The organism is Kitasatospora sp. NPDC127121 (assembly GCF_042677305.1).
GTDB lineage: Bacteria > Actinomycetota > Actinomycetes > Streptomycetales > Streptomycetaceae > Kitasatospora.
Genome location: NZ_JBHXTQ010000008.1, coordinates 60,428 through 118,098, shown reverse-complemented (window position 1 = coordinate 118,098; position 57,671 = coordinate 60,428). Strand labels below are relative to the sequence as shown.

The 57,671-nt window shown below is 72.4% G+C and carries 44 protein-coding genes and 1 pseudogene (1 of these 45 cut by a window edge); 15 read left to right on the top strand and 30 right to left on the bottom strand.

Features of this window, described 5'->3' with window-relative positions; translation table 11 throughout:
• From ACFVHI_RS07430 to ACFVHI_RS07410, 5 genes are all read right to left on the bottom strand, one after another.
• Positions 1-1,457, bottom strand: the 5' portion of a protein-coding gene (locus tag ACFVHI_RS07430) for a DEAD/DEAH box helicase (RefSeq protein ID WP_380336625.1). The gene continues 4,111 nt to the left of window position 1, outside the view; the window shows 1,457 of its 5,568 coding nt (coding positions 1-1,457); its start codon is at positions 1,455-1,457; the stop codon falls past the left edge of the window.
• Positions 1,458-2,035: 578 nt separating this feature from the next.
• Complete coding sequence (locus tag ACFVHI_RS07425) at positions 2,036-4,765, bottom strand: pPIWI_RE module domain-containing protein (RefSeq protein WP_380336622.1); 2,730 nt, start codon at positions 4,763-4,765, stop codon at positions 2,036-2,038.
• Positions 4,753-8,322 carry a hypothetical protein gene (locus tag ACFVHI_RS07420; protein ID WP_380336619.1) on the bottom strand — a complete coding sequence of 1,190 codons (3,570 nt, stop codon included), beginning with the start codon at positions 8,320-8,322 and terminating at the stop codon, positions 4,753-4,755. Before ACFVHI_RS07420 ends, ACFVHI_RS07425 begins: the two co-directional genes overlap by 13 nt.
• Positions 8,315-9,370 (bottom strand): hypothetical protein, encoded by a 1,056-nt coding sequence (locus ACFVHI_RS07415; RefSeq protein WP_380336617.1) that lies wholly within the window; start codon positions 9,368-9,370, stop codon positions 8,315-8,317. Before ACFVHI_RS07415 ends, ACFVHI_RS07420 begins: the two co-directional genes overlap by 8 nt.
• Complete coding sequence (locus ACFVHI_RS07410; RefSeq protein ID WP_380336615.1) at positions 9,367-10,953, bottom strand: PD-(D/E)XK nuclease family protein; 1,587 nt, start codon at positions 10,951-10,953, stop codon at positions 9,367-9,369. Before ACFVHI_RS07410 ends, ACFVHI_RS07415 begins: the two co-directional genes overlap by 4 nt.
• A 92-nt stretch (positions 10,954-11,045) precedes the next feature.
• Between ACFVHI_RS07410 and ACFVHI_RS07405 the strand changes: the two genes are divergently transcribed.
• Positions 11,046-11,933, top strand: coding sequence for a serine/threonine protein kinase (locus ACFVHI_RS07405; RefSeq protein ID WP_380336660.1), 888 nt, complete (start codon positions 11,046-11,048; stop codon positions 11,931-11,933).
• A 30-nt stretch (positions 11,934-11,963) separates the two neighbouring features.
• On the opposite strand, the gene ACFVHI_RS07400 is transcribed toward ACFVHI_RS07405, so the two are convergent.
• Positions 11,964-14,594, bottom strand: coding sequence for an ATP-binding protein (locus ACFVHI_RS07400; protein ID WP_380336613.1), 2,631 nt, complete (start codon positions 14,592-14,594; stop codon positions 11,964-11,966).
• Between the two features lie 341 nt (positions 14,595-14,935).
• On the opposite strand from ACFVHI_RS07400, the gene ACFVHI_RS07395 reads away from it, so the two are divergent.
• Positions 14,936-15,163 (top strand): hypothetical protein, encoded by a 228-nt coding sequence (locus tag ACFVHI_RS07395; protein WP_380336610.1) that lies wholly within the window; start codon positions 14,936-14,938, stop codon positions 15,161-15,163.
• 541 nt (positions 15,164-15,704) lie between these two features.
• Here the strand turns inward: ACFVHI_RS07395 and ACFVHI_RS07390 are convergent.
• Complete coding sequence (locus ACFVHI_RS07390) at positions 15,705-18,050, bottom strand: ABC transporter permease (protein ID WP_380336607.1); 2,346 nt, start codon at positions 18,048-18,050, stop codon at positions 15,705-15,707.
• Positions 18,051-18,109: 59 nt separating this feature from the next.
• A complete protein-coding gene (locus tag ACFVHI_RS07385) occupies positions 18,110-18,823 on the bottom strand; it encodes an ABC transporter ATP-binding protein (protein ID WP_380336604.1) in 714 nt (237 codons plus the stop codon).
• A gap of 157 nt (positions 18,824-18,980) precedes the next feature.
• Here ACFVHI_RS07385 and ACFVHI_RS07380 point away from each other — a divergent pair, with 157 nt between their 5' ends.
• Positions 18,981-20,180: a sensor histidine kinase gene (locus tag ACFVHI_RS07380; protein WP_380336601.1), complete on the top strand. Its 1,200-nt coding sequence runs from the start codon at positions 18,981-18,983 to the stop codon at positions 20,178-20,180.
• Entirely contained in the window at positions 20,177-20,884 is a 708-nt protein-coding gene (locus ACFVHI_RS07375; protein WP_380336598.1) for a response regulator, read from the top strand. The genes ACFVHI_RS07380 and ACFVHI_RS07375 overlap by 4 nt, the downstream gene beginning before the upstream one ends.
• Positions 20,885-21,098: 214 nt before the next feature.
• Here ACFVHI_RS07375 and glnA read toward each other — a convergent pair whose 3' ends face one another.
• A complete protein-coding gene (glnA, locus tag ACFVHI_RS07370; RefSeq protein ID WP_063347323.1) occupies positions 21,099-22,511 on the bottom strand; it encodes a type I glutamate--ammonia ligase in 1,413 nt (470 codons plus the stop codon).
• 263 nt (positions 22,512-22,774) lie between these two features.
• Between glnA and ACFVHI_RS07365 the strand changes: the two genes are divergently transcribed.
• Positions 22,775-23,242 carry an RDD family protein gene (locus tag ACFVHI_RS07365; protein WP_063347322.1) on the top strand — a complete coding sequence of 156 codons (468 nt, stop codon included), beginning with the start codon at positions 22,775-22,777 and terminating at the stop codon, positions 23,240-23,242.
• A 137-nt stretch (positions 23,243-23,379) separates the two neighbouring features.
• Here the strand turns inward: ACFVHI_RS07365 and ACFVHI_RS07360 are convergent, their stop codons facing one another.
• The 7 genes from ACFVHI_RS07360 to ACFVHI_RS07330 all read right to left on the bottom strand — a co-directional run bounded on the left by ACFVHI_RS07360 (position 23,380) and on the right by ACFVHI_RS07330 (position 31,057).
• Positions 23,380-24,069, bottom strand: coding sequence for a DUF4191 domain-containing protein (locus tag ACFVHI_RS07360; RefSeq protein ID WP_063347321.1), 690 nt, complete (start codon positions 24,067-24,069; stop codon positions 23,380-23,382).
• A 210-nt stretch (positions 24,070-24,279) separates the two neighbouring features.
• Complete coding sequence (locus ACFVHI_RS07355; RefSeq protein ID WP_063351061.1) at positions 24,280-24,459, bottom strand: hypothetical protein; 180 nt, start codon at positions 24,457-24,459, stop codon at positions 24,280-24,282.
• A 242-nt stretch (positions 24,460-24,701) separates the two neighbouring features.
• Positions 24,702-25,655, bottom strand: a complete 954-nt coding sequence (gene lipA / locus ACFVHI_RS07350) for a lipoyl synthase (protein WP_063347320.1) — start codon at positions 25,653-25,655, stop codon at positions 24,702-24,704.
• Between the two features lie 174 nt (positions 25,656-25,829).
• A complete protein-coding gene (gene lipB, locus ACFVHI_RS07345; RefSeq protein ID WP_063347319.1) occupies positions 25,830-26,600 on the bottom strand; it encodes a lipoyl(octanoyl) transferase LipB in 771 nt (256 codons plus the stop codon).
• Positions 26,601-26,775: 175 nt separating this feature from the next.
• A complete protein-coding gene (locus ACFVHI_RS07340) occupies positions 26,776-28,683 on the bottom strand; it encodes a helix-turn-helix domain-containing protein (RefSeq protein WP_380336592.1) in 1,908 nt (635 codons plus the stop codon).
• Positions 28,684-28,742: 59 nt separating this feature from the next.
• Positions 28,743-30,110: an MFS transporter gene (locus ACFVHI_RS07335; protein WP_380336589.1), complete on the bottom strand. Its 1,368-nt coding sequence runs from the start codon at positions 30,108-30,110 to the stop codon at positions 28,743-28,745.
• A gap of 185 nt (positions 30,111-30,295) precedes the next feature.
• On the bottom strand, positions 30,296-31,057 hold the full coding sequence (locus ACFVHI_RS07330) for a 3-hydroxybutyrate dehydrogenase (protein WP_380336586.1): 762 nt from the start codon (positions 31,055-31,057) through the stop codon (positions 30,296-30,298).
• A 310-nt stretch (positions 31,058-31,367) separates the two neighbouring features.
• Here ACFVHI_RS07330 and ACFVHI_RS07325 point away from each other — a divergent pair, with 310 nt between their 5' ends.
• A complete protein-coding gene (locus ACFVHI_RS07325) occupies positions 31,368-33,245 on the top strand; it encodes a regulator (RefSeq protein ID WP_380336583.1) in 1,878 nt (625 codons plus the stop codon).
• A 139-nt stretch (positions 33,246-33,384) separates the two neighbouring features.
• On the opposite strand, the gene ACFVHI_RS07320 is transcribed toward ACFVHI_RS07325, so the two are convergent.
• From ACFVHI_RS07320 to ACFVHI_RS07310, 3 genes are all read right to left on the bottom strand, one after another.
• Positions 33,385-34,608 carry a cation:proton antiporter gene (locus ACFVHI_RS07320; protein WP_063347315.1) on the bottom strand — a complete coding sequence of 408 codons (1,224 nt, stop codon included), beginning with the start codon at positions 34,606-34,608 and terminating at the stop codon, positions 33,385-33,387.
• A 171-nt stretch (positions 34,609-34,779) separates the two neighbouring features.
• Complete coding sequence (locus ACFVHI_RS07315; protein ID WP_380336580.1) at positions 34,780-36,111, bottom strand: NAD(P)/FAD-dependent oxidoreductase; 1,332 nt, start codon at positions 36,109-36,111, stop codon at positions 34,780-34,782.
• Between the two features lie 449 nt (positions 36,112-36,560).
• On the bottom strand, positions 36,561-37,466 hold the full coding sequence (locus ACFVHI_RS07310) for a TIGR01777 family oxidoreductase (RefSeq protein WP_363372099.1): 906 nt from the start codon (positions 37,464-37,466) through the stop codon (positions 36,561-36,563).
• A gap of 55 nt (positions 37,467-37,521) precedes the next feature.
• On the opposite strand from ACFVHI_RS07310, the gene ACFVHI_RS07305 reads away from it, so the two are divergent.
• Together ACFVHI_RS07305 and ACFVHI_RS07300 are read left to right on the top strand one after the other, a co-directional pair.
• Positions 37,522-38,028 (top strand): GNAT family N-acetyltransferase, encoded by a 507-nt coding sequence (locus ACFVHI_RS07305; protein ID WP_380336577.1) that lies wholly within the window; start codon positions 37,522-37,524, stop codon positions 38,026-38,028.
• Between the two features lie 118 nt (positions 38,029-38,146).
• Positions 38,147-39,220, top strand: coding sequence for a DUF2510 domain-containing protein (locus ACFVHI_RS07300; RefSeq protein WP_380336574.1), 1,074 nt, complete (start codon positions 38,147-38,149; stop codon positions 39,218-39,220).
• Positions 39,221-39,263: 43 nt separating this feature from the next.
• Here the strand turns inward: ACFVHI_RS07300 and ACFVHI_RS07295 are convergent, their stop codons facing one another.
• From ACFVHI_RS07295 to cobU, 7 genes and pseudogenes are all read right to left on the bottom strand, one after another.
• The gene (locus ACFVHI_RS07295) at positions 39,264-39,779 is read right to left on the bottom strand and encodes a DUF4240 domain-containing protein (RefSeq protein WP_350885237.1); all 516 of its coding nucleotides are present in this window, start codon (positions 39,777-39,779) and stop codon (positions 39,264-39,266) included.
• A gap of 215 nt (positions 39,780-39,994) precedes the next feature.
• Positions 39,995-41,779, bottom strand: a complete 1,785-nt coding sequence (sucB, locus tag ACFVHI_RS07290; protein ID WP_380336571.1) for a 2-oxoglutarate dehydrogenase, E2 component, dihydrolipoamide succinyltransferase — start codon at positions 41,777-41,779, stop codon at positions 39,995-39,997.
• Positions 41,780-41,835: 56 nt separating this feature from the next.
• A complete protein-coding gene (gene lpdA / locus ACFVHI_RS07285; protein ID WP_063347308.1) occupies positions 41,836-43,224 on the bottom strand; it encodes a dihydrolipoyl dehydrogenase in 1,389 nt (462 codons plus the stop codon).
• A gap of 467 nt (positions 43,225-43,691) precedes the next feature.
• Positions 43,692-45,197, bottom strand: a complete 1,506-nt coding sequence (locus ACFVHI_RS07280; protein ID WP_380336568.1) for a leucyl aminopeptidase — start codon at positions 45,195-45,197, stop codon at positions 43,692-43,694.
• Between the two features lie 260 nt (positions 45,198-45,457).
• On the bottom strand, positions 45,458-46,237 hold the full coding sequence (locus ACFVHI_RS07275) for an adenosylcobinamide-GDP ribazoletransferase (RefSeq protein WP_380336565.1): 780 nt from the start codon (positions 46,235-46,237) through the stop codon (positions 45,458-45,460).
• Between the two features lie 86 nt (positions 46,238-46,323).
• Positions 46,324-47,439 (bottom strand): nicotinate-nucleotide--dimethylbenzimidazole phosphoribosyltransferase, encoded by a 1,116-nt coding sequence (locus tag ACFVHI_RS07270; protein ID WP_380336562.1) that lies wholly within the window; start codon positions 47,437-47,439, stop codon positions 46,324-46,326.
• Positions 47,440-47,467: 28 nt separating this feature from the next.
• A pseudogene (gene cobU, locus ACFVHI_RS07265) lies at positions 47,468-48,070 on the bottom strand (bifunctional adenosylcobinamide kinase/adenosylcobinamide-phosphate guanylyltransferase); the annotation flags it as partial.
• 87 nt (positions 48,071-48,157) lie between these two features.
• On the opposite strand from cobU, the gene ACFVHI_RS07260 reads away from it, so the two are divergent.
• Positions 48,158-48,358, top strand: a complete 201-nt coding sequence (locus ACFVHI_RS07260; RefSeq protein WP_063347303.1) for a hypothetical protein — start codon at positions 48,158-48,160, stop codon at positions 48,356-48,358.
• A 17-nt stretch (positions 48,359-48,375) separates the two neighbouring features.
• Here the strand turns inward: ACFVHI_RS07260 and ACFVHI_RS07255 are convergent, their stop codons facing one another.
• Together ACFVHI_RS07255 and ACFVHI_RS07250 are read right to left on the bottom strand one after the other, a co-directional pair.
• Positions 48,376-49,116: a class I SAM-dependent methyltransferase gene (locus tag ACFVHI_RS07255; protein WP_107453016.1), complete on the bottom strand. Its 741-nt coding sequence runs from the start codon at positions 49,114-49,116 to the stop codon at positions 48,376-48,378.
• 158 nt (positions 49,117-49,274) lie between these two features.
• Complete coding sequence (locus ACFVHI_RS07250) at positions 49,275-49,865, bottom strand: DUF3043 domain-containing protein (protein WP_063347302.1); 591 nt, start codon at positions 49,863-49,865, stop codon at positions 49,275-49,277.
• A 299-nt stretch (positions 49,866-50,164) separates the two neighbouring features.
• Between ACFVHI_RS07250 and ACFVHI_RS07245 the strand changes: the two genes are divergently transcribed.
• Entirely contained in the window at positions 50,165-50,968 is an 804-nt protein-coding gene (locus ACFVHI_RS07245) for a PspA/IM30 family protein (protein ID WP_079135541.1), read from the top strand.
• Positions 50,969-51,005: 37 nt separating this feature from the next.
• A complete protein-coding gene (locus ACFVHI_RS07240) occupies positions 51,006-51,299 on the top strand; it encodes a hypothetical protein (protein ID WP_063347300.1) in 294 nt (97 codons plus the stop codon).
• 99 nt (positions 51,300-51,398) lie between these two features.
• Here ACFVHI_RS07240 and nadA read toward each other — a convergent pair whose 3' ends face one another.
• Positions 51,399-52,583 carry a quinolinate synthase NadA gene (nadA, locus tag ACFVHI_RS07235; RefSeq protein ID WP_363372072.1) on the bottom strand — a complete coding sequence of 395 codons (1,185 nt, stop codon included), beginning with the start codon at positions 52,581-52,583 and terminating at the stop codon, positions 51,399-51,401.
• A gap of 220 nt (positions 52,584-52,803) precedes the next feature.
• Here nadA and ACFVHI_RS07230 point away from each other — a divergent pair, with 220 nt between their 5' ends.
• The 3 genes from ACFVHI_RS07230 (at position 52,804) to ACFVHI_RS07220 (ending at position 55,946) form a co-directional block, all read left to right on the top strand.
• Positions 52,804-53,727 carry an NADP-dependent oxidoreductase gene (locus ACFVHI_RS07230; protein ID WP_363372070.1) on the top strand — a complete coding sequence of 308 codons (924 nt, stop codon included), beginning with the start codon at positions 52,804-52,806 and terminating at the stop codon, positions 53,725-53,727.
• A gap of 181 nt (positions 53,728-53,908) precedes the next feature.
• Positions 53,909-54,373 carry an Lrp/AsnC family transcriptional regulator gene (locus tag ACFVHI_RS07225; protein ID WP_063347298.1) on the top strand — a complete coding sequence of 155 codons (465 nt, stop codon included), beginning with the start codon at positions 53,909-53,911 and terminating at the stop codon, positions 54,371-54,373.
• 205 nt (positions 54,374-54,578) lie between these two features.
• Entirely contained in the window at positions 54,579-55,946 is a 1,368-nt protein-coding gene (locus tag ACFVHI_RS07220) for a pyridoxal-dependent decarboxylase (RefSeq protein WP_244293334.1), read from the top strand.
• A 100-nt stretch (positions 55,947-56,046) separates the two neighbouring features.
• Here ACFVHI_RS07220 and ACFVHI_RS07215 read toward each other — a convergent pair whose 3' ends face one another.
• On the bottom strand, positions 56,047-56,907 hold the full coding sequence (locus ACFVHI_RS07215) for a GNAT family N-acetyltransferase (RefSeq protein ID WP_063347296.1): 861 nt from the start codon (positions 56,905-56,907) through the stop codon (positions 56,047-56,049).
• Between the two features lie 246 nt (positions 56,908-57,153).
• Here ACFVHI_RS07215 and erpA point away from each other — a divergent pair, with 246 nt between their 5' ends.
• Positions 57,154-57,507 carry an iron-sulfur cluster insertion protein ErpA gene (erpA, locus tag ACFVHI_RS07210; RefSeq protein WP_030391519.1) on the top strand — a complete coding sequence of 118 codons (354 nt, stop codon included), beginning with the start codon at positions 57,154-57,156 and terminating at the stop codon, positions 57,505-57,507.
• Positions 57,508-57,671 lie beyond the last annotated feature (164 nt).

Below are 57,671 nucleotides of genomic sequence, written 5' to 3'. Positions count from 1 at the left end.
ACCAGCAGGGTGTCGTGGCCGAGGGACTGGAGGTCGTCGAGATGGGAGAGGGCCAGCGCGTGGTTCGCCAGGAGCAGCCGGTGGCCGGTCATCGCCTCGCGCACGGTGTCGGTGTGGGCGGCGATCGGGGTCCGCTCGTTCGGCGCGTAGTCACCGTCGCGCTGGGACAGCGATTCGAGCCACGGCCCGAGGGCGCGGTCGGTGTACTCGGAGAGGAACGCGGGCAGATCCACCGGGTCCACCGACCTGGCTGTCCAGGAGAGCGGGGGCTCGGCGGCGGCGCGCAGCCGCAGCAGGAGGTAGACGGCCAGCTCTCGGAACCGGCGGTGCTCCACCGGGCGGGCCCGGCCGCGAGACTCGAACCTGCCCTGGGTGGCCTGGGCCAGTGTGGCCGTCAGGGCGGCCAGTGAGAGCCGGTTGGAGCGGCCCTTCACGAGGTCGCTGAGCTGTAGGAGGCCGGGCAGCGCTGCTTCGAGGTCCGTGAGGTCGTGGGCCAGCTGGCTCTGCAACTGCTTGGTGAAGGTGGCGATGACCGCCCTTCGCCCCGGAGCGCCCGCGAGCCAGTCGAGCGCGGCGGCCAGGATCGCGTAGCTCTTGCCCGTTCCGGTGGGGGCTTCGAGCAGGCCGGAGGTGCCGGAACGGGCCCAGTCGTGCAGGGTGGTTGCCATCTGCTGCTGGGCCGGCCGCGGTGTCGCCCTGGTCCGGTGGACGACTGCGGCGAGTGCGGTCGGGTCCACTCGGCCGTCCTCGCCGAGAAGGTCCGTGGGGAGCTGCACGGGGCGCCGCCCCCGGCGCAGTTCCTGGGCGTCCCGTCGGGGGCGGTGGTCGGCGAGCTCGGCGCTCACCAGTCGGGTCACCCGCTGCTGGTCCCATGGGGCGACGTCGGTGTCGGGGCGGATCGGAGCGTCCGCGAGTTCGAACAGTATTCGCCACGCGGGGGAGTCCGGGCAGGCGGTCCGGACCAGGTCGCGAAGCTCCTCACCCCAACCCCGGACCTCGGCGGCCGCGCGGGTCAGCAGGCGGACGAGGAGTTCGGCGTCGTGCGGGGCCGTGTGCGGGCGCAGGCCCGATGCGGGGACGTCCTGTTCGGCGGCCAGCGCGTGCAGCCGGTGCAGGGGGGCGACGGGCCAGATCGCGTGGGCGAGGTAGAGCGCGTCCGCCGTCCGCAGGCCGGCCAACGGATCTTCGCAGTCCGCGCGCCGAGCGGACTCCCGGACGAGGGGAAAGTCCAGGCCGGTCCCGTTGTACGCCACCACGACGTCCGCCCCGGCGAGGAAGGCGGCCAGTTCCTGCCACGCCAGGTCGGCCGGGACTCCGTCGGCCTGCACCTGTCTGCGGGTTGCCGGATTGCGGATCTCGCCGGTGTCGCAGGTGAGTTGGAGGTAGCGCTGCCAACCGGGAGCGGACTCGATCCAGTCCTGGTCGGTGCCGAACCGCACCGCTGCCGCCTGGTACACGTGGCGTTCGAGATAGGGATCGGCGGGAACGGCTGTGACGACGCTCTCCAGGTCGATCGCGACGGCGCGGAGCCCGCTTCGTCCGGCAGTCCGGACTTCCGGTTTGCCATGGACTGGTGAACCTGTTTGCGGCACATCATTGATGACGAACAGTCCGTCGACCCTGGTGAGGAGCCCGGCGGTGACAGCCTGATCGGCGAGTTTGAGCACCCGGGGCCGCGGGAGGCCCGGGTGGCGGTCACGCGCGAGGGCTGCCAGTGCGTCGGGCGTCGCTCCGTCCGGGAACTCCCCGGCCAGCGCCGCGATTTGTCGGACCGCGGCGGATGCGCGCGAATCGCCACCCAATAGTGCGCTCCCTTGGGGCGTGATTCCTTGACCCATCCATGCCCACGGATGGCGTCCAATTTGCTGAACTCGCCTGATGCAGAGGGTTTTTCGAGTTGGAATCATCCTAGTCGGAGAATCCGGTGAGGTGACGGGGCGACCCATAAGTCATACAAATTTCCCGCCCGGCGTGGTGCGAGGTCAGGGCGGTGGAGGCCCCGCAGGTCGGGGCCGGGGCCTCCACCCGCGCACCGCTACTCGGGGGTCTGCTCAGTGGTCCGCTCGGCCGCGGGAAGCGGCGCGAGCGGCAGGACGTACTCCTCGGCCAGCTTCGCCAGGTGGAGCGGGAGCGGCCGGGCGAGCGGGTGGTACTCGTCGTGGAAGCGCAGCTGGTGGGCGGCGGCCGCGACCACGGCCGGCCGGTCCGCAGCGGTGTCGGTGCGCTCGGCCGCCGCGAGGGCAACCGGGGAGAGGCAGCCCAGTACCGTGAGCTCCAGCGCCTGCGGGTTCCAGGCGGTGGCCGCGGGCCCGTTCGGCCACTTCTGGTCCGGGACCAACTTGCGGAGGTCGCGTCGTACGGTGCCCGCGGTGGGTGGCTTGCCGACGGTGCTGAGGAACACCCGGTGATCGGGGTCCGCGTCCCGGGGTGCCCACAGGCCGGCGGAGAAGCCCGGCGGCTCCTTCTCGGTCGCGGCGGGCGCGTACCACTGGGGGGTCTCGCCCCGGTTGTTCGTGTCGCGCAGCAGGACGATCCGCAGGTCAGCGCCGTGCAGGGCGACGCGCACCGGCGACTGGCCGTGGAAGGCCAGCATGTCCTTCTCCAACTGCCCGTTGTTCAAGCCAGGCCAGGTCTCGCGCAGGTTGCCGCTGTTCGCCAGCAGCAAGGTCGGCCGGTCGCGCACCTGGAAGAGCAGCGACCTGATCCGACGCTCGACCTCGTCGCGCCGCTCGTCGGTGGTCGGGGCGCTCCGGCCCGACCGGGCGGGGTCCACCTCGGCACTGTCCGCCGTGAGACTGATCAGGAAGTCTGCGTACGGTACCCACGCCTTGATGGTGTCGTCCCAGCCGCGCACCGGGTGCACCGGGTCGCGCGGGCGGATGCGCAGGGCGACCAGGTGCCGGCTGGCCCTGCGGGTCGGCCCGTCGGCCTGCCGCCGGACCTGCCAGAGCGCCAGGTACTGGAGGTCGTCCGCCAGCTCCTCGTCCAGCCGCTGGTCCGGCGGAACCACGGCACCGAGCTGGCGCATCCCGTCGGCCAGTGCGGATCGGGCGCGCAGGGCGACGGCGGCCTCCGAGTCCTCCGGGACGACGATGAACTGGCTGACCCGTCGGGCGGCGGCGCAGCCGTGACGCAACGCCGACTTGGGATCGGAGTCGGAAGTGGGGAACCGTTCCGGGCCGAGTGTCTCCACCAGCGCCAGCCCGACCGGATCGATCCCGGAGCCGAGGAAGTCCGCCGTGCGGGCCGCGCGCTCCCGGATGGCGGCGGACAGTACCTGGGAGCGGGACCGGCCGGGCCCGTCGTCGAGCTCCAGCCCGGCCCCCAGGCTCCCGAGTGGGCGGGCCCGCAGCACGACGTTCAGGTCGCCGACCTGCCACTCCTGACCGTCGTCCACCGGGCCGGAGCCTGCCGGGAGCCCGAGCCACTCGCGGAGCGCGGCGACGAGCTCGTCCCGGGTCTCCTCCGTCTGCCACAGGACGTCCACCAGCAGCGGACGGCCGTCGAGTGCCGAGTGCACCGCGCCACGCCGGGCCCGGAAGCGCTGCTGCGCACGCTCGTCCCGCACCTGCGCGTCCTTCGCCGGTGTGCTGGGCAGGAGTACGGGCGTGGGCTTGCGGTGCGCGCGCTCCAGACCGGCCGCTCGGCGGAACACCGGTGCGAGGCCCTCCTCGACCCACTGGTCGACGAGCGACCGTTCGAGCGGCATGAGCCCGGTGCCGACGCCGTGCTTGCCCATCGCGGTGCTGTGCACGACGCCGGCGGCCACCCCGTCCCGGCCTTCGAGCCAGTCCGCCGGGTCGGCGATCAGCTCGGCCGGCTTCGGGTAGGCGCGCAGCACGTCGAGTTCGGGCAGCAGCTCGACGAGGCTGTGCCGGCGCCAGGCGGGCATGCCGAGGCGGCGGTTGAAGGCCAGCTTGTTGGCGGTGAGGCGCTGGCGCGGGCCGTGGTCGCCGGGCCAGGGCAGCGGGGTGTCGAGCAGGACGGTGGCGCCGCGGCCGGGGGGCAGCCAGACCTGTGATCCGCTCGCCCAGCGGCGGATCCCGTAGTCGACGTGCACGCGGAAGCGCGAGGCGAACGGCACCGTCTGCACGGTGACGGTCACCAGCGCCGAGTAGTGCCAGATGCGCTTCCCGCGGGTGTACTGGCGCGGCGGCCAGCTCACCAGCTCGACGCCCTGCTCCCGGGTGACCAGCCGGAAGGACAGGTCGACGCCGCCCAGACGCAGCGGGCGGGCGGCGAGCCTGGCCCCGATCTGCTCGGGCAGCAGGTGGTAGAGCCTGCGGTCGGGCTGGGCGGTGCCACCGTCGGTGAGCCGGGCGGCGGTGAGGTCCACGGACTCGTGCCGCCACTGCGGGCTGTGCTCGTCGATCAGCGCCAGAGCCCGGTCCAGGGCCGCCCGGTGGTCGGTCGCGCGTTCGGCGTCGGTGTCGTCGAGCGGCGGCAGGGTCATCACCCAGGAGGCCAGCAGGGGGCCGACCAGCTTGGCGGGCATGTCCTGGGAGGCGTAGAACCAGGGCACCTCGGCGCTGCCGCCGGCTCCCCGGCCGGTGGCGATCAGCCCCGGGGCCGTGGCGCGCAGCAGCTCGTTGAGCTTGCGGACCGGAAGGCCGACGGGCTGCTCCCGCCGACGCCAGCGTCGACGGTAGAGCCCGAGGAACTCCTCCCGCCACTCGTCGGGGAATCCGATCATCCGGTAGGGCTCGATCCAGGGGCCGGTGTGCGGGTCCGGCTCGTACGCGGTCGTGCTGATCAGCTGGTACATGCGGTGTTCCTCTCGTTGTCGAGGGTGCTCAGGCAGCGGTCGAGAGCCGTCCACAGCGGCCGGTAGAGCGCCTGGACGATGTGGCGGTCGGCCTCGGGGACGGCGGCGCCCGGGCTGAAGTAGGGCTTGAGGACGGCGTGGATGCTGTGCAGGAGGCTGGTCCGCGGGGTGTCCGGTTCGTCGGCCGGTCGGCCGGCCGCCAGGTTGGGCGCGAAGGCGGCGTCGACGAAGGCCACCCGGGTCGGGACCGCGCCCCGGACGGAACGGCCGATCACTTGCCAGATGAGCACCAGGAGGTCCCAGGTGACCTGGTGACGGTCGTCGTCGCCCAGGCGGCTCCAGGCCAGGCTCCGGGCGAGGACGGCGTACCACCGGGAGCGGGCCTGGTCCCGGACCTTGCGGGCGCCGCGGCCCGGAGTGGACTCGCTCCGCACCCAGCCGTCGAACTCCCCGTTCCCGACGGCCCGGACGATCCAGTCGTTGATCGCGTGTACGGCCAGGGCGAGGTCGTCGGGGCGCGGATTGGGCCGGGCGAGGAAGTAGACGGACCCGATGGCCGCGTGCTGCTTGTCGACATCGAGGATGTTGTGCCCCCGCTCGACCGCCAGCAGGGGGGCCACCAGGATCTCGGCCTTGGTCCTGGAGAGCGTCTCGACGTCGCCCCTGCGCAGGACGGGCGCGTGGTTCTCGTCGTCCTCCGCCCAGGTGCCGGCGCCCGGATCGTCGTCGGCGGCGAGGCGCCACACCCGGCCCTTCCAGCGTTTGTTGAGGGCGTGCAGGGTGTCCGCCACCACCGCGGCCTCCTCGTAGCTCCCGACCAGGAGGAGGATGTGTCGGCGGCTCTCCGGGAGGAGCTTCAGTTCCTCCTGGAGTCGACTCGATCCGTGGTCGTTCCTGCCGAGGACGGTGACCATCCGGCGCAGCACGTCCGCCCGCTGGTCGAGCGGCTCGCCGGAGAGCCGCTGCGCCTCGTTGGCGAACTCGCATCGGCAGCGGGACCGGCACCCGCAATCCTCGCGGATGAACTCGAAACGGAACTCACTCTGTTCGGCGATCCGGTCCAGCTCCCGGGGATCCGGCTCGATGATGGCGCCGATCGGCACCTGGATGTGGTAGCGGCTGGAGCGGCCGGCCCAGCTGCTGCCCGACATCAGTAACACGTTGGTGCCGGGGCGGCCGTCCACCGTCGGCAGGTCGGGCATCACCCGGAGCAGTTCCCGGCCGACCCCGCTGCACCGGAAGAAGCGGAGCTCCCCGCTGCGGACCCCGCCCGGGTCGGGGCCGTCCATCAGGAACTGGAAGCCGATGACGTTGCCCATCGGGGCCTCGGGCACCATCGGCCCGTAGTCCAGCGGCCGGCGGTACATCTCGTTGAACCCCAGGTTGAGGGCCGCCGCGACGCGCGGCCACATCGCGTTGACCAGGGCGAGCCGGGGCTCCAGCGCGCTCAGCAGGAGTGTGAATTCGAATCGGTTCAACATCAGTTCGAGCCAGTCCTGCGGGTTCGGCGGCAGCCGGTCCTTCCGCCTGCGCCTGGTCGCCGCCCGGCCGCGGCCGGTGTTCTCCTCGGCTTCGTCCGGCTCGCCGCTCGCCCGCCTGCACAGCCGCTCGTAGCGCTCGCGGCCGGCCGCCGTGGGCTCCAACAGGGGATCGAGGTCGAAAACTTGGCAGAGCACCTCCTTCAGTCGGGTCCGGGTGTTCGTGCGGTAGGTGGTGTGCAGGAGCTCGCCGAGCAGGCTGGTGAGCTGCGCGCCCTCCGGGGTGGGCGGCCGCCGGTCGCCGAAGGGGTTGTCCCGGAATGCGTCCAGGACCTCGGTGAGCTTCCGCCGGGGCTCCCTGTGCGGGTGCTCCGCCACTGGCTCCGCGGTGTCGGCGGGCGTGTCGTCACGGTCCTCCGGGAGCGGGTACCGCTCCTCCAACAGGCGGAGTTGGAGGGTCCACGCGCTGAAGTACCCGATCCTGACCCAGGTGCGCAGGCCGTGGTTGCTGACCAGCATGGCGACCAGTCGGTCGGCGGCGGTCTGGGTGGTGTTGACGGCGGCGGACCAGTTCTCCACATCACGGTTGGACAGCTGGATCTGGCCGGCGCCCGCCAGTTCCCGGAGCCGGTGCTGGTTGACGTCGTAGAGGAAGGACCGGCTGTCGGGCCTGTCGGCGATCAGGGGGATGGCCGGGGCGAACATCCTGTCGAGCTGCATCTGCACCCGGTCCGCCTCGTCGACGATCACCAGGTCGCTGCGACGGCACGCGAGTTCGAGGTAGCGGATCCGTTCGTGGTTCTGCGGGTGCGGCACCGCCGAGTCGATCAGGCTGGCGATGGTGGCGACCCAGACGGTCGCGCCGACGAGTTCCCGGGCGCCGTGGTGGCGGGGGCAGCCGGACCAGAACGGGCAGGCCAGTGGTTGTCGGCTCCACGAATCGTCGCGGGCGTCGCGCCGGCGGTTGGGTGCCTGCAGCCGGGTGCACGGGGCCTCGGTGAAGTCCAGGAGGTCGTCGGCGAGTTGTCCGTCCTCGTAGCGCAGCGCGTTCACCGCGCACGAGGTGCTGAGGTAGCCGAACCCGGGGTCGTCGTGGGCGAGCAGGTTGCGCCGACCGCTGCCGACCAGGCGCCGGTGCAGTCGTTCGGCGTGCTGTTGGCGGCTGGAGGCCCCGATCACGGGGGCGGCCGTGTCGGGCACGTACGTGTTGTACAGCCGGACCAGCCTGAGCTGCTCGGCCACGTCCCCGACGACCACGGTGACCCGGAGGCCGCGGCGAGCCAGGTGTACCGCCAGGACGTCCCGCAGGGTGCTCTTACCGGCGCCGACGATGCCCAACAGGTGCTGGAGCCGGGCCACTTCGAAGCTCTCGGAACGCCGGAAGCGCCCGTTCCGGCGAGTGAAGAGGCGGACGGCTGTCAGGCGGCCGACCCAGTTCTCGGACAGCCGGGCGTCCATGAAGGCTGCCGTGTCGAGCAGTTCGCACCACTCGAAGGTGAGCGGTTCGCCGTTGTTGGCCGGTGGCGCCGCCAGGTCGTGGCGCACCGGGGGAGGCGGGCTGGAGGCCGGGAGCCGGACGCTGGTCAGGTGGCGGCCGATCGGGAAGGCGTGCCGACCGGGGCCGGCGACCGACAGGGGCCGTCCAGCGAACACCGGGGCCGCCCGGAGGAGCCGGTCGTAGACCTCCCAGCGGTCCGGGGCCACGGACAGCGAGGGGCGGCGGACGGCCGGACGGTCCGGATCCTTGACCTCGTAGGCGCGCAGCTGGCGGTCGAGTCGCTGGTACTCCTCCAGCGCTTCGGTCCAGGCCAGTCGGCGTCCCCAGGTCCACAGGGTGTGCCGGGCGGTGCGGAGAGTCCGTTCCCCGGCCGGATCGACCGCTCCCCAGGCTCGGGCGAACGGATAGCCGCTGAACAGGGCCCAGGCGTCCGCGGCCGGCGCGCCGGGCACGAACCTCTCCTGGAGGTGGAGCCCGATCTCGATCTCGCACAGGGACTGCAGTCGCGGCGGATGCAACCCGTCGGATGCGTCCGACAGTTGGTTGACCACCTCGGTCAGGGACTGGGCGGTGCTACGCATGACCCCTCCGCATTCCATCGGTCGACTCGCGTGCGGTGAACTCGCTGACGGACATCAGGCGCACCCGTGCGCCGACCGGCAGCGCCTGGTCGAAAGCCCGCCGGTACGCCGGGCTCGCCGCCCGGCTGTCCGGTACGACGACGTCCAGTTGTCCGCCGAGTCCGGCGGCCACCTCGGCCGCCCGCAGCGCAGCCGGCCCCGGCTGCTCCCGGTCGTGGACCTGGTAGGCCCGCAACGCCCCGTTGCGGCCCGGGATCTGGTGGACGCCGAGCCCTGCCGCGAACGGGCCGGTACGGTCCCCGAGGCGGGAGCGGACCGCCAGTTCGGTGCGGCCCGGGAGGGCGACGAAGAGCCGCAACGCCAAGGGCAGAACCAGCGCCTGGCCGGGCTGGTGCGAGACTTCGAGCTTGCGCTCATCGGGGGCGCAGCCGCCCTCGCACCAGGGGCCGTCCGTCGTCTCGGCCTTGGCGAGCAGGCCGCACCCGGAACAGCAGTGCACCAGTCCGTCGGCCGGGAGGTGGCTGGGCACCGGGCCGTAGAAGTCCTTGACCAGTCGCCAGGCCTGCGCCCGGGACGGCTGCAGCATCTCCACCGGGTCGAACCGCAGGACGACCGGTTTGCGGATCAGGAAATCACGGCACTGCGTGAACCTGGCGGGGCTGCCGCAGTTGTCGGCGAGCCGGGCCATGAGGGATTCCGCCTCCTGTTCCACTACGCCGAGAGCGCCCAGCGAGGCCAGCTCGGCGCAGGTCCGCGTCGGCTCGCCTGCCGCACGGTGGATCAGGCGGGCGCCGGGGGTGAGGAAGTCGCGGGGGAGGGTCATCCACTCCTCAGGTGCCCGTCCGCGGCACCAGCGCAGCAGCTCCGGCACGCTGCGGGGCGCCGGTGCGCGACGGATGATCGCGTCCAGGACCACGCGGTCCAGGGCGAGTTGGAGGCTCGGCGGGTACGGCAGTCGGAACGTCGATGGTTGGGTGGTCGTCAGGTCGATCACCCCTCGTGCCACCGCGGCGAGCAGTTCGGTGTCCGAGGACCCGTCCACGGTCACGGTGTGGCCTCCGGAGCGGCCTGTCGGGGCTGCCGTGCCGAGCACCACCGGGCCATCTCGCAGCCCGCGCAGTCCGGGCCGGGGACGGCCGCGAACAGGTCCTCGGAGTGCCAGCCCGCCACCTGCTCGCGCACCGCCGCCTCGGCGGCGGCGCGGGTTCGGGGGTCGAACGGATCGAGGGTGTGGAGGTCGACGCCGCCTGGCTGGAGAACCTCCAGTTCGACCCGGCCGCCGGCCTGCCCCGCCTGCCCGTCGGCGAGTGCGCCGGCGCCGATGATCCTGAGGGCCAGGGCGAGTTGGGGGTACGAGGCCAACGGATCGCGGCAGGTGCGGTCGCTGCCGGAGGTCTTCGTCTCCCGCCAGACCCAGGCCCCGTTCCTCTCCTGGTACAGCAGATCGGGCTCCGTCAGGACGACGAGGTCGGCCGCTGTGTCGTCGAACGCGAGCTTGGGCTCGACCTCGACCCGCGACTGCGGCCCGGCGATGCGCAGCGGGCAGACCTCGGCGTGATGGCGCAGCAGCCGGGCTCCGAGCCGGCGCTCCTCGTCCGGGAGCCGGTAGCCCTCGGGCACCCAGTCGTCCGGGATCTCGGTTCGGCACGGGGCGTGCGGCCGTTGCCCGTGCCGCTCCGCGAGGAAGGCGTGGATCGCCCGTCCGCGCTCGGCGGCGGCGCCCCGCTCCCGGTTGCCGTCGACCGGAAGCCGCAGGCCGCGCAGGTAGCCGCGGGCCGGACAGCTGCGGTGCGCCCGGCCGGTGGTCGAGGACCAGGTGCGGCGCGGCCGGCTCCGGTCCGAGACGCCGAGCAGGCCGCCCGCGCGCCGGAGGGAGGGGCAGGCCGGGGCGACGGCGCACGAGGCGCAGGCCGAGCCGGGCCGGTACTCGCGGCCGTCGAGCAACGCCCGTACGGCCGGCGCCCCGTGGGCCCGGTGAGCCGCTACAGCCTCCAGCCGGGTGCCCTCGAAGACACTCTGCGCCCGCCCGTCGGAGAGCGCGAACTGGACGACCCTGACCTGCTCGACCCGCGGGTCGGACGTTCCCTCCGCCGCGACGAGGGCGGCCACGGCGCGTTCGGCATCGGTGCGGTCCCGAAGCCGGTTGACGGGCAGCCGCAGCTCACGCAGTCGAGCGTCGGGAGACTCGAAGTACCGGCCCCAGGCGGTGATCCGGTACTCCACGCCGTTCGGGCCGTCCGGCGCCGGCCCCTGGTGCCGGTAGACCCACGGCGCGCGGGCGGGGCGGAGTCCGGAGTCGTCCGGGAACGCCTCGCGGTACATGCGCAGCGCGTGTTCGGTCCACTGCCGAACGCCGTCGTGCACCGGACGCGGCTGGCCGCGACGCGGTGCGCTCGGCGGCGGCTCGTCCACCGTCCGTTCGAGTTCGTCGGCCGCCGCCATGAACGGGCCGTTGGTGAACGCCTCCAGGGCCTCGGGCTTCCACCGGGGCCGTTCACGGGCACGGAGTCCGCGGGCCTTGAACACGTCGGACGCCGGGCAGCGGTATTGCTCCGGGCCGAACATGCCGAGACTTATCCGGACGGCGGAGGAATCACCGACCAGTCCTTCGGGCGGCCAACCGGCTGTCATACTGACCTCACTTTTCTGGGCCCCGGTGTTCGGCCGAGCCGGCCGGGGCGCTTTCTCTTCCGTATGGAGCGAGTGCGTTGGTTCTTGGGGCAATGCTCAATGGGCGTAAAGGCCGCTACAAGGTGATCCGAGAGCTCGGCAAGGGAGGTATGGGTGAGATCTTCGTCGGTCGGGATATTGCGGTCGGGCGGGAGGTGGCGATCAAATTGCAGACCGCTCGGACGTTCGACCTGACTACCGACTACGGCCATTACAGCAATCTCATGGACCAGGAATGCAATCGGATGCTGGACATCTTGGAGATCCGGGGAATCCCCAAGGTCTTCGACTGGGGCGAAATCGGTCGAAGTGGCCGGAGATTCCTGGTCATGGAACTGGTTGACGGCGTCACGGTCGCCCAGTGGATCGAGGAGCACGAGCCGGTTCCCGTGCTGGCAGCGGTCTCGGTCATCGGGCAGCTCTGCGACATCCTCGGCCGACTGCACGCGAAGGGGTACGTCCACTGTGACGTCACGCCCAAGAACGTGATGATCCAGTTCGACGGCTGCGTGCGGCTGCTGGACGTGGGGATTTCCGCAGTATCGGGCGACAGCCGGGAGCTGCCGTGTGGGAGCAAGAGGTACGCATCGCCTGAGCAGTACCTGCCGGACGCGGTGCTCACCCCTCGGGTCGACGTTTTCGCCCTCGGCGCCCTGCTGTTCCAGATGGTCACCGGCGAGCTGCCGTACGCCGACGTGGAGTACCCGTTCGACGGCACCGAACGGGCGTTCCCGGCCGGCCTTCGAGCCGTGATGCCCGACGACCTCCGGAGCCTGGGGCTTGCCATGGTCTCCCTCGACCCGCGCGAACGCCCGACGGTGGTGGACGAGCTGCCCGGCTACCTGCGGCCGATGCTGCCAGCGTTCGGATCGGCCCCGTCTCCGAAGGCGGCGGAGCCCGATCCGACCGCCTACTACCGTCGCGGCCTGTGGCGGACCTGAGCCACCGGGCGGACCCCGGCCGTCCGGCCGTCACAGCTGGGACCTCAGGCGTTCGACGGCCGAGTCGGGATCGCTCTCGCCGAGCCTGACCAACAGGGACCGGGCCTGGGCGACCGCCTGGGCCGCCATCAGGGGCCGACCGGCAAGGACGAGGGTGTCGGCGAGCCAGACGAGGGTCCTGGCCTCCCGGCTCGGGTAGGTCAGCGACCGGTACAGCCGCACCGCGCGGACGAAGTCGGTGACGGCGATCCGGTGGTCGCCGAGTGCCACCTGGATCCGGCCCAGGCTGAACAACGCGTACGCCTGGCCGTTGACATCGTCCGTGCTGCCCAGCAGGGTCAACGACCGCCGGCAGTAGTCCAAGCCGACGCTGTACCGCCGGAGGTCGTAGTGGGCGACGCCGATGCCGCTCAGCGCCGCGCCCTGACCGAGGATGTCGTCGAGCTCCCCGAACGCGGTCAGTGCCAGGGTGAGGTGTTCGAGCGCCTCGCCCGGCGCGCCGTTCTCACGCAGCATGACCCCGAGCGTGTGGTGGCCGAGGGCGGCGCCGCGGACATCTCCGTTCTCCTCGCTCAGGCGTACCGCGCTGCGCAGTTCACGAGTCGCCCGGGCGAGGTCCCCGAGGCGACGATGGGTGCCGCCGAGCATCCGGTGGACCATGGCGACGTCTGCCGGTGCCGCGACCCGTCGGGCCGCTTCGAGGGCGCCGGTCAGATGGCGGAGGATGTCCAGGTTGCGGCCGGAGCGCCATTGGAAAGGGACCAGCACCATCGGCAGCAGCCAGGTGTAGCGGTCGAGTCGGCGGGCCTCGGCCGTCCCGATCACGGCCGTGAGCGTCGAGTACTCGGCCTCGAACCAGGCCATCGCCCCGGCGGTATCCGTCGGGACGTCGACGCGGATTCCGCGCGGCTCGCCGATCGGTAGGTCCCGGGCAGAGTCCAGTAGGCGGTCGCAGGCCGCGGCGTTCTGCAGCAGGAACTCCAAGATCCGTTCCGCCACTTCGGCCCGCTCGGACTCGCTCCGCCGCGCGGCCAGATCGCCGGCGTAGACCCGGATCAGGTCGTGTAGGGCGTAGCGGGAGTCGGAGATCTCGGACACCAGGCTCATGCTCACGATCTCGTCGAACGCGTCGCTGGTGCCGACCGGGTCGTCCGGCCGGAGCGCACGTACGGTGGTCCAACTGATGGTGGGGCCCGGGTGCACTGCCAGCTGCCAGAAGAGGTGCTGCGCCTTCGAGGGCAGGAGTTTGAACGAGGTCTCGAACATCAGCCGGACGCTCGTCTCCTCCGTGCCCAGGTCGAGTTGGTGCAGCCGGGTGCTCTCCTCGCGGAGGCCGCGGCTGACGTCCCCGAGCGCCTGTGCCGGGCGCCTGAGGATCTGCGCGGCGGTGATCGCCAGCGCCAGGGGCATCCCCGCGCAGTACTGGACGAAGTCCTCGACGAACGGGGTGGCCAGCTTCATCCGCTGTTCGCCGAGCTGGATCCGCAGCAGTTCGACTGCGGCGGGCCGGTTCAGCGGAGTGAGGTTGACGATGTCGGCACCCTCGTTGACCCACAGGCTGTGCAGCTGGCGGCGGCTGGTGACGATCGCGGCGCTGCTTCCCGGCCCCGGCAGGAGACGCTGAACGTGCTGTTCGTCGAGGGCGTTGTCCAGGATCAGCAGGACGGCCCGGTCCGCGAGCGTGGTGCGGTAGGCGGCGAGCATGCCGTCCCGCGTGGAGGTGGTCGGCCGCACGCCGAGGTCGTTGAGGAACCTGGCGAGCAGATGCTCGTAGCGCTCAGGCTCCCGCGACGAGAAGCCGCCGAGGTCGACGTAGAGGGTGCCGTCGGGGAAGTACTGCTGGACCTCGCCCGCCGTCCTGACCGCCAGGAGCGTCTTGCCGATCCCGGGCATACCGGAGACCACTGCGATCCTGGAGCGGCCTCTCGTCCGGCCCAGCAGGGTGCTGCTGACCTGGTCGACCTGGGCGTCCCGGCCGACCAGGTCGGGCGGCTGGGGCGGAAGCTGGCGGGGCACAGACCGCGCGCGCGGCGGCTCGTACGTCGCTTCGGGGGCGAGCAGCAGGTGCACGGTGGACCGTCCGAACCGCCGCTCCCAGGCGGTCAGCAGCGGCTCGACCTCGTCCGGCCGGCCCTGGGCCTCCAGGATCCGAACGTTCAGTTCGAGCAGCGTCTCGCTGGCCGGCCAGCGCTCACGCGCCTCGTGGACGCGACGGAGCGCGGCACCGTACTGCCCGCACTCCAGCTCGGCCCGGACGCAGCCGGAGGTGGTGTCCCGGAGCTGGGCCAGGAGAGCTTCCCGGCTCCGGGCGAATCCAGGGCCGGGAAGGCCTTCCAGGGGTACTCCCCGCCACTCCCCGAGTGCTGACCTGAGCTCCGTGAGCCGGACCGACGGGTCCGGCGCGTCGGCTGCCCGGTCCACGTGTCCCTGGGAACGCAGGTAATCGATCCGATGGGTGTCCACCTGAATCCGGCAGAACCCGTCACCGTTCTCGACGGAGATGTCCGGAATGGCATGCCGCAACTTGTGTGAATACTGGCGAATTCGGACCGCGTTCGAATTCTCGCCCGGCCAGACGCAGTTCGTGATCTCCGAGTGAGAGGCGCACTGGCCGGGCGCCAGCAACAGGGCGGCGAGGAACTGCAGGGTTTTGTGCTGCATCCTCACCGGGGTTTCCCCCTGGAGGACTTCCACCCGCCCCAAGATGTGAAAATCCATGCTTGTCGCCCCCTTTCGCGACCCTCCGCGGTCGGCCGGTTCGGCCGACACCGGAAAGCATGCCACGGGCCGCCGATCGGCGATTAACGTTCAGTTAACTCCTGTGGGTTGGCAACCCGCGGCCCTTCTGCCACGCTGCACTCACCTCACCCGGCTGGTTCCCGTGTCGAATGTCGGAGCGATCGGCGCCGTATGTTCGGACATTTGCCCGACTGGCGCGGAATCGAATGTCCGGGGGCGCGTCGGCGCATTGGAGGACGCAACACGTGATCAAGGAGAACGCCATGATTCGGACGCAGCGCAAGCGCATCGGGCACAACGTCAACACCCGGCCGGCGGACCGCCGGCCGCCCACGGCGACGGTGCCGCCCCGGCGTCCCCGTCGGCCGCGCCCGGCGCCGGAGCCGACCCCGAACCCGTCCGGGGAGGTGCGGCTGGACCGGTTCTGGAAGCCGGTCTGCCCGATGGCTCACCGGGCCTTCGAGGCCGAGCTGTTCGTCGACCTCGAATAGCCCGGCGCGACACGACACGACACGACACGGCCCGGCCGCGTCGCGTCGGCCGGGCTGGGCGGGAACTGCGGAGTGCGTCGGACACGGGCGGACCGGGTGTCCGGTCCGTCCGGATGTCCCGCGTGGCCGCCAACCCGAACCCCCGCCGCCCTCTGTGGCGAGGGCGACGGGGGTTTGGATCGACAACCGCGACTTAGAGGTCGTAGTTCTGATCGAACATGCCTCTGACCTGCGCAAATGATGGTCGCATGGAAGATCATTTCACAGCCAGTGCACACGCGGGGGCTTCAACGGATGAGATGAGTCGAGAAGTGCGGAGCAGTGACGAGGGATCGCGTTGGCTGGTCGCTGCAGGGCGCTACGCAGTGCTACCGAACTTCGAACCGGCTCGTATGCGCCGTCCACATTGCTCGCGTCATCCAGTGCCTCTGTGTTGAGGGGAAACGCCGGAATGCCGACCTCCCGAGGGCGTCAACCGGGGGAGGTCGGCATCGGCGTTCTTGCCGCGGCGACCAGCGGCTCTGCTCGGTCCTGCTCGGTCCTACTCGGTCCGCAGCGTGGTGGCGGTCCGCGACCGGGCCGCCCAGCCGGCCGGCAGCAGTGCCCCGAGCAGGGCGATCACGATCCCGCCGGCCAGCAGGGGGATGAGCAGCCCGGCGGTGTAGGTGTGGGTCACGCTCGGCGGCAGGTGTCGGCCGATCGCGTTCCCCATCGGGTTCAGCGTCGCCTTCTCCACCGCGACCCCGAGCGGGACCCCGATCAACCCGGCGATCAGGCCGGTGAGTGTCACCGAGGTCAGGACCATCGCGATGGTCTGCTTGGGTGTCATCCCGAGGGCCTTGAGGATCCCCAGGTCATGGACCCGCTCCCGGGTGTCCTGCACCACCATGCTCAGCACCCCGAGCGCGGCGACCGCGGTCATCATCAGCGTGAGCGTGGCCACTAGGGCGCTCATGGTGAGCATCACGATGTTTTTGCCCGAGCTCGAGTTCGACTGGACCGAGGCGTTCAGCGGGGTCAGCGCGGCGGCGGCCGAGGTGGACCAGTCCGATCCGTTGACGTTGTCGGTCAGCTCGACGTTGAACTGGTCGATGTGCGGGGGCAGACCGGCGGCGGTGAAGGTGGCCGCATCCGTCATGACGGTGTAGTCGCCCTGGTTGGTGTCGAAGTTGATGCCGACGACCTTCAGCGGCAGTTGCTTGTTCTGCTGCGTCACGGTGACGTCGTCACCGACGTGGATCCCCGCCGTCGTGGCCAGCTTGTCGCCGACCACGGCCTCGCCGGGCGCCGAGTACCAGCGGCCGGACACCAGCTCCAGGTGCGTCCAGGAGAAGTCGCCGGTGACCGTGAACACCTTCGGCGGTTCGCCGCCGGGCGGAGCGCCGACCATGGCCGCGCCGCTTTCGCCCCAGCCGAACGCGGCCTTCGTGCCCGGGATTCCGACGAGCGCGGCGGCCACCTTGGCGGCGTCCAGGTGCGGGGTGCGCGGGTCGTTGGGGCCGTAGAGACCCCAGGGCACGCCCACGTCGGCTGTGGGTATCGCGATCTCCGACGCGACGTTGAAGCCTGAGGTGCTGGCGTCCAGGTACTTGTTGAACCCGGTCCCCAGCCCCACCGCGAACGTGGCACTCACCACGCCGAACAGCACCGCCGTACCGACCAGGACGGCCCGGGCCGGCCGGGCGAACGGCTGGGCCAGCCCCAGCGACATGGCCCGGGGCAGCGGCAGCCGCGAGGCCAGACGCTGCGCCGCCTGACCGCCTCCGGCCTTGGGGGCGCGGCCGACCACCAGGGCCCGCACCGTCGACATCCGGCCGGCTCGCAGTGCCGGGATCAAAGCTGTGACGCCGACGGTCAGCAGGGTGCCCAGCGATACCACGGCGCTGACCCACAACGGAATCGTGGTACGGGCCGCGCCGAGCTGCTTGGTGGCCCCGTCCAGGATCGGCACAGCCAGGAGGTTGCCGAAAACCGTGCCGAGCACCACGCCGAGTGTCGTTGGGATCATGGCCTGCGCGGTGTAGGCGCGGGCCACCTGCGAAGGGGTGAAGCCCAACGACTTCAGAATCCCGATGCGCCGGATTCCCGAGGCCACAGCCCCGCTGACCACGATCGAGATGATCAGCACCGACATGAACAGCCCGAGGATCCCGAAGCCGATCAGGAACGGCACGTAGGCCTTGGCGTTGCCGGTCGCCTGCTGCTCCGTGGTCAGGTACGACTGTCCGCCCTCGACCGCACCGGCCGGCGCGGCGGCGGCCACCGCCTGCTTGTCGGTGGCGATGTCGGTGGCGGTCCCGGCCTCGGCGAACCGGTAGAGCATCTGCTCGTCGGACTTGGCACCGGCGGCGGTGAGCCGCGCGAAACCGTCGGCGGTGGCGAAGGCGGTCGCGCTGTCGGTCACCGAGCCGCCGAAGCCGACGACCTTGAACGACGGCTTGCCCGGCAGGGAGGAGAACACCACTGAACTGCCGAAGCAGTCGGTGGCATAGTGCTGCCACGGCAGGGCGATCTCGTCCGGGCTCGTCGGCCAGCGCCCCTGGGTCAGCGCCAGTTGGTCCATCCCGGAGGTGCTGCCCAGGTCGGGCCGGGTGGTGACGGTGATCGGATGGTTGTCAGTACCGGCGAAATCGTTCTTGGGGCAGTCCGTGCCGATGGTTGTGTCCAGGGCGGCGGCGACCGGGTACGGCCCGGCCGCCTCGGTGACGCCGGCGGCGTGCGCGGTGGCGGCGGCCTGCGCGGCCGTGACCTTCGAACTGTCGAACTGGACCGCCAGGTGCGCCCCGTTCCGGGCACTGAAAGCGTGCTCGAACGGGGCCTGCACGACAGTCAGCAGACCGAGGGAGAGTACTGAGGACGTCACCGCGGCGAACGTGGTCAGGGCCATGACGATGGACTGGACCCGACGGCGGCCCACGCCGGAACGTACGACCTTGCCCAGGGCGCTCACCGGACCGCTCCCGCCGAGCTGTTGACGGTGGCGCCGCCGGCGGTGTTGACCACGTCCCGCTCGACCGCGCCGTCCACCAACTCGATCGTGCGGCGCGCGGTGCTCGCGGCCAACTGCACGTCGTGGGTGACCAGCAGGATGGTCTGGCCATCGCTGTTCAGCTCCAGCAGCAGCTGGCGCACGTCCTCGGCCGAGCTCGAGTCCAGGGCGCCGGTCGGCTCATCGGCCAGTAGCAGCGCCGGCTCGTTCATCAGGGCCCTGGCCACCGCCACCCGCTGCCGTTGCCCGCCGGACAGCCGCTGCGGATAGGCATTGACATGCCGGTCGATGTCCAGCGAGCCGAGCAGCTCGACGGCCCGCCGCTGCGCTTCGCGCTTGCCCATCCCGGCCAGCTGTGCCGGAACCATGACGTTGTCCAATACGGTCAGGTCGTCCAGCAGGTTGAAGAACTGGAAGATCATGCCGATGGAGGCCCGGCGGTACTTCGCCGAACCGGCCTCGCCGAGCTGGTCGACGCGGGTGCCGTCGACGGTCACGGTGCCACTGGAAGGCTTGTCCAGACCCGCGATCAGGTTCAGCAGCGTGGACTTGCCACTGCCGGAATGGCCGAGGATCGCCACGCACTCACCAGCCGCCACGGACAAGGTGACGCCGGCCAGTGCGGGTGGGCCGTCGTCGTACTTCTTCGTCGCGTCGCGGAGGTCGATCATCGGTGCATTCGTCATGACCATGAACCTAGGAACGGACCACGATCCACCGCGTCGGCCGGCGGATGTCACCTCTTCCCAGGTCATCGGCCCGGGGGCGTATCCGGCGTACATCCCCGGGGCGACGCGCAGAGCCGATGCCACTGAATACGATCTCCGTATGGAACAGCTTCTCCAGCGTCTCTCGACATCGAAGCGCGTGACCTGGCTGACGTCACAGGCCGTGGTACTGGCCACTGCCTGCTCGTACGCGCTGATGCTCCCCTTGACGATGCCGACCCCTGAGAACGGCCTGTTCCGGTTCCCCGACCTCGAGCCCGCCCAGATGATCGGTCTGTACATCGTGCTCGCCCTGCCGGTTCTGCTGGTGCGCCGCCTGCCGGCGGCGGTCTTCGCGGCGGTTCTGGGCGAAACAGTCCTCGGCGACGCCTTCGGCGCGCGGCCCTCGATCGTGTTCGTCCTGCTCGTCGGCTTGGGCGGGTACCTCGCCGTCCGGCGGCCGAAGGCTGCCGCCGTCGGCTCCGTCGCGGGCGTCGCGGCCGCGCTCGTCAACGACATCCACACCCGCGAGCAGTCCGTCAGCGACGCGGTCCAGTGGGCCGGGGGGTTCGCGTTGTGGTTCGCGGTCGCGTGGGTCTTCGGGGGCGTGTATCGCAAACGCCGTGAATACCTCGAAGCCCTGCAGGAGCAGACCGCGGCCCGCGTCGTCTTGGCCGAGCGGCTGCGGATCGCCCGCGAGCTGCACGACAGCGTCGCGCACAGCATCGGGATCATCACGGTGCTGTCGGGAGCGGCGGCGCGGGTCGTGGAGACCAAGCCCGAGCAGACGCGGCAGGCGCTGACCGGCATCGAGACCACCAGCCGGGAGACGCTGCTGGAGCTGCAGCGCATGCTCGGGGCGCTCCGCCGCGCCGAGCCGGATGACGCCATGCCACAGGCCGCTCCGCTGGCGCCGGCCAGCAGCCTGGCCGACGTCCCGCAGCTCGCCGAACGCACGGCCGGCGCCGGGGTGCGGGTCCATGTGACCTGGCGGGGCGAGCGGCGTCCACTGCCGCCGGAGATCGAACTGTCGGCGTTCCGGATCGTCCAGGAGTCGGTGACGAACGTGGTGCGGCATTCCGGTGCGCGGACGTGCCGGGTCGCGGTCGGTTACGAGCCGGAAGGGGTGACGATCGAGGTGGTGGACGACGGGGACGACGGTCTCGGCGGGCCGGGCCGTCCGAGGTTCACGGCGGGGGCCGGCGGCAGCGGCTTCGGCCTGCTCGGCATGCGCGAGCGGGTGACGTTGCTGTCCGGCCAGTTCAGCGCGGGCCGGCGTTCGGAGGGCGGATTCCGGGTGGCTGCGAGGCTCCCGGCATGAGCGTGCGGGTGCTGCTGGTCGACGACCAGCCGCTGATGCTGGTCGGGCTCGGGATCCTGATCGGCGACACCGACGACCTGGAGGTGGTCGGCCAGGCCGGCGACGGCCGCGAGGCGGTGCGCCTGGTGCGTGAACTGCGGCCGGACGTCGTGGTGATGGACATCCGGATGCCGGATATGGACGGGATCGAGGCGACCCGGCAGGCGACCGCCGAACCGGACCCGCCCAAGGTCTTGGTGCTGACGACCTTCGACGACGACGAGTACGTCTACGGCGCACTGCGCGCCGGGGCCAGCGGATTCCTGCTCAAGAGCATGGCCCTGGACGCGATCCTGGGAGCGATCCGCGTGGTGGCCGCGGGCGACGCGCTGATCGCACCGAGCGTGACCCGACGGCTGATCGCGGACTTCGCCGGGACGTCCCGCCCCGCGGCCCCCGAACCGGACGCCGAGCCCGCTGCGGACCCACGTCTCCTCGCGGGGATCACCGACCGGGAGCGCGAGGTGCTGGCACTGGTCGGACAGGGACTGTCGAACACTGAGATAGCCGAGCGGCTGGTGATCAGCGCGGCGACCGCGAAGACGCATGTCGCGCGCCTGTTCGCCAAGCTCGAAGCCCGGGACCGCGTCCACCTGGCGATCGTCGCCTTCGAAGCCGGACTCATGCCGCGTAGACGGTCCGGACTCATGCCGCGTAGACGGTAGGGACAGGATCAGAAGAACGAGGCGGCGCTGCCCGAGCCGCCGGCACTACACAGAACTCCTGCGGAGATCGAACCCAGTGCACTCTCATTCCACATCGCGAGCCCCAGGGGTGTCGCAGCCGACCCCTCTCCAGGCGTTTCCGCAGGTCAGAACCTTGTCTGACCTGCGGAAACGATGAGAGGTCGAACTGCGTTTCCGCAGGTCGGAGGCGCCCCTACAGGTCGTAGTACAGCTCGAACTCGTGGGGGTGCGGGCGGAGGGCGATGGGGGCGATCTCGTTGGTGCGCTTGAAGTCGATCCAGGTCTCGATCAGGTCCGGGGTGAAGACGTTGCCGGCGAGCAGGTACTCGTGGTCGGCTTCCAGGGCGTCGAGGACGGCCGGGAGGGAGGCGGGCACCTGCGGGACGTTGGCGTGCTCCTCGGGGGCCAGCTCGTAGAGGTCCTTGTCGACCGGCTCCAGCGGCTCGATCTTGTTGCGGATGCCGTCGAGGCCGGCCATCAGCATGGCGGCGAAGGCCAGGTACGGGTTGGAGGAGGGGTCGGGCGCGCGGAACTCGATGCGCTTGGCCTTGGCGTTGGAGCCGGTGATCGGGATGCGGATCGCGGCCGAGCGGTTGCGCTGGGAGTAGACGAGGTTGACCGGCGCCTCGAAGCCCGGGACCAGGCGGTGGTAGGAGTTCACCGACGGGTTGGTGAAGGCCAGCAGCGAGGGGGCGTGCCGGAGCAGGCCGCCGATGTAGTAGCGGGCGGTGTCGGAGAGGCCGGCGTAGCCCTGCTCGTCGTAGAAGAGCGGCGAGCCCTCGGTCCACAGCGACTGGTGGACGTGCATGCCCGAGCCGTTGTCGCCGAAGATCGGCTTGGGCATGAAGGTGGCCGTCTTGCCGTTGCGCCAGGCGACGTTCTTGATGATGTATTTGAACAGCATCAGGTCGTCGGCGGCGTGCAGCAGGGTGTTGAACTTGTAGTTGATCTCGGCCTGGCCGGCCGTGCCGACCTCGTGGTGCTGGCGCTCGACTTCGAGGCCGGACTTGGCCAGTTCGAGCGACATCTCGGCCCGCAGGTCGGCGAAGTGGTCCACCGGCGGGGTGGGGAAGTAGCCGCCCTTGTACTTGACCTTGTAGCCGCGGACGTCGCCCTCGGCGGCGCCGGAGTTCCAGGCGCCGGCCTCCGAGTCGATGTGGTAGAAGGACGCGTTGGCGCTGGTCTCGAAGCGGACCGAGTCGAAGACGTAGAACTCGGCCTCGGGCCCGAAGAACGCGGTGTCGGCGATGCCGGAGGAGGCGAGGTAGGCCTCGGCCTTCTTGGCGACGTTGCGCGGGTCGCGGCTGTAGGCCTCGCCGGTGACCGGGTCCTGGATGAAGAAGTTGATGTTGAGGTGCTTCTCGACCCGGAAGGGGTCGAGCCGAGCCGTGGCGAGGTCCGGGACCAGGGCCATGTCGGACTCGTGGATGGCCTGGAAGCCGCGGATCGACGAGCCGTCGAACATCAGGATCTCGGACGGGTCGAAGGTCGCCGCAGGTACGGAGAAGTGCTGCATGACGCCAGGCAGATCGCAGAAGCGGACATCGACGAACTTCACGTCGTTGTCCTGAATGAACTGCTTCACTTCGGCGGCGTTGTTGAACATCCATCCTCCTCGGCGTGCGAATGGGGCTCACCCTAGGAACGGGCCGTTTCCGGCCGGTGACCCGGTCGTTTCATAAATGTTAACCGCGCCCGCCGATCGGGTGGCAAAGATGTACGGGACGGGGCAAAACGCACCGCCGTCAGGCTCGGCTCTCCACAAGTGGTCTGGACCACTTGGAAAGCTCCGGCGGCACGATTCACCCGCCCGTGGCGTTCGGGGGAGCCGGTGGCGGCGCGGACGGGTCGCCCGGTTAGTGTGGATTCGTGGACACCAGAGAAGCGTTGGGATCGTGGATCGACGGCCCGAAGGCGGCCGCCGAGAAGATGGGAGCCGACTTCGGCTTCCGCGGCGAGCGCCTCGGCCTGCCCAAGGAGGGCCCCGGCTCGATCGCGGGCCCGGGCCGCCGGATCGGCGCCCTGTTCGTGGACGGCTGGCTGGTCGCCCTGATCGCCTACGGGCTGATCGGCAAGGGCAGCCCGGCCGAGGCGAACCTGTGGACCTGCCCGCTCTACTTCCTGGTCGCGGCGGTGCTGCTCGCCACCACCGGGACGACCGTCGGCAAGCGGCTGTTCGGCCTCCGGGTGATCCGCCTGGACGGCGGCCGCGCGACCATCCCGCAGGTGCTGCTGCGCACCCTGCTGCTCTGCCTGGTGGTGCCGCCGCTGGTCTGGGACCGCGACACCCGCGGTCTGCACGACAAGGCGGTCGGCACCGTCGAGGTCCGGATCTAGTCCGGATCTGTCGAGGTCCGGATCCAGTCCGGAACCCAGCCTGGATCCAGGGCCGGACGGCCTTGCCGCACAACACTGAACGGCCCCGCTGCGGGATCTCCGCGGCGGGGCCGTTCAGTGTTGTGGTCGGGGGAGCGTCAGCGGGCCTGGCCGCCCTTGGGCATCCGGGCACCCTTGGGCATCGGGCCCTTGGGGATCGGCGCCTTGGAGAGCAGGTCGCCCAGGGCGCGCAGACGGTCGTTGGTCTCGGTGACCTGGGACGCGGTGATGGCGCGGGGCAGTCGCATCAGGTGGATCTGCAGCTTCTTGAGCGGGATCTCGCCCTCGCCGGTACCCACCACGATGTCGTGCACCGGCACGTCGCCGACGACCCGGGCCATCTTCTTCTTCTCGGAGGCCAGCAGCTGGCGCACCCGGTTCGGGTTGCCTTCGCCGATCAGCGCGATTCCGGCCCGGCCCACCGCGCGGTAGACCGCGTCCTGGTTGCGGGTGACCGCGACCGGGGTGGAGTTGGAGCTCCAGCCGCGTCGGATGTTGTTCAGCACCGCCGCAACGGCGCCCGGCTGCCCCTCCATCTGTCCGAACGCCGCGCGCTCGGCCCGGCGCCCGAAGACGATCGCCATGGCCAGGAAGGCCACGATGAAGCCCAGGATGCCCAGGTAGATCGGGTGGTCGATTGCGAAGCCGATGGCGAGGAACACGCCGAAGGTCAGCAGGCCGACGCCGGCGATGATCAGGCCGATCTTGGTGTCGACCTTCTTGGTCATGGTGTAAGCCAGGCGGATCTGCTTCAGTCGCCCGGGGTTCTCGGATGTTTCCCTCGCCATAACGCTCATGGTACGTGGCACGGGTACGGGATATCCAAGCCCGGGTACCCGTTCGCCTCGATCCGTGACTCGTGTGCCCTGTGCCGTCGCACACAGCGACCGTCGGCCGCGGCGAACGGCCCCCGGCGCGGCCACGTCGAGAACGTCACCGTCGAGAACCGCTGAGAACCATCGAGAACCGCTGAGAACCGCTGAGAACCGTCGAGGACGTCACCGTCGTGGCGGTGACGTCGTCGCCGCCCGCGCGTCGTGTCGGCGGTCCGCCGCGTACCGGCGGTTCTCGCAGACCGCCGCCCAGGCGTTGCGCCGGGCCTGCTGCTGGCCACCCGCCAGCAGGACGCTCTCGGCGAGCCGCAGCGCGACCCCCACCGACCGGATGCGCATCCGCATGCCGAACAGCTCCCCTCGTGGCTGAGAAGAATCGAACGATCGCAACGAGTCCATCGTCACCATCCCGTGTTACCAGGCGGTGACCAGGCAGTCAAAGTGCGGTGAAACCGAAAGGGCGGAGCCGAGGCTCCGCCCTTCGCTCGCGCACCGGATGGCTCAAAAGCACCGGATCAGCAGGATCATCAGAATCTGCCGGCTCAATCAGCCCAGCCGACCCAGCCGACCCGGCCGGATCAACCGGATCAGACCGCGGCCTGCGCGCGCCGCTCCAGCGCCTGCCGGTACAGCCGCCCGGCCCGGTAGGAGGAGCGCACCAGCGGGCCCGACATGACCCCGGCGAAGCCCAGCTCCTCGGCCTCCTGCTGGAGCTCGACGAACTCGTGCGGCTTGACCCAGCGCTCAACCGGGTGGTGGCGCAGCGAGGGGCGCAGGTACTGGGTGATGGTGATCAGCTCGCAGCCGGCGCCGACCAGGTCGGCCAGCGCCTGGCTGACCTCCTCGCGGGTCTCGCCCATGCCGAGGATCAGGTTGGACTTGGTCACCAGCCCGGCCGCGCGGGCCTGGGTGATGACGTCGAGCGAGCGCTCGTAGCGGAAGGCCGGGCGGATCCGTTTGAAGATCCGCGGCACCGTCTCGACGTTGTGCGCGAGCACCTCGGGGCGGGAGGAGAAGACCTCGGCCAGCTGCTCGGGCACCGCGTTGAAGTCGGGGATCAGCAGCTCGACGCCGGTGCGGCCGCTCTCGCGGTCGGCGGTCAGCGCGTGCACCTGGCGCACGGTCTCGGCGTACAGCCAGGCGCCGCCGTCCGGCAGGTCGTCGCGGGCGACGCCGGTGATGGTGGCGTAGTTGAGGTCCATCGTGACGATGGACTCGGCGACCCGGCGCGGCTCGTCCCGGTCGAACTCGGCGGGCTTGCCGGTGTCGATCTGGCAGAAGTCGCAGCGGCGGGTGCACTGGTCGCCGCCGATGAGGAAGGTCGCCTCGCGGTCCTCCCAGCACTCGAAGATGTTGGGGCAGCCGGCTTCCTGGCAGACGGTGTGCAGCCCCTCCTTCTTCACCAGCGACTGGAGGGCGTTGTACTCCGGCCCCATCTTCGCGCGGGTCTTGATCCACTCGGGCTTCCGCTCGATGGGGGTCTCGCTGTTGCGGACCTCCAGGCGGAGCAGCTTCCTGCCGTCGGGCGCGACAGCGGACACGTGCGACTCCTAGAACTAGACGGGGTACCCCCAGGGTACGCCTGTGGTTGTAAGGCCTTCGCGCGGCCTGTTGCCCCGCAATCGCAGGGCAACAGCGCTACTGGCCGGTAGATTCCCGGGGGGCAATCCGGAGTGGGGCCCGGGGAAGAGCCCGGGCGAGGACCCGGGCCCGGGTCAGCGGGTGAGCGCGGGTTCGGGCAGCTCGGCGAACACGTCCGCCAGGTGCCGCTCGACCACCGGCAGCGCCTCGCCGACGGTGAAGTCGCGCCCCAGCTCGCCGGCGAGCGAGGCGACGCCGGCGTCCCGGATGCCGCACGGCACGATCCGGTCGAACCAGGTCATGTCGGGGTCGCAGTTGAGCGCGAAGCCGTGCATGGTGACCCCGCGGGCGACCCGGACGCCGATCGCGGCGAGCTTGCGGTCGTCGCCGCGCTGGCCGGCGTTGGACGGCGCGTACTCGGGGCCGGCCAGCCGCGGGTCGATGCCCAGCGGCAGGCCCATCCGCAGGGTCAGCTTGCCGATGTCCACCACCTGCGCCGGGTCCACCACGGCGTCCGGGATGGAATCGCCCAGCACCCAGACGCCGCTGCGGCCCTCGACCCGGGTGGTGCCGACGCCGAACCCGGCGCAGGCGCGGATCAGCGCCTCCTCCAGCCGGCGGACGTAGGCGACCACGTCGATCGGGTCGGGCAGCTTGACGATGGGGTAGCCGACCAGCTGGCCGGGGCCGTGCCAGGTGATCTCCCCGCCGCGGTTGACCTCGACCACCGGGGTGCCGTCGAGCGGCAGGTCGGCGGGGTTGGTGCGCTTGCCCATCGTGTAGACGGGCTGGTGCTCCAGCAGCAGCACGGTGTCGGGGATCTCGTCCGCGACCCGCAGCGCGTGCAGGCGCTGCTGCTCCTCCCAGGCCTCCTGGTAGGCGATGGCGCCCTCGCCTGTCCCCATTCGAACGAAACGCACGTTCTCGCTCACCGCTGCCGCTCCTTGCCAGGCGTTCGAGACCAACCTCGCCACTGTACGCCCACGCCCGTGCGGGCGGTTCAGCCGCCCGTACGGCCCGTACGCACGGCTGAACCGCCCGCACGGGCGGCCCGTAGGGACCGCGCCCGCAAGGACCCGTTCAGCCCCCCGCCAGCAGTTGCAGCCGCAGCGCCAGCTGGAGTTCGAGCGAGCGCTCGGGGTGGTTCCAGTCCGGGCCGAGCAGCGCCTCGACCCGGTCCAGCCGTTGGACGACGGTGTTCACGTGGACGTGCAGTTCGTCCTTGGCGCGGGTGAGGCTGCCGCCGCAGTCGAAGTAGGCGCGCAGGGTGCGGACCAGTTCGGTGCCGCGGCGGGCGTCGTAGGCGAGCAGCGGGCCGAGCGCCGAGCCGACGAAGCCGTCCACGTCGTGCCCGTCGCCGAGCAGCACCCCGAGGAAGCCCAGCGCGCGGGCCGAGGCGCCCTCCCCGGCGCGGCCGAGCACCCGCAGCGCCCGGACGCAGCGCAGGCCCTCGGCGTACGAGGCGGCCAGCGCGGGCGGGCCGGCGGCCGGGCGGCCGGCGCCCACGGTGACGGGGAACCCGGCCAGCCGGGCCAGCCGCTCGGCGGCCTGCCGTGCGGCCTCCTCCGGGTCGCCGGCCTCCGGTACCAGCAGCACCACCGCCTCGCCGTGCTCGGCGCTGACGCCCCGGGAGCCGAACAGGTACCGCCGGGCGGCGCCGGCCAGCCGGCCGCGGTCGGGGACGGGGGGTCCGGCGGGTTCGGCCGGTTCGGCGACCAGGACCAGGTGCGGGCGGGCGAGGTCGACGCCGAGCCGGCGGCCGCGCGCGGTGAGCCCGGCCGGATCGCGGTCGGGGGCGGTGAGCAGGTCGGTGAGCAGTTCGCCGCGGACCCTGTTCTCGGTCTCGGCCACCGAGCGGCGCAGCAGCAGGAGCAGCGCGGTCACCACGCTGGCCCGCTCGAACAGCCGCCGGTCGGCGTCGTCGAGGCCGGGGCGTCCGCGCAGCACCAGGGTGCCGAGCGCGTCGTGCCCGGCCAGCACCGCGCATACCCACAGCTCGCCGTGCCGGACGGACCGCCCCTCGGCCCGGGACGCGGCGACCGCCTCCGCCAGTTCGCCGGCGGGTGCGGACCGCCCGGCCAGCGGCTCGCCCTCGGCGTCGAGGACGGCTATCTCGCCGCCCAGCAGGGTCGCGACGGCGGCGGCGACGTCCGGCACCTCGGCGCCGCGCAGCACCAGGTCGGTGAGCCGGTCGTGCGCCTGCTCGGCGCGCTGGACGGCGGCCGAGTGGGCGCGGACCAGTTCGTTGGCGCTGTTCAGTTCGGCGAGCGCGGCCCGGGTGTCGGCCAGCGACTTGGCGGTGTCCAGGGCGATCGCGGCGTGCGCGGCCAGCGTGCACAGCAGCGCCACCTCGTCGGGGGAGAAGGCGCGGGGCGAGCGGTCGGCGGCGAACAGCACCCCGATGACCTCGCCGCCGAGCAGCAGCGGCACCCCGATGATCGCCACCAGGCCCTCGTCGAGCACGCCCGCGTCGATCGTGCCGGTGTGGTGGAACCGTTCGTCGGTGCGGTAGTCGGGGGTGGCGTACGGGCGGGCGGTCTGCGCGACCAGGCCGCCCAGGCCGTGGCCGAGGCTGAGCCGCAGGGTCTGGAACAGGACGGAGACCGAGCCGTCGGTGACCCGCATGTAGGTGTCGCCCGCGGCCTCGTCCGGCAGGGTCAGGTACGCGGTGTCGGTGCCGAGCAGCATCCGGGCGCGGCGGACGATCGCCTGGAGCACGGTGTCCAGCTCCCGGGAGGCGGCGAGGTCCCCGGCGGTGTCGAACAGGGCGGTCAACTCGGCTTCCCGGCGCCGGTGTTGACGCAGCGTGCGGTGCACCCGCAGGGCCTGCCAGGTGGCGTCGTCGATCTCGGCGAGGACGGCGGCCGGCGCCCCGCGGCGGCGGGCGTCGGCCAGCACGTCGGCGAAGTCCTCGGTGGCGGCGCCGGAGGCGAGCAGGTCGAGCAGCCGCCGCAGCGCGGGCGCGGCGCTTTCGTGAGGGTGGTTCATGGTGCGTGCCGCCAATCGGCGTCGGGTCCGGCGGAAGCGCGATCGTAGCGGCTCGGCCGTCAGGCGGTGGCGGGCTTGGCCGCCACGGCGGCGCCCTCCGCCTCCACCGCCGCCTCGACGTCCGCCAGGTCGCTGCCCCTGGTCTCCCGCCCGCACAGCACCGCCAGCACGGTGATCGCCGCCGCGATCGCCACGTACACCGAGATCGGGGTGGCGTTGCCGTAGTCCTTGAGCAGTGCGGTCGCGATCAGCGGCGCGGGCGCGCCGGCGGCCACCGAGGCGAACTGGGCCCCGATCGAGGCGCCCGAGTACCGCATCCGGGTGGCGAACAGCTCGGAGAAGAACGCCGCCTGCGGTGCGTACATCGCGCTGTGGAAGACCAGTCCGACCGTCACCGCGACCACCAGCTGTCCGAACGACCTGGTGTCCACCAGCCCGAAGAAGACGAACGCCCAGACGCCCACCCCGACCGCGCCCACCAGGTACACCGGTTTGCGTCCGACCCGGTCGGACAGCGCTCCGAACAGCGGGATCAGCGCGAACTGGATCGCCGAGCCGATCAGTACGGCGTTCAGCGCGGTCTGCTTGGAGAAGTGCGCGTGGGTGACGGCGTACGTCAGCACAAACGTGGTCATCACGTAGTACGAGATGTTCTCCGCCATCCGTGCGCCCATCGCCACCAGAACCTCCCGCCAGTGGTTGCGCAACACCGCCACCAGCGGCGGCTGTTCGACGGTCTTCCGCTGCTGCTGGGCCGCCAGCGCCTGCTTGAACAGCGGCGACTCGTCCACCGCGAGCCGGATCCACAGCCCGACCCCGACCAGCACCGCCGACAGCAGGAACGGCACCCGCCACCCCCACGACAGGAACGCGTCCTCCGACAGCACCGCCGTCAGCAGCGACAGCACCCCCGCCGCCAGCAGGTTCCCGGCCGGCGCCCCGCCCTGCGGCCACGACGCCCAGAACCCGCGCCGCCGCTGGTCCCCGTGCTCCGACACCAGCAGCACCGCCCCGCCCCACTCCCCGCCGAGCGCGAAGCCCTGCACCAGGCGCAGCACCGTCAACAGCACCGGCGCCGCCGCCCCGATGGAGCTGTAGGTGGGCAGCACCCCGATCAGCGTGGTCGACCCGCCCATCAGCAGCAGGCTGACGACGAGCAGCTTCTTCCGCCCGACCCGGTCCCCGAAGTGCCCGAACACCAGCGCCCCGACCGGCCGCGCGGCGAACCCGATCGCGTAGGTGAGGAAGGACAGCAGCGTCCCCGTCAGCGGATCGGTGTTCGGGAAGAACAGCTTGTTGAACACCAGCGCGGCTGCTGTTCCGTACAAGAAGTAGTCGTACCACTCGATGGTGGTCCCGATGAGACTGGCGGCCACGACCCGAGGGAGTGAGCGGGTGGCTGCCGTGGCTGGTGCGGAGGCGTTCATGGTCACCACTTCCGGGCCGGGGGGAGGACGTCGCCCCGAGAGGCGTCGCCCCGAGGAATGTCGTCACAAGGGGTGCCGCCCCAAGGGACGTCGCCACAAGGTAGGGAGGCGCGTTCCCCGGGACTATGTGGGCCACCCACATAGTCCCGGGGGTCGGCCTGGGGAGGGCGGCCAGGTGCCGCCGCTCAGTGCGCCGTCCAGCCGCCGTCGACGGGGAGGCTGGCGCCGGTGATGTAGGAAGCGGGCGGGGAGCAGAGCCAGAGGGCGAGTTGGGCGATCTCCTCGGGTTCGATGAGACGCTTGACGGCCGCGCGTTCGAGCATGATCTGCTCGACGACCTCGTCCTCGCGGATGCCGTGGGCGAGCGCCTGGCTCGCGATCTGCTTCTCCACCAGGGCAGTTCGGACGTAGCCCGGGTTGATGCAGTTGCTGGTGACGCCGTAGGGGGCACCCTCCAGGGCGACGGTCTTGCTGAGGCCCTCCAGCGCGTGCTTGGCGGTGACGTAGGCGGACTTGAAGGCGCTGGCCCGCAGGCCGTGGACGGAGGAGATGTTGACCACCCGGCCCCACTCCCGCTCGTACATGTGCGGGAGAGTGCGGCGCAGGATGCGGAACGGCGCCTCGACCATGACGCGTTGGATGAGGGTGAAGCGGTCTGGCGGGAACTCGTGGACGGGCGCGATGTGTTGGAGGCCGGCGTTGTTGACCACGATGTCGGCGTCGGCCGGCAGGGCCTCCACGGCCTCGGGGTCGGCGAGGTCCGCGACGACGGCGCGGCCGCCGATCCGCTCGGCGAGCTCCCGGGCCGGACCGGCCGCGAGATCGACGACGTAGACCCGGGCGCCGGCCCCGGCGAAGGCCTCGGCGCAGGCCCGGCCGATGCCCGAGGCGGCCCCGGTGACCAGGGCCGTCCGGCCGTCGAGCGGGCGGGCTGTAGTGGTGTCCATGGCCGAGAACGCTAGGAAACCCGGGGGGCCGGCTCCCATGTGGTGGTCCGCCACAGCATCCCGGTGGGCTGTGGTGTTCACCGCCACGATGGTCGATCGACGGTTCGACCGCGAAAGGCCAAACCCGCGCCGCCCGCGCTTCCCCACAATGGGCGCGATTGCTTCACCCGTTCGGAGGATTGCTCGGTCAGATCCACCCATAGCGCCCGAATGCTCGCTACATTCACGCCGATTCCCGACAGGGGGCGCCGCCCCAGGCAGCCGAAGTGCTGGTAGAGCCCGGTGCGACGTCCGAGAGGTGTTGACTGACATGCCCCAACGGCCTGCAACCGACAGCCCGGCGTACGGACCGCTCGACCCGCTCGGCCACCACCGAGGCCCGGTCGGCCGGACCCTGCCGGACGCCCCCGACGCCCTGACCGCCGACGCCCCGACCGCCGACGAACTGCGGCTGCCCGCGCAGGCCACAACCGACCGGCACGAACCCGCCGTCCCCGCGCCCGGGCCGGTCGGCGGCCACTCCGGGCACTCCGGCCCGTCCCCGCAGAACGGCCAACTCGCCGCGCTCATCGAGGAAGCCGGCTTCTCGCACGCGGGCCTGGCCCGCCGGGTCGACCAGCTCGGCCTGGAACACGGCCTCGACCTGCGCTACGACAAGACCTCGGTCACCCGCTGGCTGCGCGGCCAGCAACCCCGCGGCGCCACCCCCGCGCTGATCGCCGAGGTCTTCACCCGCCGCCTCGGCCGCCGCCTCACCGCCCAGGACCTCGGCCTGGACGCCTGCGCCCCGGTGTACGCGGGCCTGGAGTTCGCCGAGACCCCGCAGGAGGCGGTGGACATCGTGGCGAGCATGTGGCGCAAGGACAACGGCCCGCAGTCCGAACTGCGCCGGATCGCCTTCACCCCGGCGGGCCTGGTCGTCCCCAGCCGGGACTGGCTGATCGGCCGCACCGACGAGCGCGTCGCCCGGGACGGCTCGACGATGGTCCGCCCCGACGCCGCCACCGGTCCGCCCGCCGGTCCGTCCGCCGCCGCTGCCGGTACCGCCGGCACCGCAGCATCCGCCGCACCCGCCCAGAGCGTGCCCCCCGCGCCCGGCGCTCCCCCTCCGAGCCCGGCGCGCGGCCAGGCCCACCACGGGGCCCCCGGCATGCGCCCCGTGCCGGGCGCGGCCGGCCCCGCCGGGCCCACCATCGGCCGGGTGCCCACCCAGAGCCGGCGCCCGCCGACCGCCGTCGAGCCGCCGTACACCGAACCGGCCCGCGAGTCGCGCCCCGCCCTGCGGGTCGGCCGCGGCGACATCGCCGCCATCCGCGCCGTCGGCGACCTCTTCCGGGCGCTCGATCACGCCTACGGCGGCGGGCACGCCCGGCAGGCGCTGGTCCGCTACCTGGAGAGCGAGGCCGAGCCGATGCTGCGCGGCCGCTACGGCGAGCAGATCGGCCGGGCGCTGTTCGGCGCCGTCGCCGACCTGACCAGGCTGGCCGGCTGGACGTCCTTCGACATCGCCGCGCACGGCCTCGCCCAGCGCTACTTCGTCCAGGCGCTGCGGCTGTCCCAGGCCGCCGGGGACCGCGCGCTCGGCGGGTACGTCCTGGTGACGATGAGCCAGCAGGCCGTCCACCTGGGCCACGGCCGGGAGGCCGTCCAACTGGCCCGGGTCGCCCAGCAGGGCGTGGGCACCGCCGTGCCGCCGGTGGTCCAGTCGCTGATGCACACCGCCGAGGCGCGTGGGCACGGCCTGCTGGGCGATGTCCGGGCCTGCACCACCGCCCTGGTGCGCTCCGAGCGGGCACTGGCCGCTGCCCGGGTCGGCGACGAACTGCCCTCCTGGGCGCGGTACTTCGACGAGGCCCAGCTCTCCGACGAGTTCGCCCACTGCTACCGCGACCTCCAGCAGTGGCGCACCTCCGCGCAGCACGCCGAGAAGTCGCTGCGGCTGCGCTCACCCGCCTACGCGCGCAGCCGGATCTTCTGCCGGCTGGTGCTGGCCACCGCCCGGCTCGGCATGGGGGACCTCGACGAGGCCTGCACCATGGCCACCGACGCGCTGCGGGCGGCGGGGGAGATGCGCTCGGCCCGCTCGCTGGAGTACGTCCGGGACTTCCACCGCCGCCTCACCCCCTACCGGGGCAGCCCGGTGGCCCGTGCCTTCGAGGAGACGGCCCGCCAGGCCGGCGTGATCTGAGGACCTGTCGCAGAGGGGCCGGTCGGGCGAGCTCCGGCGGCCCTGGAAACCCGTCCGGCCCGGGTCCGCCCCGGGCCGAAGGGCCCATCCGCCCGGCACCGGCTCCGAGCATCTCGGCGACGGGCGGGAGCGAAGCGGCTCACCAGCTCTCGGCCCGGACGCGCGGCTGCCCGGCCTCCGGCGAGGGCGGCCGGACACCGCCGCGCACCCGCTGCGCCACCAGCGGGAACACCAGCACCGAGAGCATGCCGGCGCCGACCAGCGCGGCCGCCGTCGAGGACGGCAGGTGGCCGTCGTCCACCTCGATGGTGGTGATCACCACGACCAGCGGCAGCGCCGTCGCGCCGTAGAGCCCGAGCGCCGTGCGGTCCCGCCGGCCGAGTCCGGCCGGGGCGAGCAGCCCGGCGGGCAGTCCGCGCACGGCCAGGAGCAGCAGCAGGAACACTGGGACGAGCAGTATCGTGCCGGGGTCGTCCAGCAGGGCGGACAGGTCGAAGTTCATCCCGCTGACCACGAAGAACACCGGCACCAGGAAACCGAAGCCGATGCTCTCCAGCTTGGCCTCGATCACCTCCTCCTCGGCCCGGCGGATGTCGGAGAGCAGCAGCCGGGAGACGATCCCGGCGGTGAAGGCGCCGAGCAGCATGTCCAGGTCGAGCCAGATCGCGGCGGCCACCATGACGGCGAGCACCAGGATCACCGCCCGGACGGCGAACTGCCCGGAGGTGCGCAGGGTGCGCTCGATGAGCCGGGTGGCCCAGGCGGGCCGGGGGCGGCGTGCGCCGAGGACCGCGACGGCGGTGATCACCGCGAAGGCGCCGAGGATGACGGCCGTCCGGACCGGGGAGTTGCCGCTGAGCAGGATGGCGATCGCGATGATCGGCCCGAACTCGCCGACCGCCCCGGTGGCCATCACCAACGAGCCGAAGGGGGTGGGCAGTTCGCCGGAGTCGCGGAGGATCGGCAGGATGGTCCCGAGGGCGGTGGTGGTGAGCGCGAGCCCGGCGAAGGCGCCGTTCAGCGGGTCCCGGTTGACCAGCGCGCCCACGCCGAGCGCCACCACGAGCGAGACCAGCCACGCGGTGCCCGCCCGTTTCAGCGGGCCGCCGCGCAGCTTGGCGAAGTCGATCTCGTACCCGGCCAGGAACATCAGCATGGCCAGGCCGAACTGGGAGAGCGCGTTGACCAGGTCGTCGACGCGCGCCCAGTTCAGGACGTCGGGGCCGATCAGGACGCCGAGCAGGATCTCGAACACGACGGTCGGGACGGCGATCCACCGCAGCAGGCGGTCGGCGAGCAGCGGCGCGGCGACGGCCGCGGCGGGGATCAGGATCAGGGCCACCGGCTGGACGGCGGCGCTCACCGCGCAACCGGCCGAACGGTGTAAATCATCCGATGAGCGGTCATGTCGGCATCCTGGCATGCCGCCGGTCCGTCACCCACCGGCGGGCCGTCAGCGTGTCCCGGGAGCCAGACCGAAAGCCCGCCGGGCCGGGAACCAGGCCGGGAGCCCGTCAGGCCGACCCCGACGGGCTCAGGCCGCCGCCTCGGCCTCCCGGGCGTTGGCCGGGACGCCGAGGTCGCGCAGCACCGCCTGCGCCGCCCGCCGCCCGGAGACCAGCGCGCCCTGCACGGTGCTGGTGTCCCGGTGGTCCCCGGCGACGTACAGCCCGGCCAGCACCCGCACCGGGCGCCGGGGGTTGTGCGGCGGCGGCATCGCGGGCAGCGCGTCCGGGACGTGCCGCACGTTCAGGAACTGCCAGCCGGTGGTCGAGGCGCCGTACAGCTCGGCGAGCCGGGCCCGGACCGCCGGTTCCAGTCCGGCCGGGCCGCCCGCGTCGAAGGAGCGCCGCCCGAGCACGGTGGTGGCGATCAGCGCCTGTCCGGCGGGGGCGTAGGAGGGGTGCAGTTCGCTGAGCACCAGCGAGTGCGAGACCAGCGGCGGCTGCCCGCCGGGCCGGTCGCCGTCGAGCAGCAGGACGGCCTCGCCCAGCGGGGTGCGGTCGGCCGCGTGGTAGAAGGTCGTGACGGGGTGGAAGTCCGGCAGCCGTAGCCCGGGCAGCAGTTCGGCGGCGGAGCGGGCGTCGGTGGCGAGGACGACGGCCTGGGCGCCGATCCGCCCGTGGGCGGCGGTCTCCACGCCGTCGGCGGTGATCGAGGTGACCTGCACCCCGGTGCGTACGGTGCCGGCGGGCAGGGTGGTGGCCAGCTGGGCCGGCACGGCCGCGATCCCGCCGGCGGGCAGACAGAGCCGTCCGCGCGCGTAGGAGCGCAGGACCAGGTCGGCGATCCGGCTGCTGGTGCCGAGGGCGGGGTCACTGAGCAGCGCGCTGAGCAGTGGCCGCAGGAAGCCGTCGAGGGTGCGCGGGGCGAGTCCGTGGCCGGCCAGCGCGCGGGCGGTGGTGGTCTCCGGGCGGGCCTTGAGCCGGCTGGCGGGGGTGGTGGCGAGCCGGCCGAGCCAGCTGCCGAGCCGGGCCTTGTCCAGCGGGCTGCCGAGTGGGGCGCGGGTGGCGGCCTGCCGGGCGGTGGTGAGCTGCGGGTCCCCGGTGCGGTAGCGGCGGCCGCCGCTGTGCACGAGGACTCCGGGGGCGAGCGGGCGCAGGTCGAGGCGGTCGAGGTCGAGGACGCGGCGGAGTTCGGGGAAGGCGGTGTTCAGCAGGTGGCTGCCGTCGTCGAGCCGGAATCCGTCCAGTTCGCGGGTGGCCATCCGGCCGCCGATCCGGTCCGTGGCCTCAAGGATCTGCACGGTGAGGCCGCGGCCGGTGAGCGTGCGGGCGGCGGCCAGGCCGGCGAGTCCGGCGCCGATGACGATGACGTCAGGGTCGGACGGGCGGCGGGCGCGGCGGGTGAAGTCGTATGTGGGCACTGGCGTGCTCCCTCCCTGGTCCCGGGGCTCCGGCCGACGCAGGCAGCGGGGTGCCGGGACACGGTCCGACGGTGTGATGCCCAGTCAGTGTGAGCATCAGACAAGCGCATCGGGCCCGATCCAAGGGTCGAGAGGGGGCGTGCGGCACCGGGCGGGAGCGCGGTCACGGACAGTGCGCCGTTGGGGCCGGGTTCCGGGGTTGGCGGGCGCGCACGGTCACCGGGGGCGTGCGACGCGCCCGGTGTGTGCTCCCATGCGCCCCCTCCCGGAGCCCCGTCCGACCCCCACCCGATCTCCACCCGGCATATGCCCCTGGCCAGCGCGAATGCCGTAGCCGCCGTACGCAGCGGGACGTACCGGAGCCCCGCCGTGCAGCCCGTGCCGGAACCCCGCGGCGGACGGCAGGGTTCCGCGCCACCGGTCGCCCCCACCGCCACGCACAGCGCCACTTACAGCGCCGCGCGCACCGCCGCGTCCACGTCCGGGTGCGCGAAGCGGAAGCCCGCGTCCAGCAGCCGCCGCGGCACCACCCGGTGGCTGCCGACCACCTCGACCGCCAGCTCGCCGAGCACCACCTTGAGCACCGCCTCAGGCACCGGGAACGGAGTCGGCCGCCGGAGCACCCGCCCGAGCGCCGCCGTCAGCTCGGCGTTGGTGACGGGATCGGGCGCGGTGAGGTTGACGGCGCCGGAGAGGTCGTCCCGGTCGATCAGGAACCGCAGCGCGGCGACCTGGTCGGCCAGCGAGATGAAGCTCCAGTACTGCCGCCCGTCGCCGAGCCGCCCGCCCAGCCCCAGCTTGAACAGCGGGAACAGCCGCGCGCCGGCCCCGCCGGCCGCGGACAGCACCATCCCGGTGCGCGGGTGGACGACCCGGATGCCGGCGAGCTCGGCCGGCCGTGCGGCCGCCTCCCACTCCACGCAGACCTCGGCCAGGAAGTCGTCGCCGGCGGGGGAGTCCTCGTCGATCACCCGGTCGCCGGTCTGCCCGTACCAGCCGACGGCGGAGGCGCTGACCAGCACCCGGGGCGGCTCCTTGAGCGCGGCCAGTGCGACGGCCAGCGTCTCGGTGCCGAGTGCCCGGCTCTCCCGGATCTCCCGCTTGTAGGCGTCTGTCCAGCGGTGGTCGCCGACCCCGGCGCCGGCCAGGTGCACGACCGCCTCGACCCCGGCCAGCCCGTCCTGCTCGACCTGGCCGAGCAGCGGGTTCCAGCCGATGGCCGTGCTGCCGTCGGGCTGCGGGCCCGTCCTGGAGCGGCGCCGGACCAGCCGGACCACCTCGTGGCCGTCCGCCAGCAGGGAGCGGACGAGAGCCGAGCCGATCAATCCCGTGGAGCCTGTGACAGCGATGCGCATGCGTCCATCCTCCCAGTTCCCAAAGCCCTGTCATGTCGGCATGCGCCTCACTAGCATGACGCGCATGCACGAGGACGATCTGATCATCCGCCCAGCTCAGCCCGAGGACGAGACCGAACTCGCCGTCCTCAACCGTGCCGCCTGGTCCCCGCTGGCCGACGTCTCCCCGCAGCCGCCCGAGGGGGACGGCGTCTTCGACGAACGGCACACCCCGGAGCAGTACCTGCTCGCCCTCCTGGACGGCCGGGTGGTCGGCTACGTCCGCCAGGTCCCGCCGACCCCGCTGGCCAGCAACCGGCACGTCCGGCAGATCCAGGGCCTGGTCGTCGACGGCACGGCCCGCGGCCGGGGTGTCGGCCGGCGCCTGGTCGAGGCGGCGTGCGAGGCCGCCCGGGCCGCGGGCGCGCGCAGGATGACCCTGCGGGTGCTCGGCTGGAACGCCCCGGCCCGCCGCCTCTACGAGGGCTGCGGCTTCGTCGTCGAGGGCTCGCTCGCGGAGGAGTTCCTGATCGACGGGTCGTACGTGGACGACGTCCTGATGGCCCGCAGCCTGGCGCGCTGACAAGCCCGACCGGCCTTTCCGCCACCGAAACTGACGATATGTCAGGCCTGGCGGGCGGTGCAGAGTCGTGACCGATCCGCTCTGTCTGGACCAGCACCCCGCCGGGTACCGTACGGCCGTGAGCAACTCGACGCCCCCCGGGTGGTACCCGGTCCCCGGTGCGGACGGCACCCCCGGTCACGAGCGCTGGTGGGACGGCAACGCCTGGACCAGCGAGGTGCGCCCGCTCCAGGGCGGCGCCGGCCAACTCGCCGACGCCCCCACCCAGGGCTGGCAGCCCCCCGGCCGGCAGCCCGGGTACGGCTACGGCGGCCCGCAGGACGCCCCCGGCCACGGCTACCCGGGCAGCGCCCCCGCCCCGGGCTACGGCTACCCGGGCCAGGACGGCTACTACCCGGCCCAGGACGGCTACCCCGCCCAGGGCGCGGGCTACGGCTACCCGGCGCCGGGCTACCCGCCGCAGCAGCCGGGGCCCGGCCGGATGAGGCCCGGTCTGGTCGTCGGCATCGCGGTCGCCGTCCTGGCCGTGGGCGGGATCGTCGCCGGGATCGTGCTCAGCGGCGGCGGCTCCCCGCAGGCCGACCCGACCCCGAACCCGACGGTCACCATCACCCGGGGCGCCGGCCCCGCCCCGAGCCCCACGGCGGGCACGCCCGCCCCGACGCCCGCGCCCAAACCGGCGCCGACCGTCAGGAGCACCATCCCGGACACCCAGCACGCGATCACCGTCCCGGTGCTCGACGGCTGGGACGTGGCGCCCAACTCCCCGCACTCCACGGTCTACCTGGGCACCGGCCGCTACACCTGCCCGGACGGCAACTCCTGCATCCGCGGCCAGTTCTCGGTCGAGACCGACACCGTCCAGGGCGTCACCGCCAAGACGGCCGCCGAGGCCACCATGCCCGCGTACGCCGGCCAGATCTTCACCGGGATCAGCTCGCACACCGACTCCGGCTCCGGCTACACGACCGTCGCGGGCGTGTCCGGCTACGCCGTGCGCTGGCACATCCGCACCGCGGACGGCACCCAGGGCTACGTCCTGCTGGCCGCCGTCCCGGCCAAGGGCGGCGGCTTCGTGGTGTTCGAGGGCGGGGTGGACGACACCCCGAGCGCGCCGGACGCGTCCGTGCTGGACCAGATCCTCAGGGGCATCAAGCAGGACGGCACGTCCGGCGGCGGCAGCACCGCCTGACGCGTCCGGCGTCGCGCGCCCGGCGTGATCCGAAAGAGAGCCCCTAATCCCCGTAGCGCTCCCAGAGCTTGGGAAACCGTTTCGCCATGACGTCCGGGTCGTCGAAGTCCAGCGCGGCCCCGGCCGGTCGGCCGGACTGTCGCCCGCCCACCTCGGGCAGCGGCAGCCCGGTCAGCTGCTCGTACGCCTCGTCGGCGGCGTAGCCGAGGTCCTCGGCCTCGCCGTCCTCCTCCTCGTCGAACTCGGGCAGCAGGTCCGCCAGGTCGTCCGGCTCGAACAGAGCGCCCTCGAAGACGTCCCGGCCCTGGCCGATCAGCCAGCAGCGGAAGTAGTCGAAGGTGTCGTCGGAGGCGCCGTCCAGCAGCAGGTAGGCGGCGCCCCAGAGGTCGTGGCGGTAGGCCCGCTGGAACCGGGCCTCGAACAGCCGGGCGAAGTCGATGACGTCGTCCGGGGTCAGCTGGACCAGCCGTTCCACCAGCCGGTCGGCCTGCTCGTCCGGATCGCCGTCGGCGTCCTCCCGGGTCTCGTCGATCATCTGCCAGAAGTCGGTCTCGTCCATCACCGCTCCAGCATCCCCGTTCGCCAGCCCCCGCGCATGCCATGGCCCGGCGAAACGCTGGTGATGTTCGACGCAGCCGGGCGCGGGTCGGATACGACCAGGCGCGGCCAGGAGCAGGCGGACGGCAGGCGGACCCCGGCAACGGCGGAGCCCCGCGCCGTCCAGGGACGACGCGGGGCTCCGTGCAGCCGAAACCGCGGACCTGCAGTGGTGCCTTACAGGCCGAGCTCGACCTCGAACTCGCCGGCCTCCAGGATCTCCTTGACCGCGACCAGGTAGCGGGCGGCGTCGGCGCCGTCCACCAGGCGGTGGTCGTAGGAGAGCGACAGGTAGGTCATGTCGCGGATGCCGATGGCGGTGCCGCCGTCGGCCTCGATGACCACCGGGCGCTTGACGGTGGCGCCGATGCCCAGGATGGCGACCTGGTTCGGCGGCACGATCACGGTGTCGAACAGCGCACCGCGCGAGCCGGTGTTGCTGATGGTGAAGGTGGCGCCGGACAGCTCGTCCGGGGTGATCTTGCTGTCGCGGACCTTGGTGGCCAGCTCGGCGGTCTTCTTCGAGATACCGGCGATGTTGAGGTCGCCCGCACCCTTGATGACCGGGGTCATCAGACCCTTCTCGGAGTCCACCGCGATACCGATGTTCTCGGTGTCGAAGTAGGTGATGGTGCCCTCGGCCTCGTTGATCCGGGCGTTGACGACCGCGTGGGTCTTCAGCGCCTGGGCGGCGGCCTTGACGAAGAACGGCATCGGGGACAGCTTGACGCCCTCGCGGGCGAGGAAGCCCTCCTTGGCCTTGCCGCGCAGCGACATGATCTTGGTGACGTCCACCTCGACCACGCTGGTCAGCTGGGCCTGCTCGTGCAGGGCCTTCAGCATGTTGTCGCCGATGACCTTGCGCATGCGGGTCATCTTGACCGTCTGGCCGCGCAGGGCGGACGGCGCGGCGGCGGCCTTCGGCGCAGCGGCCGGAGCGGCGGCGGCGACCGGGGCCGGGGCGGCCTTGGCGGCCTCCGCGGCGGCGACGACGTCCTGCTTGCGGATGCGGCCGCCGACGCCGGTACCGGCGACGGAGGACAGCTCGACACCGTGCTCGGCGGCGAGCTTGCGCACCAGCGGGGTGACGTAGGCGTCACCGGCGTCGGCCACCGGGGCAGCCGGCGCGGCCGGGGCGACGGGAGCCGGGGCGGCGACCGGAGCGGGCGCGGCCGGGGCCACCGGGGCCGGGGCGGCGGCGACCGGAGCCGGGGCAACCGGAGCCGGAGCAGCCGGAGCAGCCGGAGCGACCGGGGCGGCCGGAGCGACGGGGGCCGGGGCAACCGGGGCCGGAGCGGCGACCGGGGCCGGGGCGGCGACCGGGGCCGGGGCGGCGGCGACGGCACCTGCGGCACCGATCAGCGCGAGCTGGGCGCCGACCTCGGCGGTCTCGTCCTCGCCGACCAGGATCTTCACCACGACACCGGCGATCGGCGACGGGATCTCGGTGTCGACCTTGTCGGTGGAGACCTCGAGCAGCGGCTCGTCGACCTCGACCGTCTCACCCTCGGCCTTCAGCCAGCGGGTGACGGTGCCCTCGGTGACCGACTCGCCCAGTGCGGGCAGCAGGACCGGGGTGGCGTCGGCGGCCGGAGCGGCAGCCGGAGCCGCCGGGGCGGCAGCGGCGACCGGGGCGGGGGCGGCGGGCGCCTCCACGACCGGGGCCGGGGCGGCGACGGGCGCGGCCTCGGCGACCGGGGCCGCAGCGGCGACCGGGGCACCGGAGCCGTCGTCGATGATCGCCAGCTCGGCGCCGACGTCGACGGTCTCGTCCTCGCCGACCTTGATCGAGGCCAGGATGCCGGAGGCCGGCGACGGGATCTCGGTGTCGACCTTGTCGGTCGACACCTCGAGCAGCGGCTCGTCGACCTCGACACGCTCACCCTCGGCCTTCAGCCAACGGGTGACGGTGCCCTCGGAAACGCTCTCGCCCAGCGCGGGCAGTGTTACTGAGACCGCCATGGTTTCAGCGACTCCTATCAAGTCTTGCGTACTGGAAATGGGGGGTGGTGGCGTGATCAGTCGTGCGCGTGCAGCGGCTTGCCGGCCAGCGCCAGGTGCGCCTCGCCCAGGGCCTCGGACTGGGTCGGGTGCGCGTGGATGAGCTGCGCGACCTCGGCCGGCAGGGCCTCCCAGTTGTAGATCAGCTGAGCTTCGCCGACCTGCTCGCCCATGCGGGCGCCGACCATGTGGACGCCGACCACGGCGCCGTCCTTGACCTGGACGAGCTTGATCTCGCCGGCGGTCTTCAGGATCTTGCTCTTGCCGTTGCCGGCCAGGTTGTACTTGAGGGTGACGACCTTCTCCTTGCCGTACAGCTCGACGGCCTTGGCCTCGGAGATGCCGACGGAGGCCACCTCGGGGTTGGAGTAGGTCACGCGCGGGACGCCGTCGTAGTCGATCGGCACCGGCTTGAGGCCGGCCAGGCGCTCGGCGACCAGGATGCCCTCGGCGAAGCCGACGTGGGCCAGCTGCAGGGTCGGGGCGAGGTCGCCGACGGCCGAGATGGTGGGCACGTTGGTGCGCATGTACTCGTCGACCAGGACGTAGCCGCGGTCCATCGCGACGCCGTTCTCCTCGTAGCCGAGGCCGGACGAGACCGGGCCGCGGCCGATGGCGACGAGCAGCAGGTCGGCGTCGATCTGCTTGCCGTTCTCGGTGGAGACGCGGACACCGGCCTCGGTGTACTCGACGCCCGAGAAGCGGGCCTTCAGCTCGAACTTGATGCCGCGCTTGCGGAACGCGCGCTCCAGCAGCTTGGAGGAGTTCTCGTCCTCCAGCGGGACGAGGTGCGGCAGCGCCTCGACGATGGTGACCTCGACGCCGAAGGACTTCCAGACGGAGGCGAACTCGACGCCGATCACGCCGCCGCCGAGGATGACGGCCGACTTCGGGATGCGGTCGAGCTTGAGCGCGTGGTCCGAGGAGATCACGCGGTTGCCGTCGATCTCCAGGCCCGGGATCGAGCGCGGCACGGAGCCGGTGGCCAGGAGGATGTGGCGGCCCTCGATGCGCTGGCCGTTGACGTCCACCGAGGTCTGCGAGGAGAGCTTGCCCGCGCCCTGGATGAAGGTGACCTTGCGGGAGGCGACCAGGCCCTGGAGGCCCTTGTACAGGCCGGCGACGACGTCGTCCTTGTACTTGTGGACGCCGTTGATGTCGATGCCCTGGAAGGTGGCCAGAACGCCGAACTCGGCGGCCTCCTTCGTCTCGTCCGCGATCTCGGCGGCGTGCAGCAGAGCCTTGGTCGGGATGCAGCCGCGGTGCAGGCAGGTGCCACCCAGCTCCCCCTTCTCGACCAGGGCGACGCTCAGGCCCAGCTGAGCGGCGCGGAGCGCCGCGGCGTAACCGCCGCTTCCGCCTCCGAGAATGACTACGTCGAAAACGGTGCTGGCGTCGTTCGCCACGTCACGTCCTCCATGCAATGGGGTGGGTCGCCGGGCCGGTCGCGGTCCGGTGGGTCGGAAGCCTTTGTGAGGCGCCCAGTCGTGCCGGAAATACATCTTCGCACTTGTTCGCGGTGGCTGATGTCCGGGTCCACCCCAGGGGTGTCCCACAGAGCGGTCACCGGGGCGGGAATACCCCCGACGGAAGGGCATCATTGCAGCTCAACGCGGGGTTGACAGCCGCCGGACGGGCGTCGGGGCGGCCCTGCGGCGCCGCGTCTTCCGCAGGGTGGAACAAAGTTTCGCCCGCAGCGAACAGAGGTGCGGGGCGAGGTCCCGGCCTACTCGCAGGTAACCGGCGCCGGAACGTGACGGACCCGCGACGGGCCGACAGCGGACCCGCGCGCGAACCCACGGTTGACCCGCGCGCGAACGCCGACGGGGGCCCGGCGCACGCGCGCCGGACCCCCGTCGACTCGGGTGCCTGATCAGGCCTTGCCGCCCGCCGCGGTCTGCTCGGCGAACCGGACCAGGGTGCGCACCGCGCTCGCGGTGCCGCCCTTCGGGGTGTAGCCGAACGGAGCGCTCTCGTGGAACGCCGGGCCGGCGATGTCCAGGTGCGCCCAGTCGATGCCCTCGGCCACGAACTCCTTCAGGAACAGGCCGGCCACCAGGCCGCCGCCCATCCGCTCGCCCATGTTCGCCAGGTCGGCGATGGTCGACTCGGTCATGCCCTTGCGCAGCTCGGCCGGCAGCGGCATCGGCCAGGACTGCTCGCCGACCTCGCCCGAGACGGTGTGCAGGGTCGCGCGCAGCTCGTCGTTGTTGGACATCACGCCGAAGGTGCGGTTGCCCAGGGCCAGCACCATGGCGCCGGTCAGGGTCGCCACGTCGACGATGACGTCCGGGTTCTCCTCGCCGGCGCGCACGATCGCGTCGGCCAGCACCAGACGGCCCTCGGCGTCGGTGTTCAGCACCTCGACGGTCTTGCCGCCGTACATGCGCAGCACGTCGCCGGGGCGGGTGGCGGAGCCGGACGGCATGTTCTCGGCCAGCGCCAGCCAGCCGGTCACATTGACGGCCAGGCCCAGGCGCTTGGCGGCCACCACGGCGGCGAACACGGCGGCGGCGCCGGCCATGTCGCACTTCATGGTCTCGTTGTGGCCGGCCGGCTTCAGCGAGATGCCGCCCGAGTCGTAGGTGATGCCCTTGCCGATGAAGGCCAGCGTGGCCTTCGCCTTCGGGTGGGTGTAGGCCACCTTCACCAGCCGCGGCGGGTTGGCCGAGCCGTTGCCGACGCCCAGCAGGCCGCCGAAGCCGCCCTTGAGCAGCGCCTTCTCGTCGAGCACCTCGACCTTGAGGCCGTGCTCCTTGCCGGCCGCCTGGGCGATCGCGGCGAAGCTCTTCGGGTTCAGGTCGTTCGGCGCGGTGTTGACCAGGTCACGGGCCCGGTTCATCTCCTCGCCGACCGCGGCGGCGCGCTCCACGGCCGCCTTGGCGTCCTTGCTGCCCTTGCGGGGGGCCAGCACGACCAGCTCGCCGACCGGCTCCTTGCCACTGCCGTCGGCCTTGTAGGTGCCGAAGGCGTACGAGCCGAGCAGGCCGCCCAGCGCGACGGCCTCGACCTCGTCCGCGGACTCGGCCGGCAGGGCCAGCGCGGCCTTCTTGGCGCCGGCCAGGGTGCGGGCGGCGACACCAGCGGCGCGGCGCAGCGCCTCCAGCTGGTAGCCGGCCTCGGCGGCCTCGCCGAGGCCGACCGCGAGCACGAGCGCGGCCTTCAGGCCGGCGGGGGAGGGCACCTTGACGGCCTCGCCCTCGGCGCCGGTCGCGCCCAGGGTGCTGAGGACCTCGGTCAGCTTGCCCTCGAACGCCTCGTTCACGGCCTCGGAGCCGGGGGCCAGCACGATGCCCTTGGGGCCCTTGGCGACACCGACCACCAGGGCGTCCGCGCGCAGCGAGGCGGCGGAGGAGGTGCTCACAGACAATGCAGTCACGTAATGCGTCCTGTTCTTTCGCGGTCCACGGCCGGTTGCGGCGAGGCTGCCGCACCGGCGCAACCCGCCGTCGCAGGCCGGACCGCCCGGCACGCTCCGGGTCCGGGCCCCCTGGCGCGCGCACCCGCGCAGGTCGCGGCCACGCACACCAGAGGCCCCGGCTCCTCGGGTCAGGCCGGGCGGGCAGGACCTGCGACGGTGCAGGGCTGCGGTGCTCCCCGCATGGTAGTCCGCATGGTGGGATCACGCGCCGCCCGGTGTCAGCCGAGCAACGCCAGGGCGAACAGCGAAGTGGTCGCGGCGGTTTCCGCCATCGCGCCGAGCACGTCCCCGGTGATTCCGCCGAACCGCCGTACGCAGCGCCGGAGCAGCAGCTGGGCGCAGCCGACGCCGAGCGCAACGGCCGTGGGGAGACGAAGGGTTGACGATCCGTCAAACAGTCCGAGGGCGGCCAGGGCGAGCGCCGCGGCGGCCGTCCCCGCGACCGCTCCGGCGGGTGCCACGGTGCCCGCCACCATCGCGCCCAGGCCGCCCGGCCGGGCGGCCGGCACCGACCGCAGGCAGCCCCAGGCGAGCGCGCACCGCGCGGTCACCGCCGACGCCAGCACCGCGAGCGCGCCGCGTGTGGTCGACTCGGCGAACTGTCCGGCCAGCGCGGCGATCTGGGCCAGCAGCACGAGAAGGAGGGTCAGGACGCCGAACGGGCCGATGTCGGACTGCTTCATGATGCGCAGAGCGTCCTCGGCCGGCTTCCCGCTGCCCAGGCCGTCGGCCACGTCCGCCAGACCGTCCAGGTGCAGCCCCCGGGTGAGCGCGGCCAGCACCCCCACCGCCGCCACCGCCCCGAGCAGCCCGCCGGCCCGCCAGGCCACCAGTGACCCCGCCCCGGCGGCCGCTGCGCCGAGCACCAGTCCCACCACCGGGGCCGCCGTCATCGCCCGCGCCGCCGCGGCCCGGTCCCACCGCTCCACCCGCACCCGCAGCACGGACAGCGTCCCGAACCCGAACCGGAGCCCCTCGGCCCAACTGGCGCCCTGCACGACGTGTTTCCCTCCGAACGGAAGCGCCCCGTCCGATGTGTCGGACGGGGCGCCATGATCCTGGTGCCACAGGTTGCCGCGGGTTGCTACAGCCGCCGCAGCAGGTCCGCCGCCGAGGGCAGCTTCGGCTGCTCCTTCGGTGCCGACGGCACGAACGGCCGCGGGGCCTCGTCCGCGAGCGCGTCGCCCGCGGCCTGGAGCAGCGGCAGGGCCAGCAGCGCGCCGAGGCCCTCGCCCATGGTGATCCCCTGGTCCTGCAGCGGCGTCAGGGTGAGGCGGTCGTAGGCCTTGGCCTGGGCGGGCTCGCCGCTGGACTGCCCGGCCCGCCACCACTCCGGCGCCCGGAAGGCGATCCGCTGCGCGACCAGCGCGCAGGCCGCCGAGACGACGCCGTCCAGCACCACCGGGAGCCGTCGCACCGCGGCCTGGAGCAGGAAGCCGGTGATCGCCGCGAAGTCGGCCCCGCCGGTGGCGCCGAGCAGCGCCAGCTGGTCGCCGAGGACGGGCCGGGCCCGCCGCAGGGAGTCGCGGATGGTGGCGCACTTGACCATCCAGACCCGGTCGTCGACGCCCGAGCCGCGCCCGGTGACGGCGGCCGCGTCCGTTCCGCACAGCGCGCCGACCAGGACGGCGGCGACGGTGGTGGCGCCGACGCCGAGGTCGCCGAGCAGCACCAGGTCGGTGCCGGCGTCGGCCTCCTCGTCAGCGACGGCCATGCCGGCCCGGAAGGCCCGCGCGGTCTCCGCGGGGGTGAGCGCGTCCTCGACGTCGATCCGGCCGGAGCCGCGCCGGATCCGGTGGGTGACCACGTCGTCCGGGAAGTCGGCGGGGTCGGCGTCCACCGCGACGTCGACGACCCGCACCTCGGCGCCGTAGCGCCGGGCCAGCCGGGTGACCGGCGCGGTGCCGTCCAGGACGGCGCGCACCCGCGCGGCGGTGCCGCCCTTGGCGGGCAGCCGGGACACCCCGAGCGCGGCCACGCCGTGGTCGGCGGCGAACAGCAGCACCTTGGGGGCCGACACCGGCCGCACGGGGGATCGCCCCTGTACGGACGACAGCCAGCTGCCCAGCTCCTCCAGCTTGCCGAGCCCGCCGCGCGGCCGGCCGGCCTCCTGCCAGCGTTCCTCGGCGGCCCGTCGGGCGCTCTCGTCGGGGCGCTCGACGAGCGAGGAGAACGTATCGAGATCCACGGTCGTGTCCATCGTCCGGAAGGCTACACGCCGCAGATGTTCAGGCGGCGGCTGGCTTGACGGTCAGAACCTGCCCGGCCACGACCAGCAGCACACGCTCGGAGGCGTCCGCCACGGCCATGTTCAGCCGGCCCAGGGTGTCGCGGAAGCGCCGGCCTGCGGCGGTCGCCGGGACGACGCCCATCCCGACCTCGTTGCTGACCGCGACGGCCGTGCGCCCGGTGGCCGCCCAGGCCCGCGCCAGGGCCTCGCAGCGCCGCTGGACGGCGGCCTCCCCACCCGCCGCCCAGACCGCGTCGTCCCAGGCGCCGCACTCGTCCATCACGGTGGTCAGCCACAGTGCCAGGCAGTCGACCAGCACCGGCGCCGGGTCGGTCCGGTCGGCCAGCACGGCCTCCAGGTCGCAGGTCTCGGCGGTGCGCCAGCTCGCCGGCCGCCGCTCGCGGTGCAGCGCGACCCGCTGGGCCCACTCGGCGTCGCCGTCCCGGGTGCCGCCGGTGGCCACGTACAGGACGTCCGGGTGGTCGGCGAGCAGCTGCTCGGCCCGGGTGGACTTGCCGGAGCGGGCGCCGCCGAGCAGCAGCGTGCGGGGGAGCGGGTGGTGGATCGCCATGCCGCCCATCCTGCCCGACCGGGCATCCGGAGCGTCCGGCCAGGCATACGGAAGATCGGGCCGGGCAGGCTAAGGTGCGCAGCACGCAGGCAGCGTCGTCGGTGGGAGGAGCCGGGCATGGTCTGGACGTGGCGGTACGAGAAGTCGGACGGCACCGCGGTGGTGCCGGAGGGCGCGCAGGAGGAGTTCGCGGGCCAGGGGGACGCCGAGACCTGGATCGGGGAGTCCTGGAAGCAGCTCGCCGAGGACGGCATCGACACGGCGGTCCTGCTGGACGACGACCGGGTGATCTACTCGATGAGCCTGCACGAGGCGTAACCGCCGTCGCGGGGCCGCTACTTGGCCCCGACCACGTGCAGCAGCGCGGCGACCTGCCGGTACGGGTCGGTGCGGCCGGCCCGGTCCTCGGCCTCCAGCAGCTGGGCCAGCTGCCGCCCGTCCACCGGCGGGGCCGCGTCGTCGGGCGCGTTGTCGGTGAAGACCCGTACGCCGTACCAGTGCTTCAGCGGCACCGACACCTCGGAGAGGGTGACGGTGAGGTCGGCGAGGCGGTCGGCGCGGGCGGCCAGCCCGAGCCGGTTGTAGTACCGGTCGCTCTCGAAGGCGTGCAGGGCGGCCCGCCAGTCCCCGGCGGCGGCGGGCCGCAGGGCGAGCGCGTCGCGGTTGCGGACCAGCAGCGAGAGCAGCCCGCCCGGGGCCAGTAGTCGGGCCAGCGAGGCGATCATCGGGTCGGGGGCGGGCAGGTACATCAGGACGCCGTGGCAGAGCACCACGTCGAAGCTGCGCGGGCCGAACCAGCGCCCGCACTGGTGGGCGTCGCCGCTGAGCAGTTGCAGTCGGCCGGCGACCTCCGGCGGTTCCTCGGCGAGCGCCCCCTGGGCGACGCCGAGCGCGACCGGGTCGGAGTCGATGCCGGTGACGTAGTGGCCGGCCCGGGCCAGGCGCAGCGCCTGGGTGCCCTGGCCGCAGCCGATGTCGAGGACGCGCTGCGCGGTGCGGCCGGCCAGTTGCTCGGCGAGCTGCCGGGAGACCAGCTCCTGGCGGACGAAGTTGCGCAGTCCGCCGAGCCGGTCCAGCCAGGCGCCGGTACCGCCGGCGAAGGAGCCGCTGCGCGAGGGCAGCCGGCGCTCCTGGCCGATCCGGTCGTGGCCGCCGTCCCCCTGCCCCGGCAACGCGTACAGGCCGGGCCCCTCCCAGGAAGGCGGGGCCCAGCCGGAGTCCACCGGTTCGGCGGTCAGGGCTTCTCCCCGCGCCGCACCTGCGGCTTGGGCAGTCGCAGCCGGCGCATCTGCAGGATGCGCATCAGGCCGTAGGCGACCGCGCCGCGGGTGTTCTGGCCGGCGAAGCGCTCGGCGAACTGCTTGCGCAGACCGAAGCCGAGGCGGACGAAGTCCAGGATCACCAGCACGAAGAACAGCAGGAACAGCAGCGTGGACAGCAGCTGGATGGCGGGCACCTTGATGATGCTCAGCACCAGGATGACCACGGCGGCGGGCAGGAAGAACTCGGCGAGCGACCAGCGGGCGTCCACGTAGTCGCGGGCGAACTTGCGCACCGGGCCCTTGTCGCGGGCCGGCAGGTGGCGCTCGTCGCCCTCCATCAGCGCGGTGCGCTGCTTCTCGCGCTCGGAGCGCATCCGCTCGCGGGCCTGGCGGGCGGCCTCCTTGCGGTCCTTGGGCACCGTCACCCGGGTACGCCGGTTGGCCTCGGCCTCACTGCGCTTGGGCGTTGGCCGGCCCTTCTTGGCCTGGGGGTGGCGGGTCTCGTCCGGCTTCTCCAGCACGGTGGCGGAGGCGGCTGCATCATCTGAACGGCGTCGGAACACACCACCAGCGTACGGGGTGCCGGGCGGCTTCTCGGGGTCCCCTCGGACCCAAACGCGTATCGATCCGCGAGGTCGGCCGCCCGCCGGGGTTTCCCGGCCCCTTCCCGTAGGGGATCAATCGGATGGACTATGGAGGGGATGAGAGGCGGATCCACCCGGGGGAGGAGGAACTCCGCTGGTCGCTGTAGCAGTCTTGTAGCAGGCAGGTGCACTGCGGCGACGGGCTCGCTGCACATACACTCGTCGTGTCTGGTATCGAGATAGAGACCGCAGGCCGGAGAAGGGGGCACCCGAGGCCCATGAGCGACGGAATCATGAAGCGTATGGGGTTGATCTTCCGCTCCAAGGCGAACAAGGCCTTGGATCGGGCGGAGGATCCCCGAGAGACGCTCGACTACTCCTACCAGAAGCAGCTCGAACTGCTGCAGAAGGTACGGCGTGGCGTCGCGGACGTCGCGACCTCGCGCAAGCGCCTGGAACTCCAGCTGACCCAGCTCCAGCAGCAGTCGGCGAAGTACGAGGACCAGGGCCGCAAGGCGCTGTCCCTGGGCCGTGAGGACCTCGCGCGCGAGGCGCTGACCCGCCGGGCCAACATGCAGTCCCAGATCACCGACCTGGAGACGCAGTACCAGGCCCTCCAGGGCGAGGAGGAGAAGCTCACGCTCGCCTCCCAGCGGCTGCAGGCCAAGGTGGACGCCTTCCGCACCAAGAAGGAGACCATCAAGGCCACGTACACCGCTGCTCAGGCGCAGACCCGCATCGCCGAGTCCTTCTCCGGGATCTCGGAGGAGATGGGCGACGTCGGCCTGGCCATTCAGCGGGCCGAGGACAAGACGGCCCAGATGCAGGCCCGGGCCGGTGCGATCGACGAGCTGCTGGCGTCCGGTGCGCTCGATGACGCGAGCGGTCTCGGCCGCAAGGACGACATCGAGGCCGAGCTGGAGCGAGTGGCCGGCGGCACCGACGTCGAGCTGGAGCTGGCCCGGATGAAGGCCGAGCTGGGGGGCCCGTCCTCCGGTCCGGCCGCGATCGAGCAGGGCAAGCCGCAGCAGCCGCAGGCCCACCCCCAGCAGGACACCCCGCGCATCAACTACAACAAGTGATCTGAGCTCCATCCCACGAACCAGGGAGACGCACGGCATGATCATGAGGGTCATGGGTGAGGGGCAGTACGAGGTGGGCGATGACCACCTGAACCTGCTCAACGAGCTCGACTCCGAGCTCGTCACCGCAGTGGAGTCGGGGGACGAGGAGCACTTCCGTCGCGCCTACGGCAAGCTGCTGGACGCGGTGAAGCAGTTCGGCACCCCGGTGCCGCTGGATTCACTGGCGCCGTCCGAGCTGATCCTGCCGAGCGCCGAGGCGACGATCGACGAGGTCCGCGAGCTGTTGATGGCCGACGGCGAGGGTGTGATCCCGGGCTACCCCGAGTAGCCGCCGCGGCCGGTGCCAGACGAAAGGGCGGGTCCCCTCCGGTGGGAGGGGACCCGCCCTTCGTCGTGTCGTCGTGTTCCGGCGGCCGGGCCGGGCCGGCTACGGCAGGGCCAGCATCCGGTCCAGCGCCGCCTTGGCGTACTTCTCGGTCTCCGGGTCGACGGTGATCACGTTCGGCACCCGGCCCTCGACCAGCGACTCCAGCGCCCAGACGAGGTGCGGCAGGTCGATCCGGTTCATGGTGGAGCAGAAGCAGACCGTCCGGTCCAGGAAGACGATCTCCTTGTCCGGGTGGGCCTTGGCCAGGCGGCGGACCAGGTTCAGCTCGGTGCCGATGGCCCACTTGGAGCCGGGCTCGGCGGCGTCCAGCGCCTTGATGATGTACTCGGTCGAGCCCACCATGTCGGCGGCCGAGACGACCTCGTGCTTGCACTCGGGGTGCACCAGCACGGTGACGCCGGGGATCCGCGCGCGCACGTCGTTCACCGAGTCCACGCTGAACCGGCCGTGCACCGAGCAGTGGCCGCGCCACAGGATCATCTTGGCGTCCCGCAGCTGCTCGGCGGTCAGGCCGCCGTTCGGCTTGTGCGGGTTGTACAGGACGCAGTCGTCCAGCGAGAGGCCCAGATCGCGCACCGCGGTGTTGCGGCCGAGGTGCTGGTCGGGCAGGAACAGCACCTTCTGGCCCTGCTCGAAGGCCCACTCCAGGGCGCGCTCGGCGTTGGAGGAGGTGCAGATGGTGCCGCCGTGCCTGCCGGTGAAGGCCTTGATGTCGGCGGAGGAGTTCATGTACGAGACCGGGACGGTGACGTCGGCTATGCCGGCGTCGGTCAGCACGTCCCAGCACTCGGCGACCTGCTCGGCGGTGGCCATGTCGGCCATCGAGCAGCCGGCCGCGAGATCCGGGAGGACGACCTGCTGGGCGTCGCCGGTCAGGATGTCGGCGGACTCGGCCATGAAGTGCACGCCGCAGAAGACGATGTACTCGGCTTCCGGGCGGGCCGCGGCGTCGCGCGCGAGCTTGAAGGAGTCGCCGGTGACGTCGGCGAACTCGATCACCTCGTCGCGCTGGTAGTGGTGTCCGAGGATGAAGACCCGGTCACCGAGCGCGGCCTTGGCGGCGCGGGCGCGCTCGACGAGGTTCGGGTCGGAGGCCGGGGGGAGGTCGCCGGGGCACTCGACGCCGCGCTCGCTGTTCGGGTCGGCCTCGCGGCCGAGCAGCAGCAGAGCGAGCGGCGTCGGAGTGGGGTCGACGCCGTGGGTCTCGGTGATGGTGGTGGTCACGGGCGGGTGCCCTTCTGTGCGGCCGATCAAGCCTGAAGCCTTTTCGTCTATCTGACGCTATCTATGATAACCGGTTAGCGTCAGAGTGACGATGGCCATCCTGTCGATGTGACGAGAACCGCTCGCCGAATCGGACCCCCGGCGGAGCCGGATGACCGTTTTGGGGTGGTCCTCGCGTGGCCGAATCGATATCCGGCCGGGCCCGGGTATGGCTGAGGCCATGAAGGCAATCGCGATCAACCGCTACGGCGGCCCCGAAGTCGTCGAGTACACCGACCTGCCCGACCCCAAGGTCGGCCCGGACTCGGTCCTGGTGCAGATGCGGGCGGCCGGGGTGAACCCGGTGGACTGGAAGATCCGGGACGGCGCCCTGGACGGCCTGCTGGACGCGCACTTCCCGCTCGTCATGGGCTGGGACCTGGCCGGCGTGGTCCGCGCCGTCGGCGGCGGCGTCACCGAGTTCGCGCCCGGCGACGAGGTCTACGGCTACGTCCGCAAGGACACCGTCGAACACGGCACCTACGCCGAACTCGTCTCCGCCCCGGTCCGCACCCTCGCCCGCAAGCCGGCCGCACTGGACTGGGCCCAGGCCGGCGGCCTGCCGCTGGCCGGGCTCACCGCACTGCAGAGCCTCAAGGCGCTGCGGCTGCGGGCGGGGGAGACCCTGCTGGTGCACGCCGCGGCCGGCGGGGTCGGGCACCTGGCCGTGCAGATCGCCCGGGCCCTCGGCGCCCGGGTGATCGGCACCGCGGGCGAGCGCAACCACGACTACCTGCGCGGCCTCGGCGCCGAGCCGGTGCTCTACGGCGAGGGCCTGGCCGACCGGGTCCGGGCGCTCGCCCCGGGCGGGGTCGACGCGGCCCTCGACCTGGTCGGCCACGGCGCCGTCCCGCTCTCGGCGAGCCTGGTGGCGGACCAGAGCCGGATCGCCTCGATCACCGACTTCGGGGTGAAGGCCCTCGGCGGCCACTACGTCTGGGTCCGCCCGGACGCCGCGGACCTCGCCGAACTGGCTGCGCTGGCCGACGACGGCCGGCTGACCGTCACCGTCGCCTCCACCTTCCCGCTCGCCCAGGCGGCCTCCGCCCAGGCGCTCAGCGCCGAGGGCCGCACCCGGGGCAAGATCGTCCTGCTGGCCGACTGACGGCGGACCGGCTGCCGACCGGCGGCGGACCACCGGCCGTCATCTGCGAGCGGTGAACTTGCTCCTGACATCCGCCAGAATGGTTGGCGAACCGTTTCGGCAGCCGCCCCTACCGCCCTCCGTCCGAGGGCCGCCGCCCGAGGCCGCAACCGACCCGTACGACCCGTGGAGCCCCGCACCGATGACCAGCAGCCGAGCGCACGAGGTGGTCGGGGCCGACCTGGACGAGACCGACCGGCTGCTGCTCGCCCGGCTCGGCCGCGACGGCCGCGCCTCGTACGCCGAGATCGGCCTCCAGGTCAACCTCTCCGCCACCGCCGTGCGCCGCCGGATCGACCGGCTGCGGGCGCGCGGCGTGGTGCGGGGCTTCACCGTGGTGCTCGACCCTTCGGTGCTCGGCTGGCAGACCGAGGCCTTCGTCGAGGTCTACTGCCGCGAGCGGACCGCCCCCGAGGAGATCCTCGCCAGCCTGCGCCAGTTCCCCGAGGTGATCGCCGCCTGGACGGTCACCGGCGACCCGGACGCCCTGGTCCACCTGCGCGCCGCCGACATGCGCCACCTGGAGGCCGTCATCGAGCGCATCCGCCGCGAGCCCGGCGTCCAGCGCAGCCGCTCCTCGGTCGTCCTCTCCCAGCTCATCGGTTAAAGGCGCGCCCCGTCCGGCCCCCTCCGGCCGGTGCGCAGGAATCCTGCGCGGACCGGCCCGAAGACGCCCGAAAGCTGCCTGACCAGCCGGGTTCCGACGCGCGGCGAACCCCTCCCGCTGCCTACGCTGATCACGTCCGGTCCACGCGGTGAACCGCCCCGCCGACCGGGCATCCCCCGACACCCCACAGCCGAGAGGGACAGCCGTGTCCGCAGCCCCCGACCGCATGCACCGGCCCGACAACGAACTGGTCGACCTGGTTTTCGACTACATGCGGGACCGGCTGCAGTACGACCCCGTCCCGCTCGACCACCCCGGTGACGGCGAGCACCTGCGCGCCCAGCTGGCCGGTCTGCTGAACGCGGACGGCAACGCCCCCGCCGACGTGCTCAAGCTCTACGACCACGAGCTGTCCCGCGCGGTGATCTCCGCCGACAGCCCGCGCTACCTGTCGTTCATCCCGTGCGCCCCGACCAAGGCCGCGCTGCTCTTCGACATGGTGGTCTCCTGCGCGTCCCTGCAAGGCATCTCCTGGCTGGAGGCGGCCGGCGCGATCGCCGCCGAGAACCAGGTGCTGCGCCTGATCGCCGACCGTGCCGGCCTGCCCGCCTCGGCCGGCGGCACCTTCGTCTCCGGCGGCTCCGCGGGCAACCTCTCCGCCCTCGTCGTCGCCCGCGACACCGCCCGCCGCAAGCTGGGCGTCGGGCCGGAGGCGCGGCTGCGGATCGCCGTCGCCGACCAGGTCCACTCCTCGGTCAAGAACACCTTCAACATCATCGGCGTCGAGGCCTTCAAGGTCCCCACCGTGAACCGCCGGTTCACCGGCGAGGCGCTGCGCGCCGCGCTGGCCGCCGACCCGAACCCGGAGACCGTCATCGCGGTCGTGGGCACGGCCGGGACGACCAACGAGGGCATCGTCGACGACCTCAAGGGCCTGGCCGAGGTCGCCCGCGAGCGGGACCTGTGGTTCCACGTCGACGGCGCCTACGGCGGCGCGGGCCTGTTCGCCCCCTCGGTGCGCGAGCGCTACAACGGCATCGAGCACGCCGACTCCTTCGTCGTCGACCCGCACAAGTGGCTGTTCGCCCCCTTCGACTGCGCCGCGCTGATCTACCGCAACCCGCAGCTCGCCCGGGCCGTGCACACCCAGGACGCCTCCTACCTCGACGTCCTGCACACCGAGGGCGACGAGTGGAACCCCACCGACTACGCCTACCACCTCACCCGGCGCGCCCGCGGCCTGCCGCTGTGGTTCTCCCTCGCCGTCCACGGCACCCAGGCCTACACCGACGCCATCGAGGCCGGCCTCACGCTCGCCCGGGACACCGCCCAGCTCATCCGCGACACCGACCACCTGGAGCTGCTGTTCGACCCGCAGCTCTCGGCCGTCTGCTTCAAGCGCAAGGGCTGGACCAACGAGGACTACTACCGCTGGTCGCAGCAGCTGCTCGCGGACCAGATCGGCTTCGTCACCCCCACCGGCTGGGACGGCGAGACGGTCGCCCGCTTCGCCTTCCTGCACCCGGGCACGACGATGGACATGGTCCGGGAGATCCTGGACACCATGGCCTGATCGGCCCCCGGTGACCCGTGGCCCCCGTCGGAGCAGGCAGCCGGCGGGGGCCCACGTCGTCCCGTCGTCTCGTCGTCCGATCGTCCCGTCGTCCCGTCGTTCACAGGAAGGCGCCGCTCGGCAGGTACGGCGCCGGCGGCCGCATCCCGCGCAGCCCGACGAAGCCCCGGCTCTGCGGGGTCAGCCCCACCTCCAGGCCGACGTCCAGCGCCCACTCCTGCTCGGCGGTCAGGAACTCCACCCGCGCCTCGACCCCGTCCGGCACCCGGGCCAGCGCCTCGCGCAGCAGCCGGGCGGCGATCCGCTTGGTGGTGGCCGCCAGCAGCTTCACCTCGCCGCCGTCCCGGTAGCAGTAGCCGCTGCCGGCCAGCGCGTCGGCGATCAGCAGTTCCTCGAAGTGGCCCAGCATCAGCTCGTGGTCCGGGCCGTGCGCGGACCCGCGCAGCCGCCGGTCCACCGAGTCCAGCAGGTGCCGGTGGACGGCGCCGCCCCGGTGCACCGGGATGTCCCCCGGGTCGAGCAGCCCGGCCCGGTCCACCCGCCCGGTCAGCCGCATCGCCGGGTGCAGGGTGAACCCGGCCAGCCGGTAGCGGCGGACCGCCGCCGGGGACGCCGACGCGCAGACCATCCCGCGCAGGCAGCCCCGCGAGTGCGCCGCCGCCCGTTCCAGCAGCAGCCGCCCGACGCCCTTGCCCTGCGCCTGCGGCCGGACCGCGAACAGGGATGGCGCCCACAGGCCCTCCCGGCGCATCGACAGCACCGCGCCGACCGGCTCCCCGCCGCTCTCCGCCAGCCAGCAGCCCGCCGGATCGGTGCGCGCCAGATGTCTCGTCCGGGCCAGCTGCAGTGGGGTCGGCACGGCCGCCGGACCGGGCAGGGCCGGATCGGCGAACGCGGCGAGGGAGAGCTCCTGGACGGCCTCCGCGTCGGCGGCGGTGTCCCTGACCTGGCGCAGGATCATGGCCACCATCCTGGCGTCCGCCGGCCCGGCTCGGGGCCGGTTCCCCGGATTCCGCGGCTCGGGCGGTGACCCGCCCTCCCGGGTTGTGCGAGCATGGGGAGCGTAGGGGACACGGGTGGCACACCCGGCCCACGGAAATTCCGCCACCAGCAAGCCGACGAAGACAATCGCCGTTCGGGAAATGAATCCGGACGGCCGTTGGTTGGCACTGTGGGCAAACCGTCGTCAAAGACCGGGAGAAAGCAGATGACCGTCCAGGACGAGACCACCGTCGAGAGTGGCATCCTCCTTACCGATGCCGCCGCGGCCAAGGTCAAGGGCCTGCTGGAGCAGGAGGGCCGCGACGACCTCGCACTTCGCGTCGCCGTCCAGCCCGGTGGCTGCTCCGGCCTGCGTTACCAGCTGTTCTTCGACGAGCGCTCGCTCGACGGCGACGTGCTCAAGGACTTCGACGGTGTCAAGGTCGTCACCGACCGGATGAGCGCCCCGTACCTGGGCGGCGCCACCGTCGACTTCGTCGACACCATCGAGAAGCAGGGCTTCACGATCGACAACCCGAACGCCACCGGCTCCTGCGCCTGCGGCGACTCGTTCAGCTAGGCCTGAGCAGCACCGCTCGACGCTCGTTCGAGCCGCGGTACGGAGGCGGCCCCCGGGCAAAAACCCCGGGGCCCCCCCCCGGGCCCCACCCGTGTGGCGGCAAAAGGCCCGCGACCTCCGGGGGGTCCCGGTGCGGCCCCCAGGGGCGGTCGGCCCCCACCCGG

Coding starts and splice junctions, on each gene's coding strand:
- ACFVHI_RS07425 (WP_380336622.1), bottom strand. CDS start 4,765: ATGTACCAGCTGATCAGCACGACCGCGTACGAGCCGGACCCGCACACC.
- ACFVHI_RS07420 (WP_380336619.1), bottom strand. CDS start 8,322: ATGCGTAGCACCGCCCAGTCCCTGACCGAGGTGGTCAACCAACTGTCG.
- ACFVHI_RS07410 (WP_380336615.1), bottom strand. CDS start 10,953: ATGACAGCCGGTTGGCCGCCCGAAGGACTGGTCGGTGATTCCTCCGCC.
- ACFVHI_RS07405 (WP_380336660.1), top strand. CDS start 11,046: ATGCTCAATGGGCGTAAAGGCCGCTACAAGGTGATCCGAGAGCTCGGC.
- ACFVHI_RS07400 (WP_380336613.1), bottom strand. CDS start 14,594: ATGCAGCACAAAACCCTGCAGTTCCTCGCCGCCCTGTTGCTGGCGCCC.
- ACFVHI_RS07395 (WP_380336610.1), top strand. CDS start 14,936: ATGATTCGGACGCAGCGCAAGCGCATCGGGCACAACGTCAACACCCGG.
- ACFVHI_RS07390 (WP_380336607.1), bottom strand. CDS start 18,050: ATGGCCCTGACCACGTTCGCCGCGGTGACGTCCTCAGTACTCTCCCTC.
- ACFVHI_RS07385 (WP_380336604.1), bottom strand. CDS start 18,823: ATGATCGACCTCCGCGACGCGACGAAGAAGTACGACGACGGCCCACCC.
- ACFVHI_RS07380 (WP_380336601.1), top strand. CDS start 18,981: ATGGAACAGCTTCTCCAGCGTCTCTCGACATCGAAGCGCGTGACCTGG.
- ACFVHI_RS07375 (WP_380336598.1), top strand. CDS start 20,177: ATGAGCGTGCGGGTGCTGCTGGTCGACGACCAGCCGCTGATGCTGGTC.
- glnA (WP_063347323.1), bottom strand. CDS start 22,511: ATGTTCAACAACGCCGCCGAAGTGAAGCAGTTCATTCAGGACAACGAC.
- ACFVHI_RS07360 (WP_063347321.1), bottom strand. CDS start 24,069: ATGGCGAGGGAAACATCCGAGAACCCCGGGCGACTGAAGCAGATCCGC.
- ACFVHI_RS07355 (WP_063351061.1), bottom strand. CDS start 24,459: ATGCGGATGCGCATCCGGTCGGTGGGGGTCGCGCTGCGGCTCGCCGAG.
- lipB (WP_063347319.1), bottom strand. CDS start 26,600: ATGGGGACAGGCGAGGGCGCCATCGCCTACCAGGAGGCCTGGGAGGAG.
- ACFVHI_RS07340 (WP_380336592.1), bottom strand. CDS start 28,683: ATGAACCACCCTCACGAAAGCGCCGCGCCCGCGCTGCGGCGGCTGCTC.
- ACFVHI_RS07335 (WP_380336589.1), bottom strand. CDS start 30,110: ATGAACGCCTCCGCACCAGCCACGGCAGCCACCCGCTCACTCCCTCGG.
- ACFVHI_RS07330 (WP_380336586.1), bottom strand. CDS start 31,057: ATGGACACCACTACAGCCCGCCCGCTCGACGGCCGGACGGCCCTGGTC.
- ACFVHI_RS07325 (WP_380336583.1), top strand. CDS start 31,368: ATGCCCCAACGGCCTGCAACCGACAGCCCGGCGTACGGACCGCTCGAC.
- ACFVHI_RS07310 (WP_363372099.1), bottom strand. CDS start 37,466: ATGCGCATCGCTGTCACAGGCTCCACGGGATTGATCGGCTCGGCTCTC.
- ACFVHI_RS07305 (WP_380336577.1), top strand. CDS start 37,522: ATGACGCGCATGCACGAGGACGATCTGATCATCCGCCCAGCTCAGCCC.
- ACFVHI_RS07295 (WP_350885237.1), bottom strand. CDS start 39,779: ATGGACGAGACCGACTTCTGGCAGATGATCGACGAGACCCGGGAGGAC.
- sucB (WP_380336571.1), bottom strand. CDS start 41,779: ATGGCGGTCTCAGTAACACTGCCCGCGCTGGGCGAGAGCGTTTCCGAG.
- ACFVHI_RS07270 (WP_380336562.1), bottom strand. CDS start 47,439: ATGGACACGACCGTGGATCTCGATACGTTCTCCTCGCTCGTCGAGCGC.
- ACFVHI_RS07260 (WP_063347303.1), top strand. CDS start 48,158: ATGGTCTGGACGTGGCGGTACGAGAAGTCGGACGGCACCGCGGTGGTG.
- ACFVHI_RS07245 (WP_079135541.1), top strand. CDS start 50,165: ATGAGCGACGGAATCATGAAGCGTATGGGGTTGATCTTCCGCTCCAAG.
- ACFVHI_RS07240 (WP_063347300.1), top strand. CDS start 51,006: ATGATCATGAGGGTCATGGGTGAGGGGCAGTACGAGGTGGGCGATGAC.
- ACFVHI_RS07230 (WP_363372070.1), top strand. CDS start 52,804: ATGAAGGCAATCGCGATCAACCGCTACGGCGGCCCCGAAGTCGTCGAG.
- ACFVHI_RS07225 (WP_063347298.1), top strand. CDS start 53,909: ATGACCAGCAGCCGAGCGCACGAGGTGGTCGGGGCCGACCTGGACGAG.
- ACFVHI_RS07215 (WP_063347296.1), bottom strand. CDS start 56,907: ATGATCCTGCGCCAGGTCAGGGACACCGCCGCCGACGCGGAGGCCGTC.
- erpA (WP_030391519.1), top strand. CDS start 57,154: ATGACCGTCCAGGACGAGACCACCGTCGAGAGTGGCATCCTCCTTACC.